Source organism: Myxococcus dinghuensis, from assembly GCF_024198235.1.
GTDB lineage: Bacteria > Myxococcota > Myxococcia > Myxococcales > Myxococcaceae > Myxococcus > Myxococcus dinghuensis.
Genome location: NZ_JAKCFB010000019.1, coordinates 57495 through 115165 on the forward strand (window position 1 = coordinate 57495; position 57671 = coordinate 115165).

The window sequence follows — 57671 nt, forward strand, 5'->3', positions numbered from 1 at the left end:
AGAAGTTCCGGTTCAGGTAGACGGTGACGTTGTCGTAGTTACGCTCCGGCTTCGGGAACTCCTTGGCGAAACCGTAGCTCGGGTTGCCGAGGAAGTAGGTCGCGCCAGAGTCACGGGACATGTCCTCGATGACCTTGTTCATGTCGCGGTGGGTGTAGCTGGCGCCCACGCGGGTGTTGGCGATGAGCTCGTACTCGGCGCCGACGACGATTTCGTCAGAGGACTGCGGGGAGAGGTCCGGGTCGACCGGGGTCTTCTCCACCTTGCCGCCCGTGTAGAGACGGTTCGGGTTGCGGACGCTCTCGGGCTGCGCGAGCACGTTGGCGCTGTCACGGCAGGCCGTCTGCTGGCTCTCGCGGCTGGAGGGATCGCAGTAGCCCGTCTGGTCCGGATCACCCGGCTCGGCCATCGCGCGGCGGGCGGTGTAGCGACGCTCGGGCGGGAAGGAGCGGTCCAGGATGTTGAGCGGAACCTGCTCGTAGTACCGGGCGAAGTTCACGAAGAACTTCGTGCGGCCGTTGGCGAACGGGTCGACGATGGCGCCGATACGGGGCGACCACTGGTTGCCGAGGCGCAGGGCCAGCTCGTCGTCGCCGCCGTACATCGACTGGATGTCGTAGCGGACGCCGATGTTCAGGGTGACGCGGTTGGCGATGGACCAGGAATCCTGCAGGAAGCCACCAATGGTGGTGCTGGAGGTCTTCGACTGCTGGGTCAGCTGGGTGACCGGGGAGTCCGGCCCCGTCTGGTAGCCGTACCGGCGGGAGTCAGACAGCGTCATGCCGTTGTAGGGGTTACCACGGAGCGTGGCCCCCGTGTACGGCACGCTCTCCTCGAAGTACACGCCGCCGCCGTACGCCTTGGTCTGGTCGTACACCAGGAACTCGGTGTCGACGCCGGCCTTCAGCACGTGGGTGCCGAGCGCGTTGAGCAGGTAGGTGGCCTTCGCGTTGATCTGGTAGCGATCCAGCTTCGCGTCGCTCATGAAGCCAGGGCCGCCGAGCGTGTAGCCGGTCACCGGGCAGCGCTGGATCACAGAGCCGTCATCCGCGGTGAAGGGCTCGCACATCCCCTCCGTACCCGCCGGCAGGGACTCGAACTGCGCCAGGTTGCGCTCCTGGGTGTAGGCCATGCGGGAGTAGCCAGCCAGGCCGTCCGTCGAGCCCAGCTTGCTGCCGTCACCCGGCAGGGTGGAGGCCGTCTGGTGGAACCAGCCCGCCGTCGCGTCGACGAGGACCTTCTTGTCCATGAAAGCGCCGGCGTACTTCAGCGAGAGCGCGGTCGTGTTCGCGTTGGTCTCCGTGAGGCCGAAGTCACCCGGACGCGAGGTCAGGGCGCCGGGCAGCAGGCCCGTCTTCGGATCCACGGACAGCTTGCCCAGACCACCCGTCGAGGACGGGGTGCCGTTCAAGGAGAACGACAGGTTGTGGTCCTGGTTGATGAGGTAGGTCAGCTTGCCCATGTACTGGATGCTGCGCGCATCCGCGAAGTACTGGCGCTGCGAACCGGGGATCAGCGACGTCTGGGTGAAGCCCTGCGAGTCGCGGATCGGGTTGCCCTGGTCATCCAGCTGGATGGCGTTGAGCGAGCGGGTGTGCTCGTAACGCGCGAACGAGGGAGCGAAGCCGGCGAAGAACCACAGCTTGTCCTTCAGGATGGGACCGCCGAGGGTCGCACCGAAGTCGCCCATGTTCTTCAGCTCGTTCAGGCCCGAGATGACCGTGCCTTCCTCACGCACGATCTTGCGGTTGCCCTCGAGCGTACCCGGCGTCCAGTTGGCGAACACGGAGCCGTGGAACTCGTTGGAGCCCGACCGGGTGACCGCGTTGATGACACCGCCCGTGGAGCGACCGAACTCCGGCAGGTAACCGCCGGTGATGACGTTCACGTCCTGCACGAACTCGATGCTCATCGGGCTGGCGTTCACGCCGTAGGCCGGGTCGTTCGTGGACAGACCGTCCACCACGTAACCGTTCTCAGGCGAGGTCGCGCCGTTGATGGACACGCCGTACGTATCGTTCTGGGCACCCGGGGCCAGTTCGGCCAGGGACTCGAACGAGCGGGCCGCGCCACCCTTGCCGCCCGGACGGGCGACCGCGATGCGCTTGATGAACTCCTGATCCACGCTGACGCCCGTGGTCGTGGAGCCCACGTCGATCGTCGGCGGGGCGCCAACGATCTCCACCACCTCACCGAGGGACTCGGGGAGCAGCTCGACGTTGACGCGGATCGTACGGTTCAGACGCAGCTGCACGTCGGAACGAGCGTAGGGCTTGTACTGCTCCTTCTCGAACCGCAGGGTGTAAACACCCGGCGGAAGCTGGGGAATACGGTAGTTGCCCTGGGCGTCCGTAACCACCGTCTGCTCGCCCTGAAGGTTGGGCGAGGTGGCGGTCACGACGACGTCAGCGACAGGCTGCCGGCTCTGAGAATCGATGACCGTACCGATCATCGTACTCGACTGCGCGAAAGCCGCCGATCCGTACAGCAGACCTGCGGCCAGAACAACTCCGGTTTCCCGGAGCACTCGGTTCAAGTGCATACCAGACCCCTCCAAGGTGGGCTGCAACCGAAAATGACTGGGGAAAATATCCGAGGTCGGGCAGTTGTCAATAGACCGTTGCTTTTTGGTAACCAGTGGGGCAATTGCGCGATCACGTCAGTTACCCTTGACCGTGCTTGCTTGAACCCGGAACGCGTTTCTGTATGGTAGCGCGCCCTTTCATCCGGGCGGGGCGTGGTGGGTGTCCACTGGTGAAGAGGAGTCTAGTACATGTTTGATTCAGTCCTTGACCGCGGCCAGGCGCCCAAAGCGAAGTTCGGCGTCGGGACCACCATCTCGGTGATCCTGCACGTGGCGCTGTTCGCTGTGGCCTACTTCCTTTCCACCAGGGAGCCCGTCGAGGAGGAGAAGGAGATCGAGGTGACGCTGAAGGCCACCATGGCCCCGCCGCCTCCGCCCCCGCCCCCGCCTCCCCCGCCCGCGGCGAGCTCCACTCCGAAGACGACTCCCAAGAAGCCGAAGAAGCCCGACACCATCGTGCAGCCGAAGGAGATCCCGAAGGAGGTTCCCAAGGAGGTGGAGCCGACCGAGGAGCCGCCCGCCGCCGCCGAGGAGCCGACCGAGGAGCAGGTGGAGGGTGGTGTCGAGGGTGGCGTCGCCGGTGGTGTGGTGGGTGGTGTCGTGGGCGGCGTGATTGGTGGTGTGGTGGGCGGTCAGCTGGGTGGGACGGGGACGGAGGTGCTGCCGTTCGGCGCGGGCATGACCCGGCCCGAGAAGATGTCGGGGCCGAGCCCCGAGTACACGCGCGAGGCGCTCACCGCGGGCGTGCAGGGGACGATGATCGTCAAGTGCGTCATCACCGTCGAAGGTCGAGTGGAGCGCTGCCGAGTCATCAAGCCCCTTCCCCACATGGAACAAGCCGTCCTGGACGCACTGACAGCGTCACGCTACAAGCCCGTCACGTTCCAGGGACGCCCGGTCCAGGTGGATTACACCTTCACCCTGAACCTGAAGCTGCCGCGCTGATCCGGGCGCGCCGTAGAGAAGCATCGACGGACCACCCGCGCTCGTGAGGAGGAGCGCTTAACCAAGCCATGCAATTCACTCTCATCGATATCTGGCACCACACGGGCCTCTTCGCCCGCTGCATCATCTTCACCCTGGCCATCATGTCGGTGGCGTCGCTGGTCGTGATGGCGGAGCGAATGATCGTGTTCCGGAAGACCCGGGCCGACAGCCGCAACTTCGCCGCGAAGATGGGTGCGATCCTGGCCAAGGGCGACCTGAGCACGGCGGCCAACACCAACCTGGGCAAGGACGTGGGTCACCTGGGTCGGGTGATCAACTCCGGCCTGACCGCCTACCGCATCAGCCCCAACAACAAGGAAGTGGCGGTGGAGTCGGTGGCGCGCGCCCTGGAGCGTCAGGCGCAGCGTGAGGTGCAGAGCATGAAGCGCGGCCTGGGCCTGCTGGCCACGGTCGGTTCGACGGCGCCGTTCGTCGGTCTGCTCGGCACGACGATGGGTATCGTCAACGCCTTCCAGCTCATGGCGGCCGCGGGCTCCGGTGGTCTGGGTACCATCTCCGCCGGTATCGCCGAGGCGCTCATCACCACGGCGTTCGGCCTCCTGGTCGCCATCCCCGCCGTGATGGCCTACAACTTCCTGCAGGGCTGGGTGGATGCTCGTGCGGTGGACATCTCCGAGTCCTCCAACGAGTTCCTCGACGTGGTCGCCCGCCACCTGAGCGGCGGCGCGCACTCCTCGCACGCGGCCTGAGAAGTCACCGGCGCGAGCCCGGGGACGACCCGAGGCCCGCCTCCTTCATGAACGCGGCCCCTGACGTCGAGGGGCCAGCGACGCCACGAGGGAGGACGGGCCCCCATCACCAGGAAGCAGGTTACACGCATGGGAATGTCAGCAGGCCCCAAGGGGGGCATGAAAAGCGAGATCAACGTCACGCCGCTGGTGGACGTGGTGTTGGTGCTCCTCATCATCTTCATGGTCGTCACCCCCATGCTCCAGCGCGGCAAGTCCGTGGAGCTGCCGAAGGCCACCGAGATCGAAAAGGAGAAGGGAAAGGACTCGGATCCTCTCTACGTCTCCATCACCCCGGACAAGAAGGTGTTCGTGGAGAACGATCAGGTGGACGACCAGGCGCTCGGGGATCGCATCGCGCAGGAGCTGTCCAAGGACCCGGGCAAGAAGATCCTGCTCAAGGGTGACAACACGGTGAACGTGGGCGACGTGCGCAGGGTGCTGGACGTGGCTCGCAAGGCCAAGGCCAAGCAGATCGCGCTCGGCGTCGAGGAGAAGAAGTAATGGCCGGCCACAAGCGCCAGTGGGTCAAGCCCCAGTCCGCTCCGAACTCGGAGATCAACGTCACGCCGCTGGTGGACGTGGTGCTGGTGCTCCTCATCATCTTCATGGTCGTCACGCCGCTCCTGGAGAAGGACATCCTGGTGCGCGTGCCGGACACGGAGATGGAAAACGACCCTCCTCCTCCCGACCCGAACGACCAACAGCTCGTGGTGCTGCTGGACAAGGACGGGGGCTACTCCATCAACACGGAGAAGGTCACCGAGTCCGACTACATCAACCGCCTCAAGCGCATGCTGGCGGCGAAGAAGGCGGACGACAAGGTCGTCTTCTTCATGGCGGACGACGCCACCAACTACGGCCGGCTCATCGCGGCCCTGGACGGCGCGAAGGCAGCGGGTGCGAAGGTCCTCGGCATGGCCACCGAGCTGCCGACGAATGCCGTCATCCAGGGCACGCAGGTCGACACCGGCACGCCGACGCCTCCGGCGCCCTGAAGTCAATCCTCCTCCGGGGCGTGCCTACGCTCCGGGTTGGAGTCGCGGTTCACATCCAGAAGCTCGTCGGCTAGAGTCCACTCCTCATGGCCGACGAGCTTCTCGTCTTTGAACAGACCATCGAAGCCCTCTTCCTGCGCGCGCTGCACGGGCGGCTGACGCCTGGCTGCAAGGAGCGCCTGCGCAAGGAGGGGCTCGACGTGGACCAGAAGCTCCGTCCCGCCTACGCCTTCGCTTCGTGGATGGCGTACCTGCGCATCGCCTCGGAGGAGCTGTTCCCCCAGGACTCCATGGGTCAGGGCACCTTCAAGCTCGGCGAGGCCTATATCGAGGGCTTCCGCGAGACGATGCTGGGACGTGCGGTGCTGTCGCTGCTCCGCGTCCTGGGCCCCCGGCGCACGCTGATGCGGGCGACCCAGAACTTCCGCGCGGGCAACAACTACACCGAGTCCAAGCTCACGGAGCTGGGCCCCTGCCAGTTCGAGCTGTGGATGAACGAGGTGGGTGACTACCCCGCCTTCACCGCGGGCATCATCCACGCCGGGCTGAGGGTGGCCGGCGCGCAGAACGTCTCCATCGAGACGTCCGGCTACGACGGCCACGCCTGCACCTACCGCATCAACTGGAACGAAGCCTCGGTCTCCTCCGGCGTGGCCGGCAGCGGCGACTCCAAGGCCGCCAGGAGGTCCGGGTCCATCAGCTCCCTGTAGATGAACTCGGCGATGAGCCCCGTCACCATCCAGATGGGGAGGATGTAGAGCGACGTCATCTGCCAGAAGATGGCGCCCGCGTCCGCGTAGTACCAGATGCGGTAGCCGGTGAACCGCTCCAGCATCACCCCGCTGAAGGCCTCGAAGAGCAGGATGCCGAAGCCGTAGACGACGGCGCGCATGCTGGCGTGCTGGTAGAGCATCCACCGGTACACCGGCTCCACGAACCAGAAGCACGCCACGCCGTAGATGAGGAACATCCACAGCGAGCACTGCCCGTAGGCCGTGACGACCGGGGTGTCCCAGATGGCGTTGAGCCCCAGCCGGTCATCCACCTGCCACTGGAACTGGAACAGCGCCCCCAGGAGCGGCACGTCCCGGGCAATCCGCACCAGGTTGTAGAAGAACACCTCGGAGCTGATGCCCACCATCCCGTAGAGGCAGAAGCGGAACACCGCGAACGCCACCTTCATCCGCTGCCCACGCTTCATGTCCGCACGACGGATGCGCACCGGCCGACGGCGCTGAACGACTTGTGACTCCATGTGAGTCATCTCCCCCTGCAATCCCCAGATGGGCTTCAAGCTACCGAAGTCCCGCCCGCCCTGGCTAGAGGCTGCTTCACTTATCCAGTGAACCTGGAATCCCCGACACCCGGGTTGGATGGGCATCCATCTCCAGGGATTGGGGGGAGAGAGCCCACGCCTGGGGTCGGCCTCGGTACGCGGGTTGCTGTGCCCTCCACGCGGGTGGCGTGGGGAGGTGGGGACATGCTGGCGAGGGTGCGGTCGGGGGCGTTGCTGGGCATCGACGCGGTGGTGGTGGAGTGCGAGGTCGACATGGCGCTCGGCCTCCCCTACTTCAACGTGGTGGGGCTGCCGGAGGGGGCGGTGCGCGAGTCGAAGGTGCGCGTCGTCTCCGCGCTGAAGAACACGGGCTTCGAGCTGCCACAGAAGCGCATCACCGTGAACCTCGCGCCCGCGGACCTGAGAAAGGACGGCGTGGCGTTCGAGCTGCCCATCGCCCTGGGGGTGTTGGCGGCGGCGAAGCTGCTCGAGGACGCGCCGCTGTCCCGGTACCTCTTCGGGGGCGAACTCTCGCTGGACGGGACCCTCAAGCCCATCAAGGGGGTGCTGCCGCTGGCGGTGGCGGCGCGGGACGGAGGCTTCGAGGGGGTGATGGTCCCGTCCGCCAACGCGGCCGAAGCCTCGCTCGTGGAGGGGCTGCACGTGCATCCAGTGGCGAGCCTGCGCGACGCGGTGGACCACCTGACGGGCACCCGTCCCATCCCGCCCTTCTCACGGAGCCTCGGGCCCGCGGGCGAGCGGGCGCGTGACGACGCCGCGCCGGACATGGCCGACGTTCGGGGTCAACCCGAGCTGAAGCTCGCGCTGGAGCTGGCGGCGGCGGGCGGCCACAACGTGCTGATGTGCGGACCTCCCGGCTCGGGCAAGACGATGCTGGCGCGGCGGTTGCCCGGCATCCTCCCGGAGATGACCTTCGCCGAGGCGCTCGAGGTGACCAAGGTCTACTCGGTGCTGGGGCTCCTCGGCGAAGGCCATGCCCTGGTGCGCGAGCGTCCCTTCCGCGCGCCGCATCACACGCTCTCCGACGCGGGGCTCGTGGGGGGAGGCCCCACGGCGCGCCCCGGCGAGCTGTCCCTGGCGCACCACGGCGTGCTGTTCCTGGACGAGCTGCCGGAGTTCCGCCGGAACGTGCTCGAGGTGCTGCGCCAGCCGCTGGAGGAGGGCGTCATCCACCTGGCCCGAGCCACCCAGAACATCACCTATCCCTGCCAGGTGATGCTGGTGGCGGCCATGAACCCCTGCCCTTGCGGCTACTTCAACGTGCCCGGCCACACGTGCCGATGCCCGGAGCACCGCGTGTTCGACTACCACGCGCGCGTCAGCGGCCCCCTGCTGGACCGGGTCGACATCACCCTGCAGACGCGGCCAGTGGAGTACCACCATCTGGCGAGGCCAGAGGCCCGGGAGCCTTCGAGCCGGTACTACCGGGAGCGGGTGGAGGCGGCGCGGTGCCGCCAGCGCGAGCGCTTCCGCGACATGGTGGGCGTGCACTGCAACGCGCAGCTCCCTTCCCACCTGCTGCGCCGCCACTGCGTCCTGAGTCCCCGCGCAGAGCGGATGCTGGAGCTGGCGGTGCGCCATCATGGGCTGTCCGCACGCGCGCATGACCGGCTGTTGAAGCTCGCGCTCACCCGCGCGGACCTCGAGGGGCACGGACGCATCGAGGACGTGGACATGCAGTTGGCCATCGACTGCCGGGTGCTGGACCGCCGGGGCTGGCTGAACGCGAACACCGAGGGCACTCCGCCCTCGCGTGGCGTCACGCCCCCCTGGCGCACCGCCTCATCCAGCGCGGGCGACCCGCGCGAAGGGAGATGAGGCGGCCGTCACGTCGTCCGTCAGTGCGTCACGGGCGTCGGAACCTGCGCAGGGGAGACGACGGCGCGCGGCTCGCTCTCCGCGCCCGGTGGGAGCGAGGGCGTGCTCCGGACGGGCCGGACGAGCTGGTCCAGCCGGGGCGTGGCCCCGGTAATGATGCGCGCCGACTTGCCGAACGTCAGGTACGAGTAGGCCCAATCCAGGAGCACCGCCAGCTTGCTGCGGAACCCGATGAGGAAGGTGATGTGGATGAGCAGCCAGGCCAGCCACGCGGAGAGCCCCGCCTGATTGAAGCGGCGGAACGCGATGCCCACCGCGTGTCCGCGCCCGATGACCGCGTAGGAGCCCCGGTCCCAGTACTTGAAGGGCGTCATGGGTCGCCCCTGGATTCGATGCAGGATGTTCTTCGCGGCGTGCTTGCCCTCCTGCATCGCGGCGGGCGCGAGCCCCGGGACGGGCGTGCCGTCCGCCTGTTTGAGCGACGCCAGGTCGCCGACGACGAAGACGTCGTCATGCCCCGGCACCGTCAACTCGGGCGTCACCAGGACGCGGCCCGCGCGGTCCAACGGCACACCGAGCGAGCGCGCCACGGGGGATGCGGCGACCCCCGCGGCCCACAACACCGTGCGGGCCTCCAGGTGCTCCGTTCCGATGTAGACCCCCGTCGCGTCGATGTTCGTCACCCTCGCGCCGGTGCGGACCTCCACCCCCAGCATCTCCAGCGTGCGCCGGGCCGTGTCCGTGAGGGCGTCCGGATAGACCGGGAGCACCTTGCCCAGGCCCTCGATCAGGACGATGCGCGCCTGACGCGGGTCGATGTTCTTGAAGTCGCCGAGCAGTGACTTGCGGCTGATCTCCGCCAGCGCTCCCGCGAGCTCCACGCCCGTGGGGCCACCGCCGATGATGACGAAGTTGAGCAGCGCGCGGCGGATGCTCGGGTCCGTCTCGCGCTCCGCCAGCTCGAAGGCCAGCAGCACGCGCCGGCGAATCTCCACCGCGTCCTCGATGGACTTCAGTCCCGGCGCCACCTGCTCCCACTGGTCGTTGCCGAAGTACGAGTGCGTCGCGCCCGTGGCGATGATGAGGTAGTCGTATTCCAGCTCGCCGTCCGACAGCAGCACGCGCTTGCGCTCCGTGTCGATGCCCGTCGCGTCCGCCAGGAGCACCGACACACCGCGCGGACCGACGATGGCCCGCAGCGGCGCGGCGATTTCACTGGGGCTCAGCGTCGCCGTGGCCACCTGGTACAGCAACGGCTGGAAGAGGTGATGGTTGTGGCGGTCGACCAGGGTGACCCGCACCGGCTCCTTGGCCAGCTTGCGGGCGGCCTTGAGCCCGGCGAACCCTCCGCCGAGGATGACCACATGGGGCATGTCTTCGCGTGGAGTTTTCACGCTCGAAAGGTCATGCCGCCGCTCCCGAACTTCAACGCAAAGCGCCATGCGCCCGCCGGCCTGGCAGGCGCCTCTTCCCCCGGCGGAAATCGCATGACAACGCGCCGCGTCAAATGAAAGACTTGGGGCTTCTCCGTCGCGTTCATCATGAAGCTCCTCCATCTCCTGCTCACCGCGCTCCAGGCCCTCTTCCTGATGTTCTGGGGGGCGTTCTGGATAACCCTGGCGGGGGTGGCGATGGTGCTCACGCGCAACGGGGACGTGGCGCTGATGATGGCGCGGCGGTTCTGGGCGCCGATGCACTGGCGCATCAACGGCTCGCGGATGGAAGTGGAGCCGCTGCCGGACATCGACTGGAGCAGGCCGCACATCTTCCTGATGAACCACCAGTCGGCGCTGGACATCCCCTGCGCCTTCGCCGCGCTGCCCGTCAACCTGCGCTTCGTCGCCAAGCACGTGCTGCGCTACGTGCCGTTCCTCGGGCAGTACATGTCGATGACGGGGATGATCTTCGTCGACCGCTCGCGACACTCGGCGGCCTTGGCCAGCCTGAGGCAGGCGGGTGGGCGCATCCGCGAGGGCGCGAGCATCCTGGCCTTCCCGGAGGGCACGCGCTCCGAGGACGGGCGCCTGCAGTCCTTCAAGAAGGGCCCCTTCATGCTCGCGCTGGAGGCGCAGGTGCCCATCGTTCCCGTGGCCATCGAGGGCTCCGGGCGGATGTTGCCGGTGGGTTCGCTCTTGTTCTACCGCGGCCTCATCCGCGTGAAGGTGGGCCAGCCCATCGACACGAAGGGCCTGACCACGGGCGAGCGCGACGCGCTCATGGCGCAGGTCCACGACGCGATGTCGCGGCTGCATCGCGACATCGGCGGTGACAGCGAGGTCCCCGCGCAGTCCGCCGTCGCCGCCGAGCCCGCCCTGGCCACGCTCGAGACGCAGCCGAGCTGAGCGCTCCGCCACCGAGAACCCGCGGGGCCGCGTGAACGGCCCCCTCCCCTCCGCGATTCGGGACACCTCGCTCCAGGGCCGGACGCTCCTCGTCGCACACCCGCTTCTGTGCGCGGGCGGGCACGGCGGTTGCTCATCCCCTCGTCGATGCGCGCGGGTGCCCAACGGGACACACCGGCGCGCAGCACACGCACGAACAAGGGCGGCGAGGGAGTCGATGAGCAAGCTGACGGAGAAGTTGAAGGCGGTGGCGGCGGCGGTGGCGTCCATCGAAAAGCAGTTCGGACGCGGCGCGGTGATGACGCTGGGAGGCGACGCGCAGGAGCAGAAGGTCGCGGTCATCGCCTCGGGCTCGGTGGGGCTGGACCGGGCCCTGGGGGTGGGAGGTTATCCGCGCGGCCGCGTGGTGGAGGTGTTCGGCAACGAGTCGTCCGGCAAGACGACGCTCACGCTGCACGCCATCGCCCAGGTGCAGGCCGCGGGCGGCGTGGCCGCGTTCATCGACGCGGAGCACGCGCTCGACATCTCCTACGCGCGCAAGCTGGGCGTGCGGGTGGAGGAGCTGCTCGTGGCCCAACCGGATACGGGCGAGCAGGCGCTGGAGATCACGGAGCAACTGGTGCGCTCCGGGGCGGTGGACCTCATCGTGGTGGACTCCGTGGCGGCGCTCGTTCCGCGAGCCGAAATCGAGGGGGAGATGGGCGACGCGCACATGGGCGTGCAGGCGCGGCTGATGAGCCAGGCGCTGCGCAAACTCACGGGCGCGGTGAGCCGCTCGGGCGCCTGCATCGTCTTCATCAATCAAATCCGGATGAAGCTCGGGGTGATGTTCGGCAACCCGGAGACCACCACCGGTGGCAACGCGCTGAAGTTCTACGCGTCGGTGCGGATGGAGATCCGCCGCACGGGAAACCTCAAGGACGGCGACGCGGTGGTGGGCTCACGCGTGCGGGTGAAGGTGGTGAAGAACAAGATGGCACCACCCTTCCAGGAGGCCGAGTTCGACCTGCTGTATGGCAGCGGCATCCACCGCGCCGGCGAGGTGCTGGACCTGGGCGTGGCCACGGGCCTCATCGAGAAGTCCGGCAGCCACTTCAGCCTGAAGGGTGAGCGCATCGGCCAGGGGCGCGAGCGCGCGACGGAGTGGCTGAGGGAGCACCCCGACGCGATGGAGGCCGTGGGTCGGGAGCTGGCTGGAATCCCGCCCCTCCCCTGCCCCACGGCGCCCATGGAGGCCGCGGCCTAGGAGCTAGGGAGAGGCCGCCAGCGCATCGAGGGAGAGGGCCACGGGAATCCTCCGCCCACCAGTGCACAGCAGGAGCCCACCATCGGGCCCCTGCTCCAACAACTGGCCCAGTTGGTACTGGGCGTCGCGGGAGAAGCGCGCCTTGGCCCTCCCCTGCTTCACGCGACAGGCGAGGACACCGTCCGCCGCCACCTGCAGGGTGGTCAGGTCCAGCGCCTCGGCGGTGCGGTCGCTCAGTCGGATGGAGACGCGCTCGTCCGAGGCGACGTCCACGGTGCGGACCTCGTAGGCGGCGTCCTCCACCTGCACGAAGCACCAGTCATTCCCGATGCGCAGTTGGAAGCGGCCCGTGTCGTCAAGGACGAGCGAGGCGTTGAAGAGTTCGATGATCTTCGGGTGGAGGATGGGCTCGTCGTCATGCCACCAGCGCAGGGCGGCATCGAGGCGGATGCCGCTGTCCTCGCGGGTGTGCCAACGCTTGCCCGGAGGGGGCTGTCCGGTGGGAGGTTGCATGGCGACGTTCTATCTGTGCGTGCGACGCGCGGGATTCAAGCCCACGCGTCGGGGAGGACTACCAGTTCCGGACGAACTCCGTGTAACCGCGGAAGGCCACGGCGCCCCAGAAGTTCACCAGCACGCCGAGCGCGATGGCCACCATCACCGCGCGGTTGCGCAGGGACCAGCCACCGACGGCGAACAGCAGCAGCAGGTAGGGCGTGTAGTCCAGGCTGAAGCGGAAGCCGAACTGCATGTATCCGGTGTTCTGGTAGAAGAGGCCCGGCAGCGCGCAGATGGCCACCGTCAGCCACAGGGGCCAGTGCAGGCGTGGCCGCAGCTTCGGCGCCACGAGGAAGACGAGCAGCGGCAGCGTCAGCAGCAGCGTGAGGCCATGCGGGTCGTAGCCGAGCTTCAGCGGCGACCCGGACAGGCTCGGCAGCTTGAGGAAGGCCGCCTGCAGGTTGCGCCCCAGGTATTCCCAGTGGAAGAGCCCCCACCGGTCGATGTCCACGTTGACGCGGTTGTTGTAGAGGAACGCGTGGCCGAACTCGCCGGGGCGGCCGAAGCGGTAGACGTTGTACGCGGCGGCCAGCACAGCCAGGGGCGCGGCCCCCAGCGCGAACAGGCCCAGCTTGCGCGCCGCCGGCTTCCAGTCCCGCGCCAGCGCCTTGAGCTGCCCGAGCCGGTTCTCCGGCCCCGGGCACAGCGCCTCCAGCACGAAGAAGAGCCCCGCGAACACCAGCGGCGTGCGGGTGAGCGTGGCCATGGAATAGAACACCCCCGCGAGCACCGGACGGCGGGCATTCGCGGCGTTGCGCACGTAGAGACACGTCAGCGCCACGCCCATCACCTCCGCGCTGAACCAGACCTCACCGCGGATGGCGCAATAGAAGAACAGCGTGCCGAAGGCGAGTACCAGCGCGAGCGCGATGTTCTCGTCGTGCTGCCTCGCCGTCTCGCCCTGCTGCGCCAGGAAGCGCAAGAGCGAGTAGAACAGCGCCACGGCGAGCGCGCCCACGATGACGCCGAACGACGTGTCGTTGAACTGGTAGCCGTGCAGCGCGACGAAGGGCAGCATCGCGACGGCCGGGAACGACGGGAAGCTCACGAACCAGCGGTCCGTCGGCAACGGTCGACCCTCACAGCGGGTCTTCACGCCGTGCACCAGGCGCACGCAGGCCCAGTCTTCCAGGTTGGGCAACACCTGGGGATCCACGTCCAGCCGCCCCTCCACCCACGACTGGGCCTGGTAGATGAAGTGCGGCGCCGCGCTCTGGCGCAGGAAGCGCTGCGAGCTGAAGCTGGCGAGCACCGCGAAGGCGACCAGGAAGAGCAGCACCTCCACCCGATAGGCCGCCAACCACACCCGCAACGCGGCCCCCGGAACGCTCCCGGCGACGGTCGCGGCGGCCCCAGACACAGCGGGCATGGCGACCTCCGCGACGGGAGGGGCCTCCATGGAGGGAGGCGTTGGCATCGAGGCCTCCGCGGCCACGGGGACCTCCGCGGCGGGGCTCGCGGACGAAGGGGGTTGCTCGGCGGGCGGCGGCGAGTGGGGGCGCTTGGACTTGGAGCGGCTCATGGGCGGACGGCGGCGGTCAGCAGGTGCTGCCGCAGCATCTCCAGCGAATGGGAAGCGGCGAACAGCCGTACGCGGTCTCTATCTCCCGAGATGGAGATGCGGTCCACCCGGGTGGGCACACCGGGCGCCGCGAGGCCGCAGTACACGGTGCCGACCGGGTCCTCGGGACTCCCTCCACCCGGGCCCGCGTATCCGGTCACGGACAGGCCATACGTGGCGCCGCACGCGGCGCGGATGCCCTCGGCCATCGCGAGAGCCGTCTGCCGGGAGACGGCGGAATGACGCTCGAGGACCTCGGGGGGAACCCCCGCCCAGGCGGACTTCAGCTTCTCCGAGTAGACCACCGCCCCACCGACGAAGGTGTTGCTGGCCCCTGGCACCGCGGTGATGCGCTGGGCGACGAGTCCGCCGGTGCAGCTCTCCGCGGCCGCCAGCGTGGCACTCTCCCGACCGAGCAGACCGAGCAGGACCGGCACGTACTCCTCCGCGTCCGCACCGAAGACGCGCGGGCCCAACACGCGGCGACAGTCGGCCTCGACGGCGGCCAGCGCGGCGTCTGCCTCCGCCTGGGAGGGGGCCTCGGCCATCAGCTTGAGGTGGTTCTCCGGCGCGTGCGTCCGGAAGCCGAACACCACGCGGGGATGGAGCGGGGCGAGCGGCGCCACGGCCAGGTCCAGCTCCGACTCCGGGATGCCCACCGTCTTCAGCAGGCGGAAGGCACGGAAGACGCGCCCCGGGCGCGACTCCAGCTCCGTCTGGATGCGGGGGAGCACCACGGCGTTCAGCAGCGCGCGGAACTCCCTCGGGACGCCCGGCAGGAAGAAGAGCCGGCAGCGCCCCAGGGTGAGCACGACGAGGGGCGCCGAACCCTCCGGATTGCGCACCGGCTCCGCGCCCCGGGGGATGCGCGCCATGCGCAGGGCGCTCGGGTTGATGGAGGCGCCTCGCGCGGCGTAACGCTCGCGCAGCCAGCCGAGCACCCGGGCGTCCTCCTCCAGGGGGACTCCGGCCGCCGAGGCCGCGCACTCCAGGGTGAAGTCATCGGCGGTGGGGCCCAGTCCTCCGGAGACGACCACCACGTCCGCGCGGGAGGCAGCCTCCAGCAGCGCCTGGGTGATGTCGGGGCGTACGTCGCCCACCAGCACCACGCGCTCGACCTTCACCCCCAGGTCGAACAGGCGCGCTTCCAGGTAGGTACTGTTCGTATCGGTGATGAGGCCGGTGACCAGTTCGTCACCCGTACACAGCAGCTCGACGCGCATGGGCCGCGCATCCTAGCGACAGTGGGGAGCCTCGGCACGGACCATGCGCGGCCCAGCTCCCCCACCCCAGCACGTCCCCTGGCCCGGCCCCCGGTCGGGCGGGAGGGCGCGCCGCCCCGTGGACGGCGGGGAGCCTCAGAGGAACGCGGGCCCGTTGCCGCCAGTCCCAGGACCGCCGTCGGCGTCGTCCTCGTCCTCATCCTCGTCGTCGATGACGGCGGCGACGACCGCCGAGCCCGCCAGCTTGCGTGCCGCCAGGTGGCTGCGGACCTGGAACGCGGACTCCACCAGCCCCAGGGCCAGGTACGCGCCACAGCACGCCACCAGCACCCAGGCCGGGTGGTACTGCGTCGCGATGGCCACGCCCCCGAGCACCAGCAGCATGAACACCGCCGCGCTCTTCCGGTTGGGGCGCGCGTCCTTGAAGGTGCGGTAGCGCACCGTGGAGACCATCAGCAACGACAGGCCCGCGACGGCCACCGCCACCGGCACCGAGGCCGACTCGCGCAGCGGCTCGCCATGCGAGGCCGCGTGGTGAGAGATGATGACGGAGACCAGCATGCCCGCGGCGATGGGGATGGGCAGGCCCACGAAGAAGCGGCCTCCGCCCCCGTGCGGGTTGCGGGCGGCCAGCACGTTGAAGCGCGCCAGGCGCAGCGCGCCGCAGGCGGCGAAGGAGAAGGCGATGAACATGCCCGCGAAGCCCAGGGGTTCCAGCGCCCACTTGTAGACGAGCAGCGAGGGCGCCGCCCCGAACGAGACGACGTCCGCCAGGCTGTCGAGCTGCACGCCGAAGTCGCTCTGCGTCTTCGTCAGCCGCGCGACGCGACCGTCGAAGCCGTCGAAGAACATCGCGAAGAAGATGGCCAACGAGGCCTGATAGAGCTGGACGGGACCTGCCTCACCCGAGCAGAGCGTGAGGGCATAGAAGCCACAGAAGATGGACGTGACGGTGAAGAGGTTCGGCAGCACGAACATCAATTTCCGCAACTTCATCGTTCCCTCGACTTCCTCTGATGCCCGTGAGTACCTGGCAACAGGACGGCCGGTGAACGGACCTTAGCAGGGTTTTATTTAGAGCACCGTCAGACCGAGGGGTCGGCAAGGAGGCGGCATGGAAGGCTGGCGCTGGGCGGTGTGGGTGCTGGTCGCCGCGCTCGTCCTGGTCCTGGGGAATGTCCTGTGGGTGGTGCTGGTTCGGCGCTGGTACCGGCTGCGCACCCCGCTTCCCCAGGCGTTCAAGGCGAGGTGCGCGGACGGCTGGGAGCTGACGGTCCACGTGCGGCGGGCCCCGAAGCGGCGCTTCGAGGAGCCAGTGCTGCTGTGCCATGGCCTGGCGGCGAACCGCTTCACCTTCGACTTCGAGCCCCCCTACTCCGTGGCCCACTTCCTGGCCGAGGTGGGCTTCGACTGCTTCAGCGTGGAGTGGCGGGGCACGGGGCACTCGCGGATGCCGCCCCCGGGGCGGAGGTACACGGACTTCACCATCGATGACCACGTCCACCAGGACGGGCCGGCGCTCATCGAGCTGGCGCTGCGGGAGAGCGGGGCGAAGCGGGCGTTCTGGCTCGGTCATTCCCTGGGCGGGCTCGTGGGCTACGCGCTCGCGCAGGGCGCGGAGGGGGAGAAGCTCGCGGGGCTGCTGACGCTCGGGGCGCCGGTGCACTTCAAGTCGGAGCCCTTCCTGCGCACGCTCATCTCCCTGGGCGTGCGCGCGGCCTGGCCGGGGCGGCTGCGTCAGGAGTGGATGAGCGCCAGCCTCGCGCCGTTCCTCGGTTACGTGACGCTGCCCCTGTCCGACCTCGTGGTGAATCCGCTGCACATCCCGCCGCGCATCCAGCGGCAGGTCTACGCGAACATGATGTCGTCGATGAGCCGCAAGGTGCTGCTCCAGTTCCAGGACTGGATCGAACACGACGCGTTCCGCTCCTTCGACCGGACCACCGACTGGCGCGCGGGCATCTCCCGACTCCAGTTGCCCATGCTCGTCATGGGCGGCAGCGCGGACAAGTTGGCCACGGCGGAGAACGTGGAGAGCCAGTTCGCGCTCATCACCGCCCAGGACCGCACCCTGCACATCTTCGGCAGGGACCATGGCGACAAGATGGACTACGGCCATGGCGACCTCGTCTTCGGCACCGGCGCGCCCGAGGAGGTCTATCCCATCATCCGCGACTGGTTGGTCCGGCACGCGACCGAGATTTCCCCCACCGCCGCGAGCGCGACCTCGGCATCCGACTGACCCTGGCGCCCCTCAACGGTGGGGCCGGGGCCGCTCCAGCGATACGCAGCGCGCCTGCGTGCCCCGCAGGTCCTCCGCGCGCACGCGCGTCAACCGGACCCGCGTGGCCCCCGTGCATTCGGTCTCGACCAGGCCCCGCAGCGCGCCTTTCACGGAGAAGCCATCCACGCTCGCGGTGGCATCCTCCGCGACCGCCACGGCCCCCGCGACCGCCTCGCGCAGGTCGACCCCCGTCGCCTCCAGCGTCGCGCGGGTGTCCGCGAGCAGGCCCGCTTGCCCGCATCGCTCCAGTTCGATGTCGCGCAATACCGCCTTCGCGCCCTGGGCCACGAGGACACAGGCCCCCGCGGCGCCGCGCACCACCACGCCTTCGACGTCCGCGGCCCCCTGCCGCAAGTGCAGGGCCTCACCGTTGACGCCATCCCCGGAGCGCACGTTCACGAAAGTGCTGTTTCGCACGCGCACGCGGCCACCCATCGCCATGAGCCCGTATTCTGAAGCGTCCTCGACACGGAGCCGGTGCACGTCCGCGACGGACCCCACGAGTTGAACCGCTCCATGACCGCCACTGCCCCGCACGACCACGTCCTCCAGCGAGACGCCTCGTGAGGCCGCGACGGTCAGCCCCGCTCGCGTCGCCCCCAAGGACAGCAGGTCCCGCACGTCCAGCGTGTCGACCCGCGACGCGGAGACCGCCACCTCGAATCCGAGGACGCGAACGTCTTCCAGCGTCAGGCCCCCCTCCACCACCGAGAAGGCCGCGCCTGTGCCACGCTCGGCCGTCGCGCCCCGCACCCGGGCCGTCCCGCCGTCCATGCCCAACGCGGTGACGGGCCCCGTGAAGGTGACGTCCGCCAGTTCCGCGTGAGAGCCCGTGCCCCGCACCCGCACCGCGCGCCGGAAGGGCCCGACGAAGCGCACCTCCCGCAGCCACACCTCACGCGCTACCGCTCCGGACGCGGGCCCTGCGTCAGTCGAACCAGACACCGACCCACCCATGGCGAGACGCGGTCGACCTGCCTCCACAAGGGAGGCCGGCTCGCTCACCGCCCCGTCCCGTGTCGCTGCCTCGGCGCGAGAAGCCGGCTCGCTCACCGCCCCCTCCCGTGTCGCTGCCTCGGCGCGAGAAGCCGGCTCGCTCACCGCCCCCTCCCGTGTCGCTGCCTCGGCGCGAGAAGCCGGCTCGCTCACCGCCCCCTCCCGTGTCGCTGCCTCGGCGCGAAACGCCGGCGCGCTCACCACTCCCTCCCGTGTCGCCGCCTCCACTCGCGAGGCTGGCCCACTCACCGCTCCGCCTCGTGTCGCGGAATTCTCGATACGAGACCGCGCCGCGACCACAGGGGAGGCAGCCTCTGGCTCCACCAGCACGCCCACGGTCTCCGCCACCGTGGCCTCGAACCGCGACGCCTCCACTTCCAGGCGTCCCCCGGTCAGGCGCACCGCCCCGCGCCGCTGCCCGCCGAAGGTCATCCGCTCCAGCCGCACCCGCCCTCCCCCGGAGACCTCCAGCCCCCAGGCGCCCCCCCGCACCTCGACTCCCGCCAGCGCGGCCCCGCCCGACACCCGCAGCACCGTGCCGTCCCCGTCCCCTTCCCCGGGCAGGAGGACCGCGCCCGCCCCCGCCCCCTCCAGCCGGGTGTCCGGGGGAACCACATGGGGCCCCGGGTAGTCCCCCGGAGCCAGGTGCACCGTCAGCGGCCCGCGACGGCCCAGCGCCTCGGACAGCGACCGCAGCGGCCGTGCCCGGCTCCCGTCACCGGGGGTGTCTCGCCCGGCGTCCACCCAGAGCTCGACACGGGCCTCACCCTCCGGGGAGGGGGCGGACGGACCCGTCCCCGGGCTCTTGCAAGCCGCGCACAGCAGGATCAGCAGCGCTGGAAGCGTCCGGTAGCTCACGTCGTCGGAAATCCTAGCCCGACAACGGGCCCGGGCGCGTGGCGCGCGATCAGAGACACGCGCCAAAGGATCGAAATCCCAATGACTTTCTTTCCCGGACGATCATCCCAGACACATTTCCAACACGCGCGACCCATGGTGTCGAAGCGTGTCTCAGGAGGCACATCCACCCTCTGTCTACGCCCGGTGTTTCATGGAGCCAACTTTTCGTCTGGAGGCCGATTTTCCGGCCTCGGAACGCGGTCAGCATTGACAGGGAAAAGAGCGATTTGTTACCACCGCTCGGCTTACGCACATTCAAGGCCAGACAACGCAGGACGGAGGGGCGTAATGACCAAGGCAGAGCTCGTCGAGGTGGTGGCGGCGCAGACACGTCTCACCAAGAAGTCGGCGGCGCAGATCCTCGACATCGTCTTCACCAACATCGGCAAGGCGGTGAAGAAGGACGCGCGCTTCAGCTATCCCGGCTTCGGCACCTGGTCGGTTCGTTCCCGCAAGGCGCGGAAGATTCGCAATCCGCAGACCAACGAGATGATGAAGCTGAAGGCGTCGAAGACCATCGGCTTCCGGCCGGCCAAGGAGCTGAAGAACTCGCTGTAGTGTGTCCCGCCACCCCGGTCCGCGCCATGGCGTCCCCGGGACCCGTGGCGGATCGGGCAACAGCGTTCAGGGGCGCTGCCTCACGGGCGGCGCCCCTGATTCGTTGCGGGCTCAGGAGCCGGTGTCGCTCCGGGCGACGGGCGGGCCCCGCGGGCGCTGCGCGTCCTCGTCCGGGAGCGCGTCCAGCGGATCCAACGCCTGTCCGTCGCGCCACAGCTCGAAGTGCACGTGCACGCCGGTGGCGAGCCCCGTCTCCCCGGCCAGCCCCACGGCGTGGCCCAGGTCCAGGACCTCCCCCGGCTCCACCAGCACGCGGGACAGGTGGCTGTAGCGCGTCAGCCAGCGGCCGTCATGCTGCACCTCCACCTGGAGGCCATGGTCGCCATTCCAGCCCGCACGCAGCACCACGCCCTTGGCGGCGGTGTAGACGACCTGCCCCTGCTTCGCCGCGAGGTCCACGCCCAGGTGGCGACGCAGCTCGCCCATGATGGGGTGCCAGCGCTGGCCGAAGACGCTGGTGATGGTGACCGGCTCGACGGGCCAGGACAGCCGGGGAAGCCCGCCCACGTCCTCGGGGTGCTCCAGCCGGCGCAGCTCCGCCATGCGCACCGCGAGCCGCCCCACGCGCAGCACCACGCCCTCCGCGAGCGCGCCCGGCATGTCTCCGTAGGTGCGGCCGTCCAGCTCCAGTTCGGCCTCCAGGACGGTGCGGGCTCGCGACACGTCCCGGGCGTCGGTGCGCTCCACCGCGCGCGACAGGAAGGCGTCCAGGAGGCCGTTCATCAGCTCCCAGTTCTCCGCCTGTCCGGCGGGCATCGTCCCGCCCCGGGCCACCTGTCGGCGGAAGGACCGCGAGCGCTCCGCGAACGTCGACAGCGCCGACTGGAGCTCCGCGGAGGGCTCCGGGGCGGCCCTCCGGAGGGCGGGGTTCGCGGGCGCATGCTCCGGCGCAGCCGCCGCGCGGTACGTCGAGGGCTCCGGCTCGCTGTAGAGCTCCTCGAAGCTCATCTTCTGCTCGGCACGCGAGCCGGAGCAGGCACAGACACTGACGAAGGCGAGCAGGGGCAGTCGACGCACGGCCCGGCGAGCCTACCACGCTCCGCCGGACACGCCCGCCCGCCTGCCCTCAAGCGACGACGGCACGACGGATGCGCGCCAGGGCCTCGTCGATGTCCCGGGTCGACACATCCAGGTGTGTCACCAGGCGCAGCAGGCCCGGGCCTCCCGCCGTGTTCGTCAGCACACCGTGGCGGGCCAGCAGGGCGACCGTCTCCGGGGCCGGGCGCGAGGCGAACTCGGCGACCACCATGTTCGTCTCCACGTGGGCCGCGTCCACCTTCACCCCCGGAAGCTGCGCCAGCCCCGCCGCGAGCCGCCTGGCGTTCGCGTGGTCCTCGGCGAGCCGCTCGACGTGGTGCTCCAGCGCGTGGAGCGCCGCGGCGGCCAGGATGCCCGCCTGGCGCATGGCGCCGCCCAACCGCTTGCGCAGCCGGCGCGCCTCGCGGATGAGGTCCGCGCGGCCCACCAGGGCGGAGCCCACCGGCGCGCCCAGGCCCTTGGAGAAGCACACCGCGGTGGTGTCCGTCAGCTTCGCCCACGACGACGCGGGGATGCCCGCCGCGACCTCCGCGTTGAACAGGCGCGCGCCGTCCAGGTGGACCGCGAGCCCCGCCTTGCGCGCGACCTCCACCACCGCGCGGAAGCGCTCCAGCGGCCACACCGCGCCGCCACCGCGGTTGTGCGTGTTCTCCAGCGACAGCAGGCGCGTGCGCGGGTTGTGGATGTTCTCCTCGCGCACCGCGGCCTCGACGACCTCGGGTGTGAGGAGGCCCCGCGTGCCCGGCAACGGCCCGGGCTGCACGCCCCACAGCGCGGGCACCGCGCCGCCCTCGTAGTGGAGGATGTGGCTGCCCGCCTCGGTCAGCACCTCGTCGCCCTGGCGGCAGTGCGCGCCGATGGCCAGTTGGTTGGCCTGCGTCCCGGAGGGCACGAAGAGGGCGGCCTCCAGACCGAGGCGCTCGGCGATGCGCGCCTCGAGGCGGAGCACCGTGGGGTCCTCGCCATAGACGTCGTCCCCCACCTCCGCGTCCGCGATGGCGCGGCGCATGGCGGGGGTGGGCTTCGTGACGGTGTCGGAGCGGAAGTCGATGGGCTGCATGGCTCTCCCGGGAGGCGGGCTCCAGCGAGGACTTGGGGACGCGACGAGGGTTGTCATACAACGGCCGCGTGCCTGGACGTGAGACCGCCGAGGAGAAGCGCACGCGCGCCGTGAAGGTGATGGACCGGCTGGCGACCGCGATGCCGGATGCCCGAATCGAGCTGGACTACCAGACGCCCCTGGAGCTGCTGGTGGCGGTGATGCTGTCCGCCCAGTGCACGGACAAGCGGGTGAACATGGTGACGCCCGCCCTATTCCAGCGCTTCCGCTCCGCCCAGGCCTACGCGGCGGTCCAGCCCGAGGACGTGGAGCCCTTCATCCGCACCTGCGGCCTGTACCGCGCCAAGGCGAAGAACATCGTCGCCACGGCGAAGCTGCTGGTGGCACAGCACGGCGGCGCGGTGCCGCTGGAGCGCGAAGCCCTGGCGGAGCTGCCGGGCGTGGGCCGAAAGACGGCGGGCGTGGTGTGCATCCACCTGGGAGGCACGGGCGCCTTCCCCGTGGACACGCACGTGAAGCGGCTGGCCTTCCGGCTCGGCTTCACCACGCACGAGGACCCGGACAAGGTCGAGCTCGACATGCAGGCGGTGCTACCACCGGAGCGCTGGACGCTGGGTCACCAGTTGCTCGTGTGGCACGGGCGACGCACGTGCTTCGCTCGCGCTCCGGACTGCGCCCACTGCGTCGTGGCGGACCTGTGCCCGAGGAAGGGCGTCACGTCCACGGCACGGGCCGACGCTCCGGAGGAGCCGGGGACACCGGCGAAGCCAGGGCCCGCGAAGGCCCCGGCGCGCAAGAAGGCGTCTAGCGCGAAGCCGAAGCCCGCGGTCCGTCGTCGCGCGAAGCCTTGAGGCGCTTCATCTTCTTGCGGATGATCTCCCGCTTCAGCGTGGAGACGTGGTCCACGAAGACGGTGCCGTTGAGGTGGTCCGTCTCGTGCTGCACGGCGATGGCGAGCAGGTCGTCGCAGCGCAGGGTCTGCTCGTTGCCGTCGACGTCCAGGTACTTCACGGTGACGAAGGCCGCGCGGTCCACGTCCTCGGACTCACCGGGGATGGAGAGGCAACCCTCGGTGTAGGTCGTCTCACCCTCCATCGCGACGATTTCGGGGTTGATCATCGCCAGCGGCTTGGACTCCGGCTGACGCGGCGTCGTGTCGAGGACGATGATGCGCTGGAGCACGCCCACCTGGGGCGCGGCCAGGCCGACGCCGTCGGCGGCGTACATCGTCTCGAACATGTCCTTCACCAGGGCGCGGACGGTGTCGTCCACCTTGGCCACCGGCTTGGCCTTCTGCTTGAGGATGGGGTCGGGCCAGATCAGGATCTCACGAACCATGGGAGCCGTCTTAACTCCCCTGGCACAGGTGGGCAACCCCGCGTGGGGACACCCCGGAGGGGGGCGTCCACCGGGTGTCAGTCGAACAGGCTCCGCGCGTACTCCGCACGCAGGCGGTCGTCCCCCAGGGCCTGGGCGGCCTCGGAGAGCACGCTGCGCACCTGCTGGGCCCGGTGCTGGAGCGCGGGGTCCGGGTGTCCGGCGAAGCGCAGGGGGTGGAACTCGGCGGCGAGCAGTTCGTACGCCCGCTTGACCTCCTCGCCCCCCGCCGTGCGCGCCAGCCCCAGCACGGTGAAGTAGTCCGCGTCCTGGATCTCCTCGAACTTCGCCTCCAGCCGCCGGACGTCCAGTTCGGGGGGCAGGTCCCCGGTGTCGTCCAGCTCCGCGGGCTCGAGGACGATGAGGCCCAGGGCCCGGGCCACCGCGAGCGACTTGAGCGCCGAGTCCTGCGGCACCCCCGCCCCCAACAGCAGGGCCTCCAGGGTGTGCTCGCCATCCACCTGTGACAACAACTGGAGGTCCCGCTGCGACAGGCCGAAGTCGTCCGGGGCCAGGTGCAAATCCCCCCGGCGGACGCGGGCGCGGAGGCTGCCCGCGACCTCCATGAGCGAGTCGCCGGTGAGCGTGTTGCGCAGGGCCTCCGCCAGGAGGTGCAGCGGCGGACGCGTGGCGGCGGCGAGCGCGACCTCGTGCGGCGCCGGCTCCTTCACCAGTCGGTACAGCGTGGAGGGTTCGGCCAGGGCGTCGAGGAACACCTGCTCGGTGTAGCGCTGGACCAGGGGCACGGCCTCGGCCTCGCGCAGGTAGCCGCGTCCGCGCAGCGCATCCAGCAGCGCGCCGGTGGAGGCGCTGCGCACCAGCCGCAGCTCTCCCTCCTGCCGCGCGTCGATGAGCCCGTCCGCGCGGGCACGGTCGACGAGTGACTCTCCCGGCGAGGAGGACACGGCGCCGACGAGCGCGCCATCCCGGAGCCACAGGATGCGCAGCGCGTTCATCACCTTCAGCTCCAGGCGCACCTCCATGCGCGCCTCGCAGAGACGGAGCACCAACCGCGTCAACCCCTCCTGGGTGACGCTGCCGCTGCGGGACACCGCCAGCTCCGGCCGGCCCGGAGGCGCCTCGAGCGGCAGCAGCGCGGCGCGGGCCTGGGCCGCGGCTTCCTCCGCCTCGCGACGGCCCCGCTCCTCCAGCTCCACACGCTCGCGCTCGGCGCGCTCCCGCTCCCGGGCGGACTCGGCCTCCAACCGGGCCTTCTCGGCGCCCAGCGCGTCCAGGGCCTTCGCCACGCTCTCGCGGGCCTCCTGCTCCCGCGCGAGCGACTCCCCCATCCGCTCGAGCTGCGACTGGACCGCGGCGAGCTGCTCCGCGAAGCGCGTGGACTCCGCCTGGAGTCGTGACTCCGCGGCGGCGCGGGCCGAGGAGGCCTCATCGATGCGAGCCTCGGCCGCCGCGCGCTGACGGGATTCGGCCTCCAACCGGACCTCCAGCGCGGTGCGGTGACGGCCCTCCGCGGTGGCGCGGGCGTCCGCGTCCGACTCCGCCTGGGCGGCCTTCTCGATGCGCGCCTCCGCATCCTGTCGTGCCTTCTCCTCGGCGGCGGCGCGCGCTTCGGCCTCCGCGCGGGCCTTCGCCTCGGTGGCGGCGCGCGATTCAGCCTCCTCGTGCGACAGCACCTCGGCGCGCAGGCGCTTCTCCATCTCGAGCCACGAGGCTTCCTCGGCGGCGACCTTCGCCTCCAGCGCCGCGCGTTGGCGCGACGCCTCCGCGGCCCTCGACTCTGCCTCCTCACGGGCCTTCGCCTCGGTGGAGGCGAGCAGCTCCGCCTCCTCGCGGGACTCGGCTTCCGTGCTCGCGCGCGACTCCGCCTCCTCGCGCGCACGGGCCGCGGCCTCCGCGCGGGCCTCCGCATCCAGGCGGGCCTTCGCCTCGGCGGCGGCGCGCGCTTCGGCCTCCTCACGCGCCCGCGCTTCCCGCGTGGCCCGGGCCTCCGCCTCGGCCTTCGCGAGGGCCTCTACCTCCGCGCGAGCGCGGGCCTCGGACGACGCGCGAGTCTCCAGCTCCGAGACGGCCAGGACCTCGGCCTTGGCACGCGCCTCGACCTCCGCGCGGGCGCGCGTCTCGGCTTCCGCGCGCGTCTCGGCCTCCGTGCGAGCACGGGCCTCCAGCTCCGACTGCGCCTCGGCCTCCGCGCGGGCGCGCGTCTCGGACTTCAGACGCGCCTCCGCCGCCGTGCGCGCCTCCGTGGCCGCCTCCGCGCGAGCCTCCGCCTCCGAACGCGCCAGGGCCTCCGCGCCAGCGCGGACCTCCGCCTCGATGGTGGCGACCTCCGCCGCGCGCAGCCGCGTCTCCAACGCCTGGCGGGCGCGCGTCTCGGCCTCGGCGCGCGCCTCGGATTCGACCCGACCCGCGGCCTCCTGTTCGAGCCGCGCCTCGATCTCCTTCGCCGCCTGAGCCGCCGCGGCGCCGTGGGTCTCCGCCTCGATGCGCTCCGCCTCCACCGAGCGAAGCTTCGCCTCGAGCGCCACGATGCGGACTTCCGCGTCCGACCGGACCAGCGCCTCCTGGTCGGAGCGCGACTGGGCATCATCGCGCGCGAGGGACACGTCGCGCAGCCTCCGCTCCACTTCGGCGCGCACCTCGGCTTCGCGAGCGGACTGGGCCTCTCCCACCTCGGCGCGGGCGAGCGCTTCCGCGAGCTGACGAGACAGGGCCTCGCGCTCGTTCCGCGCAGCCTCGAGTTCGCCGCGCAGCGTGGTGACGTCGCCCTCTCGCGCCTCGATGCGCCCCAGCGTCGCCTTCGCCTCGGCATCGAGGGTGGCGCGCGCCTGGGTCTCGGACTCCGCGCGGGCCTCCGACTCCGCCAGACGCGCTTGGAGCGAAGCCAGCTCGGAGCGGTGCTGTTCCCGCGTCTCCGTCGCGCTCGCCTCCAGCTCGGCCTCGCGCTGACGCGACCGCGACAGCTCGTTCTCGAGCTCCGAGCGCAGCCGCGCCTCTTCAGCCCGCGCGGCTTCGAGCTGCTGCTCCATCTCCGCGCGGAGCGTCGTCTCTCGCGAGAACTCCTCTTCGAGCGAGGCGAAGCGCTCCTGCAAGGAGTGAAGCTGCTTCGCGTCCTCGGAGCGCTCCGACTCCAGGCTCTCGCCCTGGAGACGCACGGCCTCCAGGCTGGCTTCGGCCGCCTGCCGCCGCGTGGACTCCTGCTCCTTCGCGGTCTCCGCCTCGACCCGCAACGCGGCTTCTCGCTCGAGAACACCCCGGAGCGATTCGTTCAGCTCACGCAGCTCCTCGGCGCGTTGCTCGAAGCTGGCCCGCTGGGTGGTCTGGGCCTCCAGCTCCACCTTCAGCGTGTGGACGCGCTCGTGTGCTTCCTCGAGCTGTCGCTCCGTCTCCTCCTGGCGGGCACGCCACTCCGCCATGATTTCGGGGGAGATGGACATGGCGCCCGACATCGCGGGGGCAGACTCCTCCGAGACCACGGGAGCAGCGTCCGGGCGCTCTTCCGCCCCCGCGTCGAACCAGCCCGAGCCTGGAGCAGGCTGGGCCGACGACACTTCCTCTCCAGGAGATGCGGGGTCGCTGGCGTCGTGAGCAACCGGAGACTCGGCTGCGTCCGGAGTCGAATCGAACCAACCCGCGCCCGGGTCCGTGGGTGCCGCTTGCGTGCCCTCAGCGGACTCGGTCGTCGAGTCGAACCAGCCCGCGCTCGGGTCCGTGGGCGCCGCGCCGACGGTTTCATCGGTCCACGCAGCGCCCTGGGTCTCTTCGGGAGGCTGCGCGGCTTCGGCACCAGGTGCCCCGCTCTCACCCGGGTCCGACGACGACGCGACCGCCACATCGGGCATCGCTTCGGCCGAGACAGCCGAATCCTCGCCCGACTCCGGCAACGGCTGCGACTCCGTGGCACCTGCCATGTCGGACGTCGAGTCGAACCAACCCGCGCTCGGGTCCGTGGAGGCCTGCGCGTCGCCCCCCGACGTCTCATCTTCCCAGCTTGCATCCGAGGCCACGGGGGCCGCGTGCGTAGTGCCTTGCGACTCCGTCGCCGGGTCGAACCAACCCGCGCTCGGGTCCGTGGACGGCTGCGGTGCCACATCGGAGGTCGAATCGAACCAGCCGGCGCTCGGGTCCGCGGACGTGACCTGCGCGGCGTCCGGCCCCGTCGCCGTATCGGACCAACCTGCGTTCACATCCTCCGAGGACTGCGCGGATGAGGTCTCAGCAACAGCGGCTGACACATCGGACCAGTTGGCGCTCGCATCGTCCGAGGCCGTGGACTCAGCATCGCCGGATGTCGGATCGGACCAGCCGGCACTCGCGGCCTCCGTGGACTGCGATGCCGCGGACTCAGCATCGCCGGACATCAGTTCGGACCAGCCCGCGTTCGCATCCTCAGTGGAATGAGGGGCTGTGGACGCAGCAACGTCGGATGTCGAATCGGACCAGCCGGCGCTCGCATCCCCCGAGGACTGTGCGGTCGCGGACTCCGAAGCGTCAGACATCGAATCGGACCAGTCCGCGCTCCCATCTCCCGAGGACTGTGGGGCCAGGCTCGCAGCAACGTCGGATGTCGAATCGGACCAGCCGGCGCTCGCATCCTCCGAGGACTGTGCGGTCGCGGACTCCGAAGCGTCAGACATCGAATCGGACCAGTCCGCGCTCGCATCTACCGAGGCCTGCGACGCCGAGGCGCCGCCAGCATCAGACGTCGAGTCGAACCAGCCCTCACTCGCAGCCGCCGAGGCCTGCCCAACCGAAGCACCCGCAGCTTCAGACGTCGAGTCGAACCAGCCCGCGCTCGCATCTACCGGAGGCTGCGACGGCGAGGCACCTGCAGCATCAGACGTCGAGTCGAACCAGCCCTCACTCGCAGCCGCCGAGGCCTGCCCGACCGAAGCACCCGCAGCTTCAGACGTCGAGTCGAACCAGCCCGCGCTCGAATCCGCTGGAACCTGCGATGCCGAAGCACCCGCAGCTTCAGACGTCGAGTCGAACCAGCCCGCGCTCGCATCCGCTGGAACCTGCGATGCCGAAGCACCCGCAGCTTCGGACGTCGAGTCGAACCAGCCCGCGCTCGCATCCGCTGGCGCCTGCGCAGCCGAGGGCGCAGCGGCGTCAAACGTCGAATCAGCCCCGTCCGGCCCCATATCAGCCGGGCCCCGCGACGCCCCGGAATCAGCGCCGTCGGACGTCGAATCGAACCAGCCCGCGCTCGCATCCGCAGGCACCTGCGGTTCCGTGGCGACAGCGGTTTCAGACGTCGGATCGAACCAATCCGCGCTCGGGTCCGTCGCGGGAGACACCGTCGCCGACGTCACCGGCGGTGCGGAGTCCCCCGAAGTCGGCGGTGAACCATCCGCCCAGCCAGCAACCTCGGCGGGCCCCGCTTCGTCGCCAGTCGGCGAAGACTCCTCTCGCGGAGCCGCATCCTCATCATCTCCGTCGGCGCCGCGAGCCTTGGCCTGCAACTCCGCCTCGAGAAAGTCCCAAGGCGAGGGCGGCAGGGACTCCTCTTCCTCTTCCGACGCGCTGCTCGACTCGGCCGAGGGCGGCTCGGGTGAGTTCCTCGCATCCGTGAGCCACCCTCCCTGCTCCAGCTCCGGGTCGGGAGGCAGCTCCGTCCAGGGCGAGGTGTCGGAGAGACTCGCGGCACCCGCCGGAGCGCCCCGCATCGCGGCCAGCTCCGCTTCCGCCGCGGACAACGCATCCGTTGACGAAGGCGCGGCCGCATCGACGTCGAAGAACCCCGCATCCCCCAATCGAGGCGCATGACGCGCGGGGCCCGCCGCATGCGCGGACGACACCGGCTCCTCCGTCCACGCGAGCTTGCCCACCGGCAAGGACTCCTCGGAGGGGAGGTCCTGCTCGGTCGAGGCATCCGGCTCCGCGTGTCCCTGGTTCGCCGCCCACTCCAGCGCACTCTCCAACCCCGGAGGACGCACACCGTAGAGCACCGTCGCGGGACCACCAGGAGGAGGTTCCGTCCCCTCCATCGAGAAGGAGGTCTCGCGCCCTTCCGCCGCGTGCGGCTCACCACTCCCGTACGCGGCGTCGATGGCCGCGTCGTCATCATGCGGTCCGTCCTCGAAGGACGTCGCGGACGCCGAACCCCAGTCCCCTTCCGCGGAGAGGCCATATTGCACGGCCGCATCGGTGTCCGCCGGAGAGCCCGAGTCATCGACCGGCGCGATGCCGCTCGCGACCGCCGGGTCATGACCCTCGCCGCCGTACGCCGAGGCCCCCTCCAGCACGCCGTCCTGCTCCCCGGAGAACCCTCCGACCCCCTCCGCTGGAGCCTCCGCGTCGGCGGCCATCTCGTGAGGAGGGATGCCACCTTCGTCGGTGCTCGGGTCATCCGGCTGGGAGCCATCCACCGCCGCGCCCCAGTCCTCGCCTCCGCGCACCCGCGCGGTGTCGATCGAGGCCCGCGCCGCCGCGTCCATCTCCTGGTCCGCCTGTTGGAGCGCGGCATGGACGTCCACCCCCGAGTGCCGCTCCTGCTCCTCCGCGCGCGCCGTGCGCTCCTCGCGCGTCATCGCCGCCAGCTCCCAGTCCGCCTGGTGCAGGGGCGTCAGGTCGCCGAACAGCGCGTTCGCCAACGTGGCGTCACCGGCCACCTTCGAGGGCGAGGTCGCGTGCCAGGCCTCCGCGTCGTCCTTCCCGCGCGCACCGCCGCTCTCCGGCAGGGAGCGGTTCTCCACCACGTGCCACGCATCCGCGGAGTTCGCGGGCGCGCGGAGGGTGGAATCCACCAGCGCCACGAAGCTCGTCCCATCCAGGGGCAGCGGCGCCACGGGAGCGCTGAAGCCGGGCACGGGCTCCCCGAGCAGCAGCACCCGGGCGTGCTTCCCCTCCGGATGCTGGAGCAGCTCCTCCAGGACCACGCGCCCCCGGCCGCTCTCCACCCCCGGGGCGAGCACGATGAGCGCGGGCAGGTGGTGCCCATAGGCGATGAGCGCATCCGCGGCGGAGGTGACGAGGATGACCTCGTGCCCGTCGCGGGTGAGCAGGCGCCGCACAGCGGCGATGGTGGCGATGTCGTCGTGGACGAGGAGGACCGGTGCGCCCATGGGGGGGCACCGAGTCTACAGCATGGCCCCCGGATCCACGTCGATCACGACCTTCACGGCCGACGGAACATCTTCCAGGGCCGCCTCCACCCTGGCGAGCAGCGGGGCGAGCGCCGCATGTGTCGGCCCCTTCACCAACAACTGCCAGCGCGTCTTCCCCCGGATTTTGGCGATGGGCGCCAGGGCGGGCCCCAACAGGCGCACCCCCGCCGAGGCCGGCGGCATGTTGCGGGAGATGACGTTGCCCAGGGTCCGGGCCACACTGGCGGTCTGCTCGGGGTGCTCCCCCTCCAGGCGGATGGAGGCCATCCGCGCGAAGGGGGGGTAGGCCAGGGCCTTGCGCCACTCCAGCTCCTGCTGGGCGAACCCATCGAAGTCATGGGCCAGCACCCGCTTCACCGGCTCCGAGTCCGGGTTGTAGGTCTGGACCAGCACCCGCCCCGGGTCCTTTCCACGCCCCGCCCTGCCGGCCACCTGGGTCAGGAGATGGAAGGTCCTCTCGGCGGCGCGGAAGTCGGGAATGGACAGGGAGGTGTCCGCCATGACGACGCACACCAGCGTCACCCCCGGGAAGTCGTGGCCCTTGGCCACCATCTGCGTGCCCACCAGCACGTCCAGCTCGCGCCGGGCGAACGAGGCCAGCATCTCCGTCAGCCGCTCCGCGCTGGAGGCCGAGTCCCGGTCCAGCCGCGCCACGCGCGCCGTGGGGATGCGCTCGAGCACCTCCGCCTCCACGCGCTCGGTGCCGATGCCCAGCTTGAGCAGGGGGCCGGTGCACTCGAGGCAGCGGTCCGGCACCGGCAGCGCCAGCCCGCAGTAGTGGCACACCACGCGGTTCTGCGAGCGGTGGTGCGTGAGGCACACGTCGCACGCGCTGCACTTGAGCGACAGGCCACACACCTCGCACAGCATCACCGTGCTGTGGCCGCGCCGGTTGAGGAAGAGGATGACCTGCTGGCCGCGCGCCAGCGTCTCCTCCATCGCCGCCAGCAAAGGCGGACTGAGGATGGGCGCCTCCTCCGTCACTGGCCCCTCGCGGGGACGCTCCTGGCGCAGGTCCACCAGCTCGATGGACGGCATGGGCCGGTCGTCCACGCGGCGCTCGAGCGCCAGGAGCCGGTAGCGTCCGCGCTTCACGTTCTCCAGCGTCTCCAGCGCGGGCGTGGCCGAGCCGAGCACCACCACCGCGCCGGCCTGCTTGCCCCGCACCACCGCGAGGTCGCGCGCCTGGTAGCGCAGGCTGTCATCCTGCTTGAACGACGGGTCGTGCTCCTCGTCCACGACGATGAGGCCCAGGTTGTCCACCGGGGCGAACACCGCCGAGCGCACACCCACGGCGATCTTCACCTCGCCCTTGCGCAGGGCCTGCCAGTGGTAGAGCCGCTCGCGGTCCTTCAGCGCCGAGTGCAGCACCGCGACCTCCGCGCCGAAGCGGCTGCGGAAGCGCCCCACCAACTGCGGCGTCAGGGCGATCTCCGGCACGAGGATGAGGCTGCCCTTGCCCAACGACAGCGCGTGCTCCGCCGCGCGCAGGTACACCTCCGTCTTGCCGCTGCCGGTGACGCCGTGCAGGAGGAAGGGCTGGAAGGCGCCGGTGTCGAGGGCGGCGCGCAGCTCGACGCCGGCCACGTCCTGCTCCGGGGTGAGGCGGTCGGGCCGGCCCTGGATGAGGCCCTCCTTCACGCCGGCCTCCAGCTTCTTCTCCTCGATGCGCACCAGCTTGCGCGTGGCCAGGCTCTTGAGGTGCGCGCGCGCGCCGGGAATCGCGTGGGCCACCTCCTCGAGGGGAGCGCTGCCGCCCACCGCGAGCAGATACGCGAGCACGGCGGACTGGGCGTGCGCGCGCGCCAGGATGGGCGGCACCTCGCTGACGAGCGCGACGGCGAAGTGCTCCACGTCGGGCTTGGCTTCCTTCTCGTCGACGGGCTTCGACAGGCCCGGGGGCAACGCGCTCCGGATGACCTCGCCCAGCGGATAGCGGTAGTGCTCCGCCGCGAAGCGCAGGAGCGCGATGAGGTCCTTGGGGAGCGAAGGCGACTCCTCCAACACGCGCTGGATGGGCTTGAGCCGGAACTTCTCCGCGGGAGGCTTCGCGGGCCCCAGGTAGAACCCGAGCGCGGTGCCTCGGCCGAAGGGCACCAGCACCCGCTGCCCTGGCGCCAGGTTGCCGGCGAGGCCCTCCGGGACCGAGTAGGTGAACTCCCCCCGGACGGGGCGAGCAACGGCGACGGACGCCAGGATGGGGGGACGCTCGCTCACAGCGGGCGGCACTGTAGCGGCCTGTTCCGGCTGGGACAGTTCCCGGCGACTCCTCGCACCTGAGGTACGCACCGCCATGGAACCCCTGGTGGAGGCTCCTCCTGGCTTCGCGCTCCCGACCGGCTCGGCCCACAAGGGTTGCTGCTCCATGGCGCTCCTTCCCACCGCCCCTGCCCCGCCCGTCCTGCTCCCTGGGTCCACAGTGCCAACCCTGTCTGACATGCAGGACACGTCGGGTGGAGCACGGCTCCCGAGACCTCCGCGCCGCGAGGCTGCCTGCTCGCTTCCCGTATGGGCGACGCAGGCCCCGCCCGCGTGTCCCCCCGCAGCGCCTCCCGCGTTTCGCGCGGCGAAGCCGGAAGGCTCAAGATATATCTTGGATATGCGAGATAGATTCGGAACACATCGAGGCGGTGGCCGCGGATTCGGCGGAGGCGGGCGGCATCACGGCCGGCCGCATCACGAGGAGCTGGGCGAGGAAGGAGGCCGGGGTCGGCGCGGGCGCATGTTCGAGCCGGGCGAGCTGCGCGCCGTCATCCTCTACCTGCTCGAGCAGAAGCCGAGGCACGGGTACGAGTTCATCCGGGAGCTGGAGACGCTCACCCGTGGCGCGTACGCACCGAGCCCCGGGGTCATCTACCCCCTGCTGACGATGCTGGAGGACCTGGGGCAGGTCGAGGCGAGCAGCACGGAGGGCGCGCGCAAGGTCTTCACGTTGACCGAGGAGGGGCGGACGGCGGCGGCTGAATCCAAGCGGGAGGCGGAGGCCTCGTTGAAGCGGCTGCAGTTGCTCGGGGACGAGAACGCGTGGAACGAGACCGGGCCGGTGTGGCGGGCGATGCACAACTTGAAGGCCGCGCTGCGCCAGTCACTCGCCACCCGTCGCGACAAGGACACGCAGCTCCAGGTCGCCGACATCCTCGACGAGGCCGCGCGCAAGATCGAGAGGCTGTGACATGAACCGACACGAGTTCCAGCGGATGAGGCACGAGCTGCGGCGACGCACGCTGACCGTCACCCAGGTGCAGCCGCTCTCACCGCGGATGACGCGCGTGGAGTTCGCGGGCGAGGACCTGAAGGGGTTCGTGAGCCCGGCGTTCGACGACCACATCAAGTTGTTCTTCGGCGACGCGATGCGCGACTTCACGCCGCGCCGGTTCGATGCGTCCCGAGGGACGCTGACCATCGACTTCGCGCTGCACGCGGACGGGCCGGCGATGCGCTGGGTCCGGAGCGCGAAGCCCGGGACGCAGTTGGAGATCGGCGGGCCTCGCGGCTCCATCGTCGTGCCGGACGACTTCGACTGGTACCTGCTCGTCTGCGACGAGACCGGGCTCCCCGCGCTGGGCCGCAAGCTCGAGGAGCTGCGGGCCGGCGTCCCGGTGACGGGGCTCGTCAGCGTGGCCTCGGCCGCCGAGGAGCAGGCGCTCCAGACGCGGGCGCAGTGGAACCCTCGTTGGCTCCCGCGAGAGGTCCTGGGCGAGGACGTGGCCGCGACGCTGCGTCAGGCGCTGGGCGACTTCGTGAGGCCGAAGGGTGAGGGGTTCGTCTGGATTGCCGCGGAGAGCAGCGTGGCCCGCGCGGTCCGCGACGAGGTCGTCGGCAAGTACAAGCACCCCGCCGAGTGGGTGAAGGCCGCGTCCTACTGGAAGCGGGGCGAGGCCGATTCGCACGAGCGGCTCGACTGAGCCGCTCGTGACGCGGGTCCGTCGACTCGGCCAGACTGGCGTCGACCTCCTCGCCGCCCATGGAGCGAGGCCCACGCAAGGAGCCGCGCGATGACCCTCATCGAACCCATCATCCTCGGGGGTGCCACCATCGGGAGCATCGTCGGCGCGGTGTGGGGCTTCGTCTCCTCGGGCGTGCTCTGGGGCCTCGGAGGCTTCGTCCTGGGCGGTGTCGCGGGAGGGGTGCTCGGGCCTTTCGTTTTCCTCGCCCTCGGGCTGTTCGTCGTCGGCGTCCTCAAGGGCCCGCGTCACGTCCTGCGGCTCTTCCGCCCCGAGGACCCCCAATCCCCTGGACCGAAGTCTCCCTGAGGCGCCCGAGCGGCGGTCCCACCTCGCGATGGACCCGCGCCACCGTCGGACTACAGTCACGCGCCATGACCGTGAGCGTGCAGCAACTCGGACCGGCGCAGCTCCCGCAGGTGGGCCCGATGTGCGCCCGCGCCTTCGATGACTACCCGTTCCTGGCCGAGCTCTTCCCGGGTCCGTCCGACCGACGCGCGCAGGTGTCCTCGCGCTTCTACCGCGCGACCGTCGTCGACTGCCTGGAACACGGCGTCGTGCACGCCACCGTCGACGACACCGGACAGCTCACCGGCGTGGCCGCGTGGCTGCGCCCGGGCGCGTTCCCACAATCCCTCGGCCGGCAGGCGGGCTTCCTGCCCACCGTCGGAGCCGGGCTCCGGTACTTCCCCTTCCGCGCGAGGTTGGCGCTCCAGGCCCTCGCGAGGCTGGAGCGCTACCACCCCCACACGCCGCACCACTGGTACCTCGCCCTCATCGCGGTGGACCCCGCCCATCAAGGCCGGGGCCTGGGCGTGAAGCTGATGCGCGCGGGCCTCGCGCTCGCCGCCGAGCGTGACGAGCCCTGCTTCCTCGAGACGGCGAAGGTCTCCAACCGCGCGTGGTACGAGGGCTTCGGCTTCGAGACCCGACGCACCGAGCCCTGCTTCGACGGCGGCCCACCCCAGTGGTTCATGTGGAGGCCCTCCGAGTCGGCGCTCGCTACTCCTCGAACGCCCCGAACGGGTTGAGCGTCACGGTGACGCCGTTGCCGGGCCCCGGCACCAACAGGTTCAGGGTCGCCGTCGCGAAGCCGCAGTTGGCGAAGTCCGGCAGGAAGTACGTGCCCGAGAGGCTCGACGGACCGTCCAGGTCCAGCGTGCCGGCGACCTCCACGTCCACCGGGCGGCTCGTCATGCACTGGCTCCCCACCGACACGGGGATGAAGCCAATCCAGACATCGCTGAGCCGGATATGTGTCCGCTGGAGCAGGCGGGCCTGCATCGCATCATCCACCCAGCCCCGCACCCCACCCACCAGCACCATCGAGACGGTCGCCGTCAGCGGGGGGAACCCGGCGGGGTGGAACGTCGTCCGCACCGGCCCGCCCACCGTCAGCTCGCCGGCGAACACGTTCTGGAGGAGGTCCAGCGTCCCGGTCAGCGACCCCACCGGGAACGCCACCCGCGTGTTCGGCTTCGCGACGAGCGTCCCCACCCGGGCCGCCTGACTGAAGTTGGGCTCCAGCGGAGCCTCGGCCCACGTTGTCCCTCCACCGAGGAGGAGCGCCATGAACAGCCCCGCCGTGAACACCGACCCGCGTTCGACACGTCGACACATGACCGCCCCCGACTCGACCTGCGTCGCCCGGCCACCGGGAACGCGCGGCCCGACTTAAGGCGCGCGCGGGACGTCGAGCATCGTGGGCAATCCCCACCACGGACCTCTCGCCCCGGGGGACGGGGAGCGGGTCCACCCGTCCGCGTCAGGACCTCCGGACGACCCGCGCACGCGCGCCGCCGGGGAGTGGAGGGCCCACGGCGGCGGGCACGGGCAGGCCCGTCACGGCGTGAAGAGCTTGTCGGGCAGCGTGGCGCGCGCGTCGCCCTTCAGCGCGGTGAAGCGCACGGCGCGCTGACCGCCCCGCCACACCTCGATGGTGCGCGGCATCGCATCACCGATGGCCGGCGACGTGTAGTCGAGGAAGCGCAGGTCCCACGCGGTGTTGGTGGAGTCCGTGTAGCGCAGCCGCGCCGGACGGAACGTGTCCTTGTACACCCAGAACTGGGAGCGCCCCTCGGCCATGTCGCCGAGCACGTACGCCACCTCGCCGCCGAAGCGCGCCAGGCCCGTGCGCGACGTGTCCACGCCCAGCCCCTGCAGGTGCGTCTGCACCGACTCCTTGATCTGCTGCAGCGGGGCGCCGCCGGCCGCGAACAGGGGGCACACCTGCGCCACCAGCACGGAGAGGGACGGGATGTCGTTGCCCTCCAGCCGCTTGCGCCCGTTGACCTGCACCACCGCCGCGCGGGTGTTGCCGTCCGGCACCGCCGCCTCGAAGCGGCAGCGGCCAGGGATGCGCAGGTACAGCGCGCCGTCGCCCTGGATGTCCGGCCGGTCCGTCGCCGCGCCCAGGGCCGCGCCCGCCTCCTTCACCGCGGGGCCGCTGAAGCCCAGCGACCCCTCCACCCGCACCCCGGACAACTTCAGCTCGTCGCGCTCCGCCACCATGCGCCGGAGGATGGAACCTCCCGGCAGCACGTAGGCGAAGGCGACACAGGACATCAGGACCGCGACAACCGCGACGACTCGCTTCACGGCTTCTCCGTCTTCACGACCTCACGCATGTACTCCAGCAGCCCGCCGCGAAGCTCGGGGCGCTTGAGGGCGTAGGCGATGTTGGCCTTGAGATAGCCCACCTTGTCGCCCGCGTCATAGCGGTGTCCCTTGAACTTGTACCCCAGCAGGCCGTGCGACTGCTGGAGCGTGGCCAGACCATCCGTGAGCTGGATTTCACCGCCGACGCCCGGCGTCTGCTTCTCCAGGATGGGGAAGATTTCCGGGGGAAGCACGTAGCGGCCGATGACCGCGAGGTTCGACGGCGCGGTGCCCTTCTTCGGCTTCTCCACCACGCGGTCGATGCGGATGACGCCGTCGCCCAGGTCGGTGCCGGCGGCGATGCCGTACATGTGCGTCTCGTCCTCGGGGACCTCCATGAGGGCGATGACGGCTTGGTTGTACTGGCGGTACACGCGAGCGAGCTGGCGGATGCCCGGCTCCTCGGCGTCGATCATGTCGTCGCCCAGCAGCACGCCGAACGGCTCGTTGCCGATGGCGCTCTTGGCGCACAGCACCGCGTGGCCCAGGCCCTTGGGCTCCTTCTGACGGATGCTGACCACGCGGACCAGGTCCGCGATGGCGCGCAGCTTGTCCGCGTCCGCCGTCTTGCCGCGAGCCCGCAGCGTGGTCTCCAGCTCGAACGCGATGTCGAAGTGGTCCTCGATGGCGCCCTTGCCGCGACCGTTGATGAGGACGACGTCCTCGATGCCCGCCGACACGGCCTCCTCCACGATGTACTGGAGGGTGGGAGTGTCGACGATGGGGAGCATCTCCTTCGGAACGGACTTCGTGGCGGGGAGGAAGCGAGTGCCCAGCCCGGCTGCCGGGATGACACACTTGCGAATAAGGGGCTCTGTCTTCGGCGAGTTGGCGGACATGAGGGCAGGGAATCTATTGGTGGCCCCTGACCCCTTCAAGCTGGATAGGATGACCGCCTCATGTCGCTCCGTCCCGTCGTGCTGGTGCTTGCCCTGACAGTCTCCACCGCCGTCCAGGCGCAGCCCTCCGAGGATTTGAGGGACGTGATGAGCGCCCGGGCCTACGCCATGGGTGGGGCATTCCGGGCCCTGGGTCTCGGGACCGAGGCGGTCCTCGGCAACCCCGCGGCCATGGCGCTCTACCCCGCGTACCGCATCGAGGGCACGGGCGCGTGGGACACCCGCGCGAAGGAGGGGCTGCTCGGCATCTCCGTCATCGACGGTGCCACCAGCAAGATGGCCATGGGCCTGGACTACCACTGGGTCAGTCTGGGTCGCGGCGGCGCCAGGACCAGCGCGCACCTGACCTCCCTGGGCGTGGGGTTTCCGCTGACCCCGGGCATCCTGATTGGCGCCGCGGCGCGGTATCTGCGGATGAGCGGCATGGACCGATATGCCAACTCGGTGACAGTCGACACGGGGGTGCTCATGCGGCTGTCGCAGTCGCTGGTGGCCGGCGTGTCCGCGCACAACCTGGTCAACACCGACAACGTGGAGCTGACGCGGTACTACACGGCCCACATCGGGGTGAACTCCGGGATGCTGACGCTGGCGGGCGACGTGCGCGGCGACTTCACGACGAACGACAAGACGACGCTCACGTACAGCGGCGGCCTGGAGTACCTGGTCGGGATGATGATGCCGTTGCGTGCGGGCTACTCGTATGACGGCTTCGCCAAGACGTCGCGGGTGAGCACGGGCCTGGGCCTCATGAGCGAGACGGGCAGCGGCTTCGACATCGCCTACCGCCACGAGCTGGGCGGCGAGAAGAGCCGGCTGCTGGCGCTCACCATCCGCATGCAGATGAACTGACGCCCCCCACGGGCGTCGCGGTTCAGCGCGAGGCGCGCAGCGCGAGGTAGCGCTCGGACGCGGCGAAGCGCAGCAGCTCCACCAGCTCCGCGTCCTGCGAGCGGCGCGAGCGGATCACCGTCACCGCGGGGCCCACGCCCCCACAGGCCACGAGCCCGGCGCGGTTGGCGGAGTCGCGCGCGGCGTCCGCCAGGGCGGAGGCGTTGAAGTCGCGCATGCCGGGCTCCAGCAGCTCCCGCGTGCGCTCGAGGGAGCGCGGGGAGAGCGACTCGCGCACGAGGCGCGCGTCGGCGCCGGAGTCCTTCGGGTCCTTGAGCACGGTGGCCAGCAGGGCCAGGGCGCGCAGGAGCTGGGCGCCCTTGAGGGCTCGCAGCGCGAGCAGGTCCGGAGAGAGCGAGAGCAGCGCCCGCCCCGCGTGGAAGCGCAGTACGGCGGCGGGCAGCTCCTGGCGCACCACCGCGCGCCCCAAGATGAGGCGCGGGTGGCCCACGTGCATGGCGGTGAACGGCGGCCCGTCGTCGTCGGCGAGGATGAGCTCCGGCAGGTTCATGGACAGCACCCGCGCGGAGGCGTGCAACGCGTCCAGCACCAGCGGCGCGCCGGGACCCGAGCCGGCGCGCAGCGGCTCCGTGGCCTCCGCGGCGCGTCCCTGGGCGGGGAACAGGCGGCACAGCGCGATGCCCGCGCAGGCGAGCAGCTCTCCCGAGGCGGTGCGGAGCCCCGGGTGACGCAGTCCCGCCCGCTCCTCGATGGACAACGGCTGACGATGCAAGCGCGGCTCGGGGGACTCCTTGTCCTCGAGCGCGTCGACGATTTCGCGCATGAGCACGGCGCGCGGCGCATCGCCTCGCGTGTCGAAGAAGTCCGCGAGCTGGGTGTACGTCGCCGTGTCGAGCGGACGCTCACGCAGTTGGCGGAAGGCATCTGGTTCCGTGTCCGCCGGGGCCTGGTGCGCGGGCTCCGGGACGACGGGGTTCTCGCGCGTCTCCGAGGAGCCCACCGTGGGGGGCGCGGCAGGCTTCGAGATGAAGGTGCGGCCGGGGGCGGGACCCGCGGCCGTTCCTTCGGAGCGCGAGCGGATGACCCGGCGCACCGGGTCCATGCGTCCGGGCGGTGCTTCCCAGGAGATGACCCGTGTCTCCGGCACCGGCGCGGCGTCGAGGTCGAGCTCCGTCCCGGTCATCAGGTCCATCCCCTTGCCACGGCCCCCCGCGGCTCGAGGCGGAGGACGGGCCGCGTCCCGCGAAGCAGGAGACGCGTCGGGGCGCGACGCGCCACGTGCGCCCGCCGCGTCGTCCACCGGAGCGGGACTGGTCGCTCCTGGTGATTTGGGCACGGAGGGAGCCCCCTTCTCCGGACGCTGCACGGGGACGTTCGCGCCGAAGACGACGGTGGAGCCCGAGGCCATGGACTTGTCGGGGGCGGGCTGCGCCACGCCGGGGCGCTCGGGGCGGGACGCGGGCGGAGCCGACTCGGGAGGCGCCGCGGACTTCGCTCCACGCGCCGGAGCCTTGTCCGCACGCGCCGCGACATCCCCTTCCGCGCGCGCCGAGCCACCACCCGCAGCCGGCGCGTTCGGGGACTTCTCGCCGCGAGTTGCGGGTGGCGCCGCCGGCACAACCGCCTTCTCTTTCTGAGGCGCCTGCACGTTCTCCGCGCCGGCCCGAGGTCCTCTCGCAGGCGCCTGTGAACCCGTGGGCCCGGAAGCCGCCGCTCGCTCACTGGGAGCCGCAGGCTGCGAAGCCTGCACAGCCGCCCGCTCGCTCTGAGGCGCCTGCACGTTCTCCGCGCCGGCCCGAGGTCCTCTCGCAGGCGCATGCGAGCCCGTGGGCCCGGAGGCCGCCGCTCGCTCACCGTGCGTGGCTTGTCCCCCATCCCCACGAGACGCTTGCGCGGTCTCGGCCGCCCCGGACCGGCCCCCTCGTTGCGACGGAGCACTGGAGACGGCCGGACGCTCTGGCTTCGCACCAGCCTCCGGTCGAGGACTCCTGGCCGCTGGCGCGGCGTCCTCGGGCCGCACATGCGTGCGTTCGTCCTGGAAGTCGGCCGCCGACACCTTGCGTGCCTTGGGGTCGCTGGGCTGCGGCGCGCCGGCATCGTCGGTGCTGGAGGTCACCTCCTCGGAGAGGTCGTTCGCGCCTGCTCGCGCCAGCGAGCTGGTCACCACGGGCGGCGCAACCAACGCTGTCTTCGGACCACTCGGCTCGCGTCGCGGAGTCGCGCTGCGAGGAGGCTCCGGCGGAGGCAGTTGCTCACGTTCCTCGCGCGCGAGCCGAATCCCCTCGGCGCGCCGCGCGTAGACCTGGGCCCGCTCGGGATTGCCGAGCGCATCGCGCCACATCCGGGCGAGCCGATCCCAGGTCTGCTCGCGCTCCAGCTCGTCCTCCATCGCCGTCGCCGCGTGCTCCAGCGCCCACGCGGCCTCGCCCTTGTTGCCGCGCGCCTGCAGTCGCTCGACCAGCAGCAGCCAGGCCTCCTTGTGCCCAGGCTCGTAGCGCACCGCCTGCCTCAGCTCGTTGAGCGCGCCCTCCGCGTCGCCTCGCGCCTCCAGCGTGGACACCAACTCCAGGCGCGCCTGACGCGCGACGGGGCCACGAGGCTCCTGGGTAATCTGCGCGCGCAACAACTGCCCCAGGGCCTGCGCGTCCCCCAGCTCGCGCGCGAGCGCCAACAGTCGCCCCCGCGCCAGTTCGCTCTCGGGAGACTCCGCGAGCACCTCGGTCCAGGCCCACTGCGCCAGCCGCGCGTCCTTCAGCGATTCCTCCGCGGTCCGGGCGAGGACTCGCAGCGCCTCGATGCGGTCGGGCGCGCGCCGCGACGTCTGGGCGAGCACGTGCCGCAGTCGCTGCGCGACGGCGAGCTGCTCGGCGGGCTCGACACCGAGGAGCAGCCCCGAGAGCACGGGCAGCAAGCCCGGCACCAACGCGTCCGCGGCCTCGAAGTCCGCGCGCGCCTTCTGGCGCTCCCCCATGTGGAGCCACCGCTCGCCCCGCGTGAGCAGCGCCGTGGCCCGCGCCCGTCCGGTCTTCGCGCGATGAATCGCATCGTCGAGCGCGCGACGCACGAGCGACGCATCATCGCGGGAGGACAACAACCGCACCTGTTCCCGCAGGGCCGCGCGGTCGCCCGTCAGGTCGACAATCTCGCGGTACATGCGCGCGGCGCCAGCCGGGTCCTGGAGCTCGTTCTCCATGACCTCCGCCAGCCGCGTCAGCGCATCGGCACGGGCCGCGGCGTCCTTCGCCCTGTCCGCTCGCTTCAAGTAGAGCTGGGCCAGATCCTTCCAGGCCCGACGCGCGACGAGCTGCGCCTCCAGCTTCTGCGAGCGCGCCAACTCCTCCGCATCCTCTTTCGCGCTCGCCTTCGCATCCGTGGGAGCCCGCGCGCTCCCAGGAGCGGCCCCCCCCTCCACGCGGACTCCCGCCGCGTGCGTAGGAGGCAGGGCATCGGATGCGCCCTTTCGCGCCGGCTCGACGTTCGTTCCGGGCACACCGCCCAGCGCGGCGAAGAGGTCCGCGAGCGGGACCTCCGTCGTCTCGGAACGCGGCGCCTCCGCGTCGTGGGCGCCAGGGAGCGGAACCTCCTGCGTTTCCGAGCGCGGCGCCCGGGCCACCGCTTCGCGCGGAGGCGAAGCGGGCTCGAGGACGGGAATGTCTCTTCCCTGATGTGCCGGCCGCGAGGAAGACAGGGGGCGGCCCACAGCAGGCGCCTGTTTCGGCTCTTCCGGGCTCGACTCAACCGCCCACGGGACGGACAAGTCTTCACGGCCCTGCGCGGCAACCGGAAGCACCACGACCGGCATCTCCACCACGGTCCGCGCCGCGGGAGGCGAGTCACTCGGCCCCGCCACGAGGGGCATCTCCACGACCGTCTTCGCCCGCGAGTCCTCCGGCCCGCCACGCGCCTCGCGTGGACGTTGCGTGGATTCGGGAACGCCCCCTGCGCGAGACGCCGCGCCGACAGCGGAGGGCAACGCCGAAACGGAAGGTGCCGCTCGCGCGACCTCGACAGGTGCCGGCACGAAGGACGAAGCAACCACCGCGCTGGAATCGGATGCGGCCTTCCCAGACTGAACTTGCGGAGCCGTGGGCGAATTCCCAGCGCCCGGTGACGACTCGGTCGCCGGACGAGCACCAGATGTCGTGGTCCCGTCCCCACCAACGGGCTCGAGACTAGACACGAGGGCGCCAATGTTTGATGCCGATGCGGTCGCCGGACGAGCATCGGGCGCCGCAGTCCCATCCCGAGCCCCTGAAACCGTGGGCTCAACCCCAGATACTGTAGGCCCTGGGCCCGTTGACGATGCGGACGCCGGACGGGGACCCGACGCCGCGGTTCCATCCCGAGCGCCTGAAGCCGTGGGCTCAACCCCAGACACCTTGGGTCCCGCGTCTGATGACGATGCGGTCACCGGACGGGCACCGGACGTCGCACTCCCGTCGCTCACGCCCGGAACATCACCCGGCCCGATGACAGGCTCGTGAACCGGGTTCGTCGACGGCCCCTGCGCATCCCCGACAGGCGTCCCTGATTCGGAAACCGAGCGCACGACGGCCCCGGACTCCACCGAGGCCGAGTGCGACGCAGTCGACTCCGCCGAATCGCTGCCCTCTCCCGCCAGGGGGACCGGCGAAACGGACGCGACCGGCGCATGGGACGACACCGTCCCGACCGGAGGCACGGCGTCATCACTCCACGGAACCAGCGACTCCGCGGACACTGGTGGCGCGGACACCACCGGCGCTCCGTCCCGGTGGACCACGACCGGCGCCCCCCGAGACTCCGACGGAGGCGGGACGGTCGGTGCCGCAACGGCGGACTCCGGCTTCGTCGCCTCGGCTGCGCCCTGCTCCGGTGTCGACACCGAGTCCAGATGCGCCGCCTTCTCGCCCGACGTCGAGGGGACAGTGCCAATCACCACCCCAGGCACCACGAGCCGCGCATCTGCCACGGTCGTCAGCCCCAGCGGGTGACCATCCACCTGGAGCTGGGCCCAGGGCAGCTCCACCGTGAGCGAGCGCGGAGGCGCGGAGACGGCGGGCGGCGGAGCCAACGCGCCCGTGACATCCACCACGGTCTCCGCCCGGACATCGACATCTTCATCCCAGACCGCGGAGGCCTGGACGCCAGACTTCAACGTGGGGCGCTTCGCCAGCACGGAGCCCGGGGGCGTGGACACCTCCGGACCTCGCGCGACCACCCGACCTCGCAGCACCTCGAGCACCCTGCTCGCGCGACGGTCCCCAGGGGACTCGACGAGCAGTGGCTCCAGTGTCGCGATGGCGCGGGGGAGCTGCTCCACGCGACGCAGCACCCGGGCCAACTGCCTGCGCACCGCGCGCTGGACGTCGGTGGAGGCCGTGACGAGCGAGGCCTCCAGCAACGTGATGGCCGCGGCCTCCGTCCCCGCCATCCGCGAGAAGCGCACGAGCGAGGCGGCGAGGCGCGCGGACATGGGCAGCACGCGGCTGGCGCGCGCCAGCTCACCGAACGCGCGCGCGGCGGAGCCGTCCCGCCACAAGCGCACGGCGGCCTGGAAGTGGCGCTCCACTCCTGCTGCCGCATCCTCGGTATTCCCGACATCGAGAGCGCCAGACTGCGGCGCTTCGGGTCGGACGGCGAAGGGAACCGGCGTCTCGGTCCCCTTGCCGTTTCTCACGCCACCCATGGGTGCGGCAGTCTACACACAACGATGCCCATCCCGGTTGTCACCGTCCTGCTTCCCGCTCGAAATGCCGAGCCCACCGTGGCCCGAGCGGTGGAGACCCTCCTGGAAGGCACCCTCACCGACCTGCGGGTGCTCGCCATCGACGACGGCTCCACCGACGGAACCCGGGCGGTCCTGAACAGATGCGCCGCTCGCGACCCCCGCGTCGAGATACTTGACGGCGGAGGCAGGGGGCTGGTGGAGGCGCTCAACCTGGCGCTCCAGCAGGTCACCTCCCCTTATGTGGCGAGGATGGACGCGGACGACGAGGCCCTCCCTCGCCGCCTGGAGGCCAGCGTGCACGCCCTGGAGACCCACCCGGACCTCGACGGCGTGGGCACCGGCGTCGAGCTCTTCCGCGACGACCAGCCCATCAGTCCGTCACTCCAGGCCTATGCCTCGTGGCTCAACAGCCTGACCTCCCCCGAGCAGCTCTTCCGGGAGCGCTTCATCGAGAGCCCCCTGTGCCACCCCTCCGTCTGCCTGCGACGGGACGTCCTGCGCGCCACGGGAGGGTGGCGGGACGGCGACTTCCCCGAGGATTACGCCCTGTGGCTGGAGCTGCTCGAACGCGGCCACCGCCTCGCGAACCTGCCCGAGGTGCTACTGCGCTGGCGAGACAGTAGCAACCGGATGACCCGGACCGACCCGCGCTACGCGCTGGCCCGGCTGATGTGGACCAAGGCCCGCTACCTGGTGCTCGAGCGGGGCCCCTTGTCGGACGGGCGCCCCTGCGCCATCTGGGGCGCGGGCCCCAGCGGGAAGACGCTGACCCGCTTCCTCCTCGAGCGAGGCGTGGAGGTCCGCCGCTACATCGAGGTCCACCCCCGCAAGGTCGGCACCCGCCTCAACGGCATCCCCGTGGTGGGCGCGCCCGACCTCGGGCCTCCGGGACGCGAGCACCTGCTCGTCTGCGTCGGCGTGCGCTGGGCCCGCGCGGAGATTCGCGACGACCTGGTGGCCCTGGGTTGGGTCGAGGGCCGGGACTTCACCTGCGTGGCCTGAAGAGCCCGCTCACCCTCCGTCGAGCGCGGCGGCGATGGCGCCCCGGGGCACCTCGAGGCCCGCGCGGGTGAAGAAGCGCAGCAGGTCCTCCGGCACGGGCGCCTCCAACCGCAACGGGGCCGAAGTGCGGGGATGGCCCAGCTCCAACGCCTGCGCGTGCAGGAGGCACCGGGGCGCGTCCACGCCCCCCGCCCCCGCCGCCCCGCCATAGCGCGAGTCGCCCAGGATGGGCGCGCCCAGCGCCGTCAGGTGCGCGCGCAGCTGGTGCGTGCGACCCGTCTGGGGCAACAGCTCCACCACGCAGAACTCCGGGCCGGCGTACAACGTGCGGAACAGGGTCAGCGCGGGGATTCCGTTGGCCGCGCGGCTCGCCCGCCAGCGCCCTGGCCGAGACGGGTCCTTCGACAGCGGCAGGTCCACCGTGCCCGACCCGGGCAGCCCCGGCCCGGTGGCCGCCACGTACCGCTTGCGCGCGCGCCCCTCGCGGAACTCCGCCGCCAGCGCCGAGGTCGCCTGGGGCGTCTTGCCGAACACCGTCACGCCCGATGTCTCACGGTCCAGCCGGTGCACCAACCCCGCATCCCGCCCCAGGCGCGCGCTCACCTGGTCCACCAGGCTGGAGCCCACCCGCGCCTCGGTGGGTTGGGCGGGCAGCCCCGCGGGCTTGTCCACCGCGATGACGTCCGCGTCCTCGTGCAGCACCTGGAAGGTCGGGGCCGGGGGTGCGTCCGCCAGGGGGCTCTGTCCGCCCTCCTCCAGCACCACCGCCACCACCTGCCCGGCCACGAGCCCCGCCTTCGCGTCCCGACAGCGCCGCCCCGCCACGTACACCGCGCCCACGTCCACGAGCTTGCGCGCCTGCTCCTCGGGCAGCCCCAGCTCCGCGGCCACCGCCACGGCCACGGGCCGGCCCACCTGAGCGCCCTCCGCCCGGAACGTCCGACGCTTCACCGCCACACCTCCGTCGACAGCCTGTCCGGACCGCTGGCTACAGAACGGCGCGACGAAAGCCAAGCCAATCCCCCCACGGCCCCGGTCCCCTGTTACCTTCCGCGCCCCCATGGACCGTCCCCTGCACTCCGTGCGCACGCGGCTGGACGACTTCCTCGCCGAGCTGGCCACCCTCCAGTACCGGCACGGCGCGGGCCTCGCCAGAGAGCTGCCCGTCTCCAGCCTCCACGCGTCGTTCCCCGAGCTGTCCTCGCCCGACACCTTCGTCGCCGCCAACGAGGCGCTCGCCAAGGCCCGGGCGAAGGACGACCCGCTCGCGGTCCGCCGCCTCCAACTGCTGCGAGAGCTGCTCGCCACCCAGGTGGAGGAGGCGCTCGCCGCGCGGCCCGCGGAGGCCGTCGCCGCGCTGGAGTCCCGCGCCACCCTCGCCGTGGACGAGCAGTCGCTGGGGTTCGGCGAGGCCCTGGGCCGCGTCCCCCACGAGCGCGTGCGCTCCCGCCGCGCCGTGCTGGAGCGCGCGCTGGGCAACTTCCTCTGGGAGAACCGGGGCCCCTACGGCGACCGGCGCGAGGCCGCCCTCCACGCCGTGGAGCGCCTGGGCGCCAAGGACTACGCCGCCCTGCGCGAGGACGTCACCGGCGTCCCCTTCGCCGCGCTGGCCGAGGCCGCCGCCCGGACGCTCGCGCGCACCGAGGACGCGTACCGGGACGTGCTGGCCTACGTCCTCAAGAAGCTGGACCCGCTGCTGCGCCCCCTGCCCGGCGGCGACGCGCGCCGGCACGACCTGCAGGCCGCGCTCCAGGCCCCGTGGATGGACGAGCTGTTCCGCCGCGAGGACGCGTGGCCCGCCGTCGTCCGGTGGCTCGGGGAGTGGGGCCTCGTCCCCAACGCCGGGGGCCGCATCCGCATCGACGACGAGGAGCGCCCCGGAAAGTCCCCCCGCCCGTTCGTCGTCACCGTCCGGGTGCCGGAGGACATCCGCCTGGTGCTCCAGCCGCGCGGCGGCATGGACGCGCTGGGCAGCCTCCTCCACGAGATGGGCCACGCGCAGCACCGCGCCCACGTGTCCGCGACGCTGCCCATGGAGCTGCGGCGGCTGGGCGACGCGGCCGTGACGGAGGCCCACGCCGCCGTCTTCGAGCGGCTGCTGCTCTCCCCCGACTGGCTCAAGCGCTACCTGGGCATGCCCACCCTGGCCGCCCGGGACACGACGCGGCTGGCCGCCTTCCAGGCCCTCACCGTGCTGCGGCGCCACTGCGCGAAGCTGTCGTACGAGCTGTCGCTGATGACGCGCGGCCCCTCCACCGAGCGCGCGGACGAGTACGCCGACGGACAGCGCCACGCGCTGTTCACCGAGCCACACCCCGGTTTCTTCCTGTACGACGTGGACCCGCAGCTCTACGTGGCGCACTACCTGCGAGCGTGGGCCCTGGAGACCCGGCTCACCGCGCGCCTCACCGAGCGCTTCAACGAGGACTTCTGGAGGAACCCGCAGGCGGCCACCTGGCTCCAGGGGCTGTACGCGCGCGGGGGCATGGACGACGCGGAAGGACTGGCCACGGAGGTCTCGGGCACGCCGCTGGCGCTGCCCGAGGCGGGAGAGCGCCTCGTGGCCATCCTCAACCGGTAGTAGGGCCCGGACGGGCGACTACTTCTTCTTGCGCAGCGCCCGGACGATCTTGTCCTTCGTCGGGTTCGCCGCGGACTCGCGAGGGGCCGGCGCGGCGGCCTTGGGGGTGGCCGGCGCGGCCTTCGCTCCGGCGCGGGCGCGCATCGCCTTCAGCAACTGCATCTCGATGACGAGCAGCTCGTCGGCCAGCTCCTCGTTGTCACCGGCCGCGCGGGGCAGCGGAGCCCGCGTGCTGGAAGCGCCGGCGCCGTGCCGCATGCGCAGCACCTTCTCCTCCTCGGCCGCCAGCGTGCGCGTCTTCTCCAGCGCCGCCTTGACCTCCTTGGCCGTCACCGTGCTACTCCCGACCTTGCGCTCCATCTCCGCTCCCTTGTTGTGCAATCCGCTGAACATCCGAGCATGTCGGACGCGTCCGGGCCGCAACCGTCGAGGATTGTAGAGGACGCAAGAGACAGCGCAAATTTTCTTCCAACAGGTCGCTGCCGCCCTGTAGCGCGAGGGTTCAACCGTCGTCGCTAGAGATGCATCCCGAGCCCCAGGAAGAAGGACGTCAGCCGCTGCCGCTCCCCTGTGAAGGGGTCGCCTCCCGCGGCGAAGTTCTGCAGGCGCGCCTCGCCGGTCAGGAAGAGCTGGCGCCCCAGTTCGACGCCCACCCCGGCGCAGAGCTCCACGCCCATCTGGAGCACGCGGGACGTGTCCTCCTCCTGGCGGGCGTGGACGACCATGAAGCTCAGCCCCAGCCCCAGGTACGGACGGACCCGGTGGGGCCCCCTGGGGGCCACCCTCAGGGACAGCGGCGTCGCCTCCGTGAGCTGTCGGCTGGTGGCCACGTGCCCGCCCACCTCCAGGAGCGACAGCTCGCGGCGGTAGCCCCAGGCGAGCCCCGCGCTGTAGCCGCTCTCACGGCCCCCCTTCCCGTCCGTCAGGAGGTAGGCGCCCACCGGCGACACGGTGACGCCCAGGCTGCGCGAGGCCGCCTCGGCCGCCGACGCCGACGCGGCGACGAGACCACACAAACAGCCCAGGAGCAGGGAGAGACGACGCATGCCGCGCCCTGAAGCAAGGCATACGCCACCCGAAACCCTTCTGGAATCAAGGGGTTGGCAGCCGGGAAGGGCCGGCTGCCAGGGATGTCCGGGCGAGCGGGTCAGGGCAGGCGACCAGCCCCGGCCCCGAGCCCCTGACGCGGAGGACTGGGTCTGGCGCCGCCCGTCCGGCGGGGCTACTCGCCGGCGGCCTCGTCCTCGGGCTCGGCGCCGGTGGGGGCGTCCTTGTCCTTGGCCCCGTCCGGCTTCGCCCGGGCGATGCCGAAGTGGTCCAGCGCGTCCGCGATGCCCTGGGGCTTGTCCGCGTCCGCAAGGAAGTTCTCCGGGGGCGAAAGCTTCGGGTCCGTCCCGATTTCGGCGAGGGAGGACTCCAGCGTCACGCGCAGCTCCGCCGCCTCGGGCGTCTTGTCGGACGGCACGCCGATGCGCCCGTCCAGCCGCGTCTTCAGGACGACGGAGGTCGCCGAGTCCACCAGCACCTCCCCGTCCAGCGAGCGCGGCAGCCGGTGGGCGAAGAAGTTGGCGCGGCGGCGCGTCGTCTCGTCCGTGCCGTTCCTGGGCTGCAGCAGCTTGGGCAGGGCCCGGGACGTGTCCGCCTCCGACGCCGGGGCCAGCGTCACCACGTAGCGCCACGCGGTGCGACCCTCGTGGCTGGTGGTGCCCTGCGGGGTCAGCTTCAGCCGCCCCTGGAACAGGCTGTCGAAGTCGCGGATGGCGCCGGTCAGCTCCGTGCGGGTGCGCTCGGCCATGCCGCGGTCGCGCAGACGCTGGCGGAACGGGCCGTACCGGTTGCGGGCGAAGACCTGCCCGCCCACGCGCATCACCTCCAGGCCCTGGTCCCGGGAGTTCTCCAGCACGCCGTGGAAGTCCCCGCTGACCCCACCCGGCCCCGCGCGGAAGGTGCGCGTCTCGGTGAGCTTCACGGGGTTGGAGTCGGCGGAGGTCCACTCGTAGCTGACGGTGGCCTGGAAGCGGTGGGGCCCCAGACGCTCCGTCACTTCGGAGGCGTCCATGCCCAGGATGCGGCGCGCCACCTGAGGGTTGTCCGCTACGTCCTCGGGGGGGAGCTTCTGCTGGGCGGACGCCACCACCTTGGGTGGGTCCTCCGGAGAGAAGATGCGTGCCTTGGCCGCCTTGTCGACCGGGTCCGAGCAGCCCGAGGCGGCCACGGCCAGGGCGAGGGTGAAGGCGGACTTCTTCAGACGGCTCACGGCTCCTCCGGAGGGGGTACCACGGGGGCGGCAAGTTACGTGGCGCATACAGGAGCGGCAAGCAGCGGCTTGCGTGCGGCCGTGCAAGGGATAGAACGCCCATCTCATGCAGAACCTGCGCGACAAGTTGTTGAAGGCGGGCCTCGTCACCGAGGAACAGACGAAGAAGGCGGACACGGCGGCCAGCCAGGCGGAAGCCCGGCGACCGTCCTCCCAGGAGGGCGGTCGTCCTGGGGGCAGCCGTCCTCCTCCCCGGCGTGACGAGAACCGGACAGCCGGGGGCCCGCCCCGGAGCGAGGACCGTGGCCCCCGTGAGGGCGGTCGTCCTGGCGGTGGCGGCGGCGGTGGACGCCCGGGTGGAGGAGCGCCCCGGCACCACGGCGCGCCCCGACACGGCGGTGGCCCCACGCACCACGGACGCCCGGCCCCCGCCGTGGCGGACCGGCCCATCCCCAAGCTCCCGCCGATGCCCGGCTCCAAGGCCTACCAGCGCGCGGAGTCCAAGCGGCAGATCGAACTGGACCGCGCCCTGCGCGAGCTGGCGCTCGGCTCCCAGGTGGCGCAGGAGCCCGGCGAGACGGCCTTCTACTTCATGACGCGCAAGGGGAAGCTGCGCCGGCTCGAGCTGAGCCCGGAGCAGGCCAAGCGCCTCGAGGAGGGCGAGCTGGCCGTGGTGGAGCGTCCGGACCCCGCGCAAATCGAGCACTCCCTGGTCCCCGCCGCGGCGGCGGAGCAGATGTTCGCGCTCTCGAAGAAGGCGGTGCGCTTCCTCAACCGGAAGGACAGCCCCATCGGCTTCATGAACGACGAGGAGCTCAAGGCGCAGCAGGCGGCCGAGGCCGCGGGCACCGCGCCGGAGCTTCCCGACGAGCCCGAGGCCGACGCCGCCGAGGCCCCGACGGCCCCCGAGGCCGACGCCGCCCCCGAGCCGACGCCCGACAACGGCTGATTCCCCTCACCCGAAGCCGCCTCCCTCCGCCGTCCAGTCGGGGGGAGGCGCCGTGTGAGGTTGCGTCAGTCGAAGGCATCCAGGCCGGTGATGGCCTTGCCGAGCACCAGCGTGTGCACCTCGTGGGTGCCCTCGTAGGTGAAGACACTCTCGAGGTTGAGCATGTGGCGCACGGGCGGATACGCGTCGGTGATGCCGTTGGCGCCGTAGATGCTCCGCGCGACGCGGGCGATGTCCAGCGCGCTCTTCACGTTGTTGCGCTTGGCCAGGCTCACCATGACGGGCGTCACCTGGCCCTCGTCCTTGAGGCGCGCCACGCGCAGCGCCAGCAGCTGCGCCTTGACGATCTCCTGGAGCATGTCCGCCAGCTTCTCCTGCGTGAGCTGGAAGCCGGCCACGGGCTTGCCCTGGAACGACGCGCGGGACAGCGCGTACTCGCGCGCGCCCTCGAAGCAGGCGATGGCCGCGCCCGTGACGGCGAAGGCGATGCCCAGCCGCGCGTTGTTGAGACACGACAGCGGCCCGCGCAGCCCCACCACGCCGGGCAGCACGTTGCGCGCGGGCACGCGCACGCCCTGGAAGGACAGCTCACTGGTGACGGAGGCGCGCAGGGAGAACTTGCCGGGGATGTCCCGCGTGGTGAAGCCCGGCATCCCCTTCTCCACCAGGAAGCCGCGCACGGACTCGGGGCCGCCGTCGTCCGTCTTGGCCCACACCACCGCGACGTCGGCGATGGCGCCGTTGGTGATCCACGTCTTCGTGCCGTCGAGCACGTAGGCGTCGCCGTCCTTGCGCGCGCGCGTGCGCATGCCACCGGGGTTGGAGCCGAAGTCCGGCTCGGTGAGGCCGAAGCAGCCGATGACGCGCCCCCGGGCCATCTCCGGGAGGAAGCGGGCCTTCTGCTCGTCGCTGCCGTACGCGTGGATGGGGAACATGCACAGGGAGCCCTGCACGGACGCGAAGGAGCGCAGGCCGGAGTCCCCCCGCTCCAGCTCCTGGAGGATGAGGCCGTAGCCGACCGTGTTCATCCCCGCGCAGCCGTGGCCCTGGAGGTTGGCGCCCAGCACGCCCATCTCCGCCAGTTGCGGCACCAGGTGCAGCGGGAACGTCCCTTCCCGGAAGTGGCCTCCGATGATGGGCAGCACCTCCCGGTCCACGAAGCGCGCCACCGTGTCCCGCGCGGCCTTCTCCTCCGGGGACAGCAGGTCGTCGATTCTCAACAGGTCGGTGATGTCGGCGCGCGGCATGCAGCCCTCCTAATGCCCGCCTCCAGGAGCGTCAAACAGGCGATGCCACCGGCGCGGGCCCCGGGGGTTAGCATCCCGCATCCGCAGGCCCTCACCCGCAGGTGGGCACCATGGTCCACACATTCGAGAAGCTGTTCCCCACCATCCTCGTGGTGTCCTCGCTGGTGAAGAGCGGAGCGGTGGGGTTGGGACTGCTCGTCACGCGGTTCCGCCAGGCGGAACGGCTGCGCGTCTACCGCAAGGCGCTGGCGCCCGGACAGTTGCGCAGCGAGGCGTGGGCCGCCCTGAAGGTGGTGCTCTTCGACGCGGTGGCGCTCACGGCGTTCCAGGTCGCGGTGCGCGAGCGCTTCGCGCCCTTCGGCGTGGGCGCGACGCTGGCCACCTTCGTGTGGATGTTCGTGGGCTTCGAGGTGTGGTTCTACGTGACGCACCGGCTGTTGCACACACGCGCGCTGTACCGCTTCCACGCCCAGCACCACGTGGCGCAGGTGACGGAGCCGCTCACCTCGCTGTCCTTCTCGCTGGTGGAGCGCACGGTGTTGCTCGCGGGCAACTTCGGCCTGGTGCTGCTGGCGATGGAGGTGATGCCCGTGACGATGGCGGGGGCGATGCTCTACGTCCTCACCAACTACGCCCTCAACGTGGTGGGCCACTCGAACACGGAGTGGCTGCCCTCGGGGCTCGTGTCCTCGAGGCTGGGCGGCGTCCTCTTCACGCCCACCTTCCACGCCCTGCACCACGCGCGGCACCAGGGCCACTACGGGCTTTTCACCACGCTGCTGGACCGGTGGCTGGGCACGGCGTTCGAGGACTACGCGCGGGTGCACGCCCGCGCGCGGACCGGCGCGGGGCTGGAGCGCGTGGGCGAGCGGGTGCAGGCCCCGGAAGCGCCTCCCGCCACGCTCGCCCCCACGGGGTGAGCGTTTCGCAATCGAGCGGGTGCCCACGCGGGGCGACGGCGCTAGGCTGCCGCGCATGACGACGACCCAGAAGACCGTGGTGGTGACAGGCGCGAGCCGTGGCATCGGCCGCACCGTGGCGCTGTCCTTCGCCCGCGAGGGCCATCGCGTCTGGGCGCTCGCGCGCGCGGCGGATGCGCTCGAGTCGCTCGCGAAGGAGGGCGGCGAGCGCATCCGTCCGCTCGTGGTGGACGTGGCCAACGAGGAGGCCCTGATCGGCGCGACGAAGACGATTCTCGCGGAGGGCCCGCCCACCGTCATCGTGAACAACGCGGGCATCACCGTGTCCGCGCCGCTGACCAAGACGAGCACCGCCGACCTGGCGCGGGTGATGGCCGTCAACGTGACGGCGCCCTTCCTCCTGTGCCGCGAGCTGCTGCCCGCCATGGCCAAGGCCGGCGGGGGCCGCGTCATCAACATCGGCTCCATGGCCGCCGAGCGCGGCATGAAGTACACGTCCATCTACTGCGCCTCCAAGCACGCGCTGCTCGGCCTCACCCGCGCGCTGGCCGTGGAGTACGCGAAGAAGAACATCACCGTGAACCAGGTGAACCCGGGTTGGGTGGAGACGGACATGTTCGCCAACGCGACGGCCGCCATCACCCAGACCACCGGCCGCTCCGGCGACCAGGCCCGCGAGGCCCTGGCGTCGATGAACGCGCTGGGCCGCATCATCCAGCCGGAGGAGGTCACCGCGCTGGTGATGTTCCTCGCCTCGGACGCGGCGGCCGCCATCACCGGCGCGGCCTACGCCATCGACGGCGGCGAGCTGGGCTGACGGCGAGCCCCGACGGGGGCTCGGACACGGGCCGGCCCATGGACGACGCCCCGCGAGCCACGTCGCGGGGGCCCGGGCTCCGCTCAGAGCTGGTAGCGGCCGACGATCGCGCTCAGCTCACCGGACGCCGCGGACAACTGGATGGCGGCCTGCTCGCTGGCGGCCATGCGGTCGACGATCTGATCCGCCACGTCGGCCATGGAGCTGAGCGCGGCGAACAGCTCCGCGATGCCGGCGTCCTGCTGTCGCACCGCATCGGAGATGCTGCGCACCGTCTGACCGTTGCTCTGGATGATGCCCGCCAGCGAGCGCAGGCTCTCTCCGGCCGCGTGGACCTGCTCCAGGCCCCCCTCGACCTCGCGCGCGCCGCCCTCGCTGATGCGCACCGCCTCGCCGATGGCGCGGCCGATGTCGCCCAGGATGCCCTGCACGCGCGTCGTGGCGCCCGCGGACTGGTCCGCCAGGGAGCGCATGTTCCGCGCCACCACGGAGAACGCGCGCCCCGAGTCACCGCTGCGCGCCGCCTCGATGGAGGCGTTGAGCGCCAGCACGTTGGACTGGTCCGCCAGGTCCTTCACCGTGCGGGTGATGTCACCCACCAGGCGGGTGCGCTGGTGCAGCTCCGTGATGGTGCGGCCAATCTGTTCGACGTGGGAGCGGATGTGCGTCAGGCCGCCCACGCTCCCCATCACCGCCGCCTCGCCCGCCTCGCCGAAGGTGCTGGCCTTCTCCGCCTCGCGCTGGATGATCTCCACGCGCTTGGCCGCGGCGCGCGACGACTCCTGGAGCTGCTGCGCCGCCAACTGCGTCTCGTGCAGCGCCACCGCCTGCTGCGACACCGCCTCGTTCTGCTCCACGGCCGTCTCGGTCAACTGCGTGGCGGCGGCCTCCAGTTGCTCGGCCGACCCCTTCAGCGCCATCAGCAGCGAGCGCAGCTGCGACATCATCTCCATGAAGGACGCGGCCAGCCGGCCAATCTCGTCCTGCGAGCGCACCTCGAGCGTGCCCCGGAAGTCACCCTCCGCCACCACCCGCTCCGTGGCCGCGGTCAGCTCCCGCAGCGGCCCCGTCATCCGCCGCACCAGCAGGAAGATGGCGCCACCCGCGCCCAGCGCGGTGAACAGCCCCAGCGAGACGATGAGCCACACCGCCGCCCCGAACCGCGACGCCTCCGTGCGCTCGTCCCGCGCCAGCACCAGCTCCAGCCCGCCGCCCAGCGACTGCCGCGCCACCCGGAAGCGGGAGTCCTCCACCTCCACCCGGCCCTGCGCCTCCACGCCCTCCGCGTCCACCACCGCCAGCAGCGTGTCCGGCGACACGGTGTCCATCGACCGCGCCACCACCCGCGGCCCCGTCCGCAAGAGCAGCTCCACGCCCCGCTGCTGCCGCAGGTCCTTCAGCGGCGCGTCGTCGAACTTGCTGCCCAGCACCACGTAGCCCAGCCGGCGCCCGTCCTGCTCCACCGGCCGCGCCACCACCCAGAACGGCGTGGGGCCCACGAAGAGCACCCCCGGGGCGTCCGTCTTCACCCGCTCCGCGAGCGAGTCCACCTGCTCCGTGAAGCTGCCCGCCAGCGGCCGCCCCGAGGCGTCCGCCACCAGCATCAGCTCCACGGAGACGACGCCCTGCTGGACCTTCGCGAACGCGCGCAGCGCCTCCAGGTCCACCGGCGCGCCGGACAACAGCCCGCGCAGGCGGGGATCCGCCGTCAGGCTGCGCATGAGGACCCTCAGCGTCCGGGCCTCCTGGGCCACCAGGCGGCTCCAGGCGGACTCGTCCTGCGAGAGGGCAAGGGCCAGCTCCGAGTTCATCCGGGAGCGCAGCACGACGCCCGTGAACGTCACGCACAGCGCGGTGAGGGCCAGGATGACCAGGGTGATGGCCGCGGTCAGTCGAGCGGCAAGGCTATGCGTCATGCGCTGCGATGTCGGACGAAGCGGGGGAAACGGCGAGGCCGGGAAAGCCCAGGGTGGCCACCCTACCGCATCCCTCGCGCATTGCGCAGTATGGCGAGGATGACCCGGCACTCCCGGTATGACCCGCCCCGCGAGGTGGAGCGGGCGCCACCCCGCCTCATGCGTCCGCGACGCGCAGCACGACCGCGGTGATGTTGTCCTTGCCTCCGGCCTCGAAGGCGTCCGCCACCAGCGTGTCGCACATCTCGCGCGCGGAGGAGAGCGTCAGGCGGCGCGACAGGCCCTCCAGGCCCAACGGCTCGTAGAGGCCATCCGAGCACAGCACGAAGACGTCGCCCGGCTGCATCTGGAGCCGCTGGAGCGTGGGCTCCGCGTTGTCCGTGCCGAGCGCGCGGGTGATGAGGTGCCGCCAGTTGGACGCGCCACCCGGCGGCTCCATGCCGACGTCCTTGAGCTCCTCGAGGAACGAGTGGTCACGCGTCAGCGGCTCCAGCTTCCCTCCGCGAAGGCGATACAGGCGGCTGTCGCCCACGTGCGCCACCGCCGCGCCGGCGGGCCCCAGCGCCACCGCGACCACCGTCGAGGCCATCTCGCTCAGCCGGCCCACGCGCTGCGCCTGGAGGTTGCGCTGCGCCAGTTGTGAGCACGCGGCCAGCAGGTTCTCCTCCCGCGACCGGCGTGGATCCGCGACCTCGGGCCAGGCCGCGTCGGAGTCACGCTCCCAGCGGTGCCCCAGGCCCACGAACGTGTCCACCACGCACCGGCTGGCGACCTCGCCGCCCTCCTGCCCTCCCAATCCGTCGGCCACCACGTACAACCCCAGCTCCGGCTGGACACAGAAAGAGTCCTCGTTGTGGGGCCGGCGACCGATATGGGTCTGTCCCGCGCTGTCGATACGCAGCATCACACTGCCTCCTCGTACCGCTTCCTCCAGCAAGCTGGAGGCCAGCCCCCATCCCCAGGTGGGCGCCCACTACGGATACCTCTCTTTGTGCGATGGCTGTGACGTGAGTGCCATTGGACCTCGGCGCCACGCGCGTCCCCGTTCGGTGGTCGACGTTGCAAAGCGCCGCATCCGGGGCGCATGTCGGGTTCGTGGGGTTGCGGCCCCACACCTGAGGAGGGCGCTCATCATCCCACCAGGTGGACTGCCGCCAGGAGGACGCCGCTGGCAACTTCCGCCGTGCCCCGACGACAATACGGATGCAGCCCGAAG

The 57671-nt window shown here is 71.2% G+C and carries 45 protein-coding genes (1 of these 45 only partly in view); 21 read left to right on the forward strand and 24 right to left on the reverse strand.

Annotated elements, in window-relative coordinates; translation table 11 throughout:
* Positions 1 to 2542: the 5' portion of a TonB-dependent receptor gene (locus tag LZ198_RS24005; protein WP_253974359.1), read on the reverse strand. It extends 683 nt beyond the left edge of the window; only the first 2542 of its 3225 coding nucleotides appear in the window; its start codon is at positions 2540 to 2542; its stop codon lies beyond the left edge, outside the window.
* 231 nt (positions 2543 to 2773) lie between these two features.
* Between LZ198_RS24005 and LZ198_RS24010 the strand changes: the two genes are divergently transcribed.
* The 5 genes from LZ198_RS24010 to LZ198_RS24030 all read left to right on the forward strand — a co-directional run bounded on the left by LZ198_RS24010 (position 2774) and on the right by LZ198_RS24030 (position 6028).
* Entirely contained in the window at positions 2774 to 3529 is a 756-nt protein-coding gene (locus LZ198_RS24010) for an energy transducer TonB (RefSeq protein ID WP_253974360.1), read from the forward strand.
* A gap of 68 nt (positions 3530 to 3597) precedes the next feature.
* Complete coding sequence (locus LZ198_RS24015; protein ID WP_253974361.1) at positions 3598 to 4281, forward strand: MotA/TolQ/ExbB proton channel family protein; 684 nt, start codon at positions 3598 to 3600, stop codon at positions 4279 to 4281.
* Between the two features lie 129 nt (positions 4282 to 4410).
* A complete protein-coding gene (locus LZ198_RS24020) occupies positions 4411 to 4824 on the forward strand; it encodes an ExbD/TolR family protein (RefSeq protein ID WP_253974362.1) in 414 nt (137 codons plus the stop codon).
* Positions 4824 to 5318, forward strand: coding sequence for an ExbD/TolR family protein (locus tag LZ198_RS24025; protein WP_253974363.1), 495 nt, complete (start codon positions 4824 to 4826; stop codon positions 5316 to 5318). Before LZ198_RS24020 ends, LZ198_RS24025 begins: the two co-directional genes overlap by 1 nt.
* Before the next feature lie 86 nt (positions 5319 to 5404).
* On the forward strand, positions 5405 to 6028 hold the full coding sequence (locus tag LZ198_RS24030) for a DUF2378 family protein (protein ID WP_253974364.1): 624 nt from the start codon (positions 5405 to 5407) through the stop codon (positions 6026 to 6028).
* Here the strand turns inward: LZ198_RS24030 and LZ198_RS24035 are convergent.
* Positions 5929 to 6573, reverse strand: coding sequence for a hypothetical protein (locus LZ198_RS24035; RefSeq protein ID WP_253974365.1), 645 nt, complete (start codon positions 6571 to 6573; stop codon positions 5929 to 5931). The two genes, LZ198_RS24030 and LZ198_RS24035, sit on opposite strands and share 100 nt — an antisense overlap.
* A gap of 225 nt (positions 6574 to 6798) precedes the next feature.
* Here LZ198_RS24035 and LZ198_RS24040 point away from each other — a divergent pair, with 225 nt between their 5' ends.
* The gene (locus tag LZ198_RS24040; RefSeq protein WP_253974366.1) at positions 6799 to 8433 is read left to right on the forward strand and encodes a YifB family Mg chelatase-like AAA ATPase; all 1635 of its coding nucleotides are present in this window, start codon (positions 6799 to 6801) and stop codon (positions 8431 to 8433) included.
* 20 nt (positions 8434 to 8453) lie between these two features.
* Here the strand turns inward: LZ198_RS24040 and LZ198_RS24045 are convergent, their stop codons facing one another.
* Positions 8454 to 9806: an NAD(P)/FAD-dependent oxidoreductase gene (locus LZ198_RS24045; protein WP_253974367.1), complete on the reverse strand. Its 1353-nt coding sequence runs from the start codon at positions 9804 to 9806 to the stop codon at positions 8454 to 8456.
* A 168-nt stretch (positions 9807 to 9974) separates the two neighbouring features.
* Here LZ198_RS24045 and LZ198_RS24050 point away from each other — a divergent pair, with 168 nt between their 5' ends.
* Complete coding sequence (locus LZ198_RS24050; RefSeq protein ID WP_253974368.1) at positions 9975 to 10775, forward strand: lysophospholipid acyltransferase family protein; 801 nt, start codon at positions 9975 to 9977, stop codon at positions 10773 to 10775.
* A 217-nt stretch (positions 10776 to 10992) separates the two neighbouring features.
* A complete protein-coding gene (gene recA, locus LZ198_RS24055) occupies positions 10993 to 12021 on the forward strand; it encodes a recombinase RecA (protein ID WP_253974369.1) in 1029 nt (342 codons plus the stop codon).
* 3 nt (positions 12022 to 12024) lie between these two features.
* On the opposite strand, the gene LZ198_RS24060 is transcribed toward recA, so the two are convergent.
* The 4 genes from LZ198_RS24060 to pssA all read right to left on the reverse strand — a co-directional run bounded on the left by LZ198_RS24060 (position 12025) and on the right by pssA (position 16359).
* A complete protein-coding gene (locus tag LZ198_RS24060; protein WP_253974370.1) occupies positions 12025 to 12534 on the reverse strand; it encodes a DUF1285 domain-containing protein in 510 nt (169 codons plus the stop codon).
* 58 nt (positions 12535 to 12592) lie between these two features.
* Positions 12593 to 13948, reverse strand: coding sequence for a hypothetical protein (locus LZ198_RS24065; RefSeq protein WP_253974371.1), 1356 nt, complete (start codon positions 13946 to 13948; stop codon positions 12593 to 12595).
* 149 nt (positions 13949 to 14097) lie between these two features.
* The gene (locus LZ198_RS24070; RefSeq protein WP_253974372.1) at positions 14098 to 15363 is read right to left on the reverse strand and encodes a CinA family nicotinamide mononucleotide deamidase-related protein; all 1266 of its coding nucleotides are present in this window, start codon (positions 15361 to 15363) and stop codon (positions 14098 to 14100) included.
* Between the two features lie 135 nt (positions 15364 to 15498).
* Complete coding sequence (pssA, locus tag LZ198_RS24075) at positions 15499 to 16359, reverse strand: CDP-diacylglycerol--serine O-phosphatidyltransferase (RefSeq protein ID WP_253974373.1); 861 nt, start codon at positions 16357 to 16359, stop codon at positions 15499 to 15501.
* A gap of 118 nt (positions 16360 to 16477) precedes the next feature.
* On the opposite strand from pssA, the gene LZ198_RS24080 reads away from it, so the two are divergent.
* Complete coding sequence (locus LZ198_RS24080) at positions 16478 to 17605, forward strand: alpha/beta fold hydrolase (RefSeq protein WP_253974374.1); 1128 nt, start codon at positions 16478 to 16480, stop codon at positions 17603 to 17605.
* Between the two features lie 12 nt (positions 17606 to 17617).
* On the opposite strand, the gene LZ198_RS24085 is transcribed toward LZ198_RS24080, so the two are convergent.
* Positions 17618 to 19501, reverse strand: coding sequence for a right-handed parallel beta-helix repeat-containing protein (locus LZ198_RS24085; protein WP_253974375.1), 1884 nt, complete (start codon positions 19499 to 19501; stop codon positions 17618 to 17620).
* Positions 19502 to 19831: 330 nt separating this feature from the next.
* Here LZ198_RS24085 and LZ198_RS24090 point away from each other — a divergent pair, with 330 nt between their 5' ends.
* The gene (locus tag LZ198_RS24090; protein WP_002635502.1) at positions 19832 to 20101 is read left to right on the forward strand and encodes an HU family DNA-binding protein; all 270 of its coding nucleotides are present in this window, start codon (positions 19832 to 19834) and stop codon (positions 20099 to 20101) included.
* 111 nt (positions 20102 to 20212) lie between these two features.
* Here the strand turns inward: LZ198_RS24090 and LZ198_RS24095 are convergent, their stop codons facing one another.
* Complete coding sequence (locus tag LZ198_RS24095; RefSeq protein WP_253974376.1) at positions 20213 to 21178, reverse strand: M23 family metallopeptidase; 966 nt, start codon at positions 21176 to 21178, stop codon at positions 20213 to 20215.
* Positions 21179 to 21227: 49 nt separating this feature from the next.
* Positions 21228 to 22259 carry a low-specificity L-threonine aldolase gene (gene ltaE / locus LZ198_RS24100; RefSeq protein ID WP_253974377.1) on the reverse strand — a complete coding sequence of 344 codons (1032 nt, stop codon included), beginning with the start codon at positions 22257 to 22259 and terminating at the stop codon, positions 21228 to 21230.
* 68 nt (positions 22260 to 22327) lie between these two features.
* Between ltaE and nth the strand changes: the two genes are divergently transcribed.
* Positions 22328 to 23110 (forward strand): endonuclease III, encoded by a 783-nt coding sequence (nth, locus tag LZ198_RS24105; protein WP_323382853.1) that lies wholly within the window; start codon positions 22328 to 22330, stop codon positions 23108 to 23110.
* Here the strand turns inward: nth and def are convergent.
* The 3 genes from def to priA all read right to left on the reverse strand — a co-directional run bounded on the left by def (position 23064) and on the right by priA (position 33070).
* Positions 23064 to 23597 (reverse strand): peptide deformylase, encoded by a 534-nt coding sequence (gene def / locus LZ198_RS24110; protein ID WP_253974378.1) that lies wholly within the window; start codon positions 23595 to 23597, stop codon positions 23064 to 23066. The genes nth and def overlap by 47 nt on opposite strands.
* Positions 23598 to 23674: 77 nt before the next feature.
* A complete protein-coding gene (locus tag LZ198_RS24115) occupies positions 23675 to 30661 on the reverse strand; it encodes a DnaJ domain-containing protein (RefSeq protein ID WP_253974379.1) in 6987 nt (2328 codons plus the stop codon).
* 15 nt (positions 30662 to 30676) lie between these two features.
* Positions 30677 to 33070, reverse strand: coding sequence for a replication restart helicase PriA (gene priA / locus LZ198_RS24120; RefSeq protein WP_253974380.1), 2394 nt, complete (start codon positions 33068 to 33070; stop codon positions 30677 to 30679).
* A gap of 355 nt (positions 33071 to 33425) precedes the next feature.
* On the opposite strand from priA, the gene LZ198_RS24125 reads away from it, so the two are divergent.
* The 4 genes from LZ198_RS24125 to LZ198_RS24140 all read left to right on the forward strand — a co-directional run bounded on the left by LZ198_RS24125 (position 33426) and on the right by LZ198_RS24140 (position 35678).
* Positions 33426 to 33875 carry a PadR family transcriptional regulator gene (locus tag LZ198_RS24125; protein WP_253974381.1) on the forward strand — a complete coding sequence of 150 codons (450 nt, stop codon included), beginning with the start codon at positions 33426 to 33428 and terminating at the stop codon, positions 33873 to 33875.
* A 1-nt stretch (position 33876) separates the two neighbouring features.
* Positions 33877 to 34608: a siderophore-interacting protein gene (locus LZ198_RS24130; protein ID WP_253974382.1), complete on the forward strand. Its 732-nt coding sequence runs from the start codon at positions 33877 to 33879 to the stop codon at positions 34606 to 34608.
* A 90-nt stretch (positions 34609 to 34698) separates the two neighbouring features.
* A complete protein-coding gene (locus LZ198_RS24135) occupies positions 34699 to 34956 on the forward strand; it encodes a hypothetical protein (protein WP_253974383.1) in 258 nt (85 codons plus the stop codon).
* A gap of 65 nt (positions 34957 to 35021) precedes the next feature.
* Entirely contained in the window at positions 35022 to 35678 is a 657-nt protein-coding gene (locus LZ198_RS24140; protein ID WP_253974384.1) for a GNAT family N-acetyltransferase, read from the forward strand.
* On the opposite strand, the gene LZ198_RS24145 is transcribed toward LZ198_RS24140, so the two are convergent.
* From LZ198_RS24145 to galU, 3 genes are all read right to left on the reverse strand, one after another.
* Positions 35650 to 36267, reverse strand: coding sequence for a hypothetical protein (locus tag LZ198_RS24145; RefSeq protein ID WP_253974385.1), 618 nt, complete (start codon positions 36265 to 36267; stop codon positions 35650 to 35652). The genes LZ198_RS24140 and LZ198_RS24145 overlap by 29 nt on opposite strands.
* Positions 36268 to 36489: 222 nt before the next feature.
* On the reverse strand, positions 36490 to 37245 hold the full coding sequence (locus LZ198_RS24150) for a hypothetical protein (RefSeq protein WP_253974386.1): 756 nt from the start codon (positions 37243 to 37245) through the stop codon (positions 36490 to 36492).
* Positions 37242 to 38144, reverse strand: a complete 903-nt coding sequence (gene galU, locus LZ198_RS24155; RefSeq protein WP_253974387.1) for a UTP--glucose-1-phosphate uridylyltransferase GalU — start codon at positions 38142 to 38144, stop codon at positions 37242 to 37244. Before galU ends, LZ198_RS24150 begins: the two co-directional genes overlap by 4 nt.
* A 60-nt stretch (positions 38145 to 38204) precedes the next feature.
* Between galU and LZ198_RS24160 the strand changes: the two genes are divergently transcribed.
* Positions 38205 to 39056: a hypothetical protein gene (locus tag LZ198_RS24160; protein WP_253974388.1), complete on the forward strand. Its 852-nt coding sequence runs from the start codon at positions 38205 to 38207 to the stop codon at positions 39054 to 39056.
* Positions 39057 to 39078: 22 nt separating this feature from the next.
* On the opposite strand, the gene LZ198_RS24165 is transcribed toward LZ198_RS24160, so the two are convergent.
* The gene (locus LZ198_RS24165; protein WP_253974389.1) at positions 39079 to 42390 is read right to left on the reverse strand and encodes a hypothetical protein; all 3312 of its coding nucleotides are present in this window, start codon (positions 42388 to 42390) and stop codon (positions 39079 to 39081) included.
* A gap of 2358 nt (positions 42391 to 44748) precedes the next feature.
* Between LZ198_RS24165 and LZ198_RS24170 the strand changes: the two genes are divergently transcribed.
* On the forward strand, positions 44749 to 45768 hold the full coding sequence (locus tag LZ198_RS24170) for a glycosyltransferase (RefSeq protein WP_256559866.1): 1020 nt from the start codon (positions 44749 to 44751) through the stop codon (positions 45766 to 45768).
* Positions 45769 to 45777: 9 nt separating this feature from the next.
* Here LZ198_RS24170 and LZ198_RS24175 read toward each other — a convergent pair whose 3' ends face one another.
* Positions 45778 to 46719: an RluA family pseudouridine synthase gene (locus tag LZ198_RS24175; protein ID WP_253974391.1), complete on the reverse strand. Its 942-nt coding sequence runs from the start codon at positions 46717 to 46719 to the stop codon at positions 45778 to 45780.
* 109 nt (positions 46720 to 46828) lie between these two features.
* Between LZ198_RS24175 and LZ198_RS24180 the strand changes: the two genes are divergently transcribed.
* Positions 46829 to 48349: a gluzincin family metallopeptidase gene (locus tag LZ198_RS24180; protein ID WP_253974392.1), complete on the forward strand. Its 1521-nt coding sequence runs from the start codon at positions 46829 to 46831 to the stop codon at positions 48347 to 48349.
* An 18-nt stretch (positions 48350 to 48367) separates the two neighbouring features.
* Here the strand turns inward: LZ198_RS24180 and LZ198_RS24185 are convergent, their stop codons facing one another.
* The 3 genes from LZ198_RS24185 to LZ198_RS24195 form a co-directional block, all read right to left on the reverse strand.
* The gene (locus tag LZ198_RS24185) at positions 48368 to 48709 is read right to left on the reverse strand and encodes a hypothetical protein (protein ID WP_253974450.1); all 342 of its coding nucleotides are present in this window, start codon (positions 48707 to 48709) and stop codon (positions 48368 to 48370) included.
* Positions 48710 to 48864: 155 nt separating this feature from the next.
* Complete coding sequence (locus tag LZ198_RS24190; protein ID WP_253974393.1) at positions 48865 to 49395, reverse strand: hypothetical protein; 531 nt, start codon at positions 49393 to 49395, stop codon at positions 48865 to 48867.
* Positions 49396 to 49571: 176 nt separating this feature from the next.
* Entirely contained in the window at positions 49572 to 50606 is a 1035-nt protein-coding gene (locus LZ198_RS24195; RefSeq protein WP_253974394.1) for a hypothetical protein, read from the reverse strand.
* 106 nt (positions 50607 to 50712) lie between these two features.
* On the opposite strand from LZ198_RS24195, the gene LZ198_RS24200 reads away from it, so the two are divergent.
* Positions 50713 to 51555 carry a DUF2058 family protein gene (locus LZ198_RS24200; protein WP_253974395.1) on the forward strand — a complete coding sequence of 281 codons (843 nt, stop codon included), beginning with the start codon at positions 50713 to 50715 and terminating at the stop codon, positions 51553 to 51555.
* Positions 51556 to 51620: 65 nt separating this feature from the next.
* Here the strand turns inward: LZ198_RS24200 and LZ198_RS24205 are convergent, their stop codons facing one another.
* Entirely contained in the window at positions 51621 to 52802 is a 1182-nt protein-coding gene (locus LZ198_RS24205; protein WP_253974396.1) for an acyl-CoA dehydrogenase family protein, read from the reverse strand.
* A 110-nt stretch (positions 52803 to 52912) separates the two neighbouring features.
* Between LZ198_RS24205 and LZ198_RS24210 the strand changes: the two genes are divergently transcribed.
* Positions 52913 to 53722 carry a sterol desaturase family protein gene (locus tag LZ198_RS24210; protein WP_253974397.1) on the forward strand — a complete coding sequence of 270 codons (810 nt, stop codon included), beginning with the start codon at positions 52913 to 52915 and terminating at the stop codon, positions 53720 to 53722.
* Positions 53723 to 53777: 55 nt separating this feature from the next.
* Positions 53778 to 54539: an SDR family NAD(P)-dependent oxidoreductase gene (locus tag LZ198_RS24215; protein WP_253974398.1), complete on the forward strand. Its 762-nt coding sequence runs from the start codon at positions 53778 to 53780 to the stop codon at positions 54537 to 54539.
* A gap of 83 nt (positions 54540 to 54622) precedes the next feature.
* Here the strand turns inward: LZ198_RS24215 and LZ198_RS43250 are convergent, their stop codons facing one another.
* Together LZ198_RS43250 and LZ198_RS24230 are read right to left on the reverse strand one after the other, a co-directional pair.
* On the reverse strand, positions 54623 to 56455 hold the full coding sequence (locus LZ198_RS43250) for a methyl-accepting chemotaxis protein (protein WP_267145483.1): 1833 nt from the start codon (positions 56453 to 56455) through the stop codon (positions 54623 to 54625).
* A 157-nt stretch (positions 56456 to 56612) separates the two neighbouring features.
* Complete coding sequence (locus tag LZ198_RS24230) at positions 56613 to 57359, reverse strand: PP2C family protein-serine/threonine phosphatase (protein WP_253974399.1); 747 nt, start codon at positions 57357 to 57359, stop codon at positions 56613 to 56615.
* Positions 57360 to 57671 lie beyond the last annotated feature (312 nt).

Coding starts and splice junctions, on each gene's coding strand:
- LZ198_RS24010 (WP_253974360.1), top strand. CDS start 2,774: ATGTTTGATTCAGTCCTTGACCGCGGCCAGGCGCCCAAAGCGAAGTTC.
- LZ198_RS24015 (WP_253974361.1), top strand. CDS start 3,598: ATGCAATTCACTCTCATCGATATCTGGCACCACACGGGCCTCTTCGCC.
- LZ198_RS24020 (WP_253974362.1), top strand. CDS start 4,411: ATGGGAATGTCAGCAGGCCCCAAGGGGGGCATGAAAAGCGAGATCAAC.
- LZ198_RS24025 (WP_253974363.1), top strand. CDS start 4,824: ATGGCCGGCCACAAGCGCCAGTGGGTCAAGCCCCAGTCCGCTCCGAAC.
- LZ198_RS24030 (WP_253974364.1), top strand. CDS start 5,405: ATGGCCGACGAGCTTCTCGTCTTTGAACAGACCATCGAAGCCCTCTTC.
- LZ198_RS24035 (WP_253974365.1), bottom strand. CDS start 6,573: ATGGAGTCACAAGTCGTTCAGCGCCGTCGGCCGGTGCGCATCCGTCGT.
- LZ198_RS24040 (WP_253974366.1), top strand. CDS start 6,799: ATGCTGGCGAGGGTGCGGTCGGGGGCGTTGCTGGGCATCGACGCGGTG.
- LZ198_RS24045 (WP_253974367.1), bottom strand. CDS start 9,806: ATGCCCCATGTGGTCATCCTCGGCGGAGGGTTCGCCGGGCTCAAGGCC.
- LZ198_RS24050 (WP_253974368.1), top strand. CDS start 9,975: ATGAAGCTCCTCCATCTCCTGCTCACCGCGCTCCAGGCCCTCTTCCTG.
- recA (WP_253974369.1), top strand. CDS start 10,993: ATGAGCAAGCTGACGGAGAAGTTGAAGGCGGTGGCGGCGGCGGTGGCG.
- LZ198_RS24060 (WP_253974370.1), bottom strand. CDS start 12,534: ATGCAACCTCCCACCGGACAGCCCCCTCCGGGCAAGCGTTGGCACACC.
- LZ198_RS24065 (WP_253974371.1), bottom strand. CDS start 13,948: ATGCCCGCTGTGTCTGGGGCCGCCGCGACCGTCGCCGGGAGCGTTCCG.
- LZ198_RS24070 (WP_253974372.1), bottom strand. CDS start 15,363: ATGCGCGTCGAGCTGCTGTGTACGGGTGACGAACTGGTCACCGGCCTC.
- pssA (WP_253974373.1), bottom strand. CDS start 16,359: ATGAAGTTGCGGAAATTGATGTTCGTGCTGCCGAACCTCTTCACCGTC.
- LZ198_RS24080 (WP_253974374.1), top strand. CDS start 16,478: ATGGAAGGCTGGCGCTGGGCGGTGTGGGTGCTGGTCGCCGCGCTCGTC.
- LZ198_RS24090 (WP_002635502.1), top strand. CDS start 19,832: ATGACCAAGGCAGAGCTCGTCGAGGTGGTGGCGGCGCAGACACGTCTC.
- ltaE (WP_253974377.1), bottom strand. CDS start 22,259: ATGCAGCCCATCGACTTCCGCTCCGACACCGTCACGAAGCCCACCCCC.
- def (WP_253974378.1), bottom strand. CDS start 23,597: ATGGTTCGTGAGATCCTGATCTGGCCCGACCCCATCCTCAAGCAGAAG.
- LZ198_RS24115 (WP_253974379.1), bottom strand. CDS start 30,661: ATGGGCGCACCGGTCCTCCTCGTCCACGACGACATCGCCACCATCGCC.
- priA (WP_253974380.1), bottom strand. CDS start 33,070: ATGGAGCAGCAACCCTTGTGGGCCGAGCCGGTCGGGAGCGCGAAGCCA.
- LZ198_RS24125 (WP_253974381.1), top strand. CDS start 33,426: ATGTTCGAGCCGGGCGAGCTGCGCGCCGTCATCCTCTACCTGCTCGAG.
- LZ198_RS24130 (WP_253974382.1), top strand. CDS start 33,877: ATGAACCGACACGAGTTCCAGCGGATGAGGCACGAGCTGCGGCGACGC.
- LZ198_RS24135 (WP_253974383.1), top strand. CDS start 34,699: ATGACCCTCATCGAACCCATCATCCTCGGGGGTGCCACCATCGGGAGC.
- LZ198_RS24140 (WP_253974384.1), top strand. CDS start 35,022: ATGACCGTGAGCGTGCAGCAACTCGGACCGGCGCAGCTCCCGCAGGTG.
- LZ198_RS24145 (WP_253974385.1), bottom strand. CDS start 36,267: ATGTGTCGACGTGTCGAACGCGGGTCGGTGTTCACGGCGGGGCTGTTC.
- galU (WP_253974387.1), bottom strand. CDS start 38,144: ATGTCCGCCAACTCGCCGAAGACAGAGCCCCTTATTCGCAAGTGTGTC.
- LZ198_RS24160 (WP_253974388.1), top strand. CDS start 38,205: ATGTCGCTCCGTCCCGTCGTGCTGGTGCTTGCCCTGACAGTCTCCACC.
- LZ198_RS24170 (WP_256559866.1), top strand. CDS start 44,749: ATGCCCATCCCGGTTGTCACCGTCCTGCTTCCCGCTCGAAATGCCGAG.
- LZ198_RS24180 (WP_253974392.1), top strand. CDS start 46,829: ATGGACCGTCCCCTGCACTCCGTGCGCACGCGGCTGGACGACTTCCTC.
- LZ198_RS24185 (WP_253974450.1), bottom strand. CDS start 48,709: ATGGAGCGCAAGGTCGGGAGTAGCACGGTGACGGCCAAGGAGGTCAAG.
- LZ198_RS24190 (WP_253974393.1), bottom strand. CDS start 49,395: ATGCGTCGTCTCTCCCTGCTCCTGGGCTGTTTGTGTGGTCTCGTCGCC.
- LZ198_RS24200 (WP_253974395.1), top strand. CDS start 50,713: ATGCAGAACCTGCGCGACAAGTTGTTGAAGGCGGGCCTCGTCACCGAG.
- LZ198_RS24205 (WP_253974396.1), bottom strand. CDS start 52,802: ATGCCGCGCGCCGACATCACCGACCTGTTGAGAATCGACGACCTGCTG.
- LZ198_RS24210 (WP_253974397.1), top strand. CDS start 52,913: ATGGTCCACACATTCGAGAAGCTGTTCCCCACCATCCTCGTGGTGTCC.
- LZ198_RS24215 (WP_253974398.1), top strand. CDS start 53,778: ATGACGACGACCCAGAAGACCGTGGTGGTGACAGGCGCGAGCCGTGGC.
- LZ198_RS43250 (WP_267145483.1), bottom strand. CDS start 56,455: ATGACGCATAGCCTTGCCGCTCGACTGACCGCGGCCATCACCCTGGTC.
- LZ198_RS24230 (WP_253974399.1), bottom strand. CDS start 57,359: ATGCTGCGTATCGACAGCGCGGGACAGACCCATATCGGTCGCCGGCCC.